The sequence below is a fragment of the Streptomyces sp. NPDC026394 genome, assembly GCF_055567735.1.
Genome location: NZ_JBVHPX010000014.1, coordinates 1 through 54,627, shown reverse-complemented (window position 1 = coordinate 54,627; position 54,627 = coordinate 1). Strand labels below are relative to the sequence as shown.

At 72.5% G+C, this 54,627-nt stretch carries 55 protein-coding genes (1 of these 55 only partly in view); 31 read left to right on the top strand and 24 right to left on the bottom strand.

Annotated features, from left to right (window positions below):
* Positions 1 to 643 carry the 5' portion of a KPN_02809 family neutral zinc metallopeptidase gene (gene ypfJ / locus ACZ4QV_RS28165; protein WP_361617216.1) on the bottom strand. 248 nt of this gene lie to the left of the window's left edge, so 643 of the gene's 891 nt are visible here — the first part of the coding sequence; it begins with the start codon at positions 641 to 643; its stop codon lies off the left edge, out of view.
* A gap of 352 nt (positions 644 to 995) precedes the next feature.
* On the opposite strand from ypfJ, the gene ACZ4QV_RS28160 reads away from it, so the two are divergent.
* The 3 genes from ACZ4QV_RS28160 to ACZ4QV_RS28150 all read left to right on the top strand — a co-directional run bounded on the left by ACZ4QV_RS28160 (position 996) and on the right by ACZ4QV_RS28150 (position 4,075).
* Positions 996 to 2,594 (top strand): ABC-F family ATP-binding cassette domain-containing protein, encoded by a 1,599-nt coding sequence (locus tag ACZ4QV_RS28160; protein ID WP_125057036.1) that lies wholly within the window; start codon positions 996 to 998, stop codon positions 2,592 to 2,594.
* A gap of 358 nt (positions 2,595 to 2,952) precedes the next feature.
* Positions 2,953 to 3,174, top strand: coding sequence for a helix-turn-helix domain-containing protein (locus tag ACZ4QV_RS28155; RefSeq protein ID WP_030021347.1), 222 nt, complete (start codon positions 2,953 to 2,955; stop codon positions 3,172 to 3,174).
* 121 nt (positions 3,175 to 3,295) lie between these two features.
* Positions 3,296 to 4,075, top strand: a complete 780-nt coding sequence (locus tag ACZ4QV_RS28150) for an enoyl-CoA hydratase/isomerase family protein (protein WP_361142289.1) — start codon at positions 3,296 to 3,298, stop codon at positions 4,073 to 4,075.
* Between the two features lie 24 nt (positions 4,076 to 4,099).
* Here ACZ4QV_RS28150 and ACZ4QV_RS28145 read toward each other — a convergent pair whose 3' ends face one another.
* Positions 4,100 to 4,888 carry a hypothetical protein gene (locus ACZ4QV_RS28145; RefSeq protein ID WP_361588345.1) on the bottom strand — a complete coding sequence of 263 codons (789 nt, stop codon included), beginning with the start codon at positions 4,886 to 4,888 and terminating at the stop codon, positions 4,100 to 4,102.
* Positions 4,889 to 5,080: 192 nt separating this feature from the next.
* On the opposite strand from ACZ4QV_RS28145, the gene ACZ4QV_RS28140 reads away from it, so the two are divergent.
* The 5 genes from ACZ4QV_RS28140 to amaP all read left to right on the top strand — a co-directional run bounded on the left by ACZ4QV_RS28140 (position 5,081) and on the right by amaP (position 7,659).
* Positions 5,081 to 5,563 carry an Asp23/Gls24 family envelope stress response protein gene (locus ACZ4QV_RS28140; protein WP_361142284.1) on the top strand — a complete coding sequence of 161 codons (483 nt, stop codon included), beginning with the start codon at positions 5,081 to 5,083 and terminating at the stop codon, positions 5,561 to 5,563.
* A gap of 88 nt (positions 5,564 to 5,651) precedes the next feature.
* On the top strand, positions 5,652 to 5,849 hold the full coding sequence (locus ACZ4QV_RS28135) for a hypothetical protein (RefSeq protein WP_361142281.1): 198 nt from the start codon (positions 5,652 to 5,654) through the stop codon (positions 5,847 to 5,849).
* A 6-nt stretch (positions 5,850 to 5,855) separates the two neighbouring features.
* Positions 5,856 to 6,260: an Asp23/Gls24 family envelope stress response protein gene (locus ACZ4QV_RS28130; RefSeq protein ID WP_361142278.1), complete on the top strand. Its 405-nt coding sequence runs from the start codon at positions 5,856 to 5,858 to the stop codon at positions 6,258 to 6,260.
* Positions 6,257 to 7,045, top strand: a complete 789-nt coding sequence (locus tag ACZ4QV_RS28125; protein ID WP_361617217.1) for a DUF6286 domain-containing protein — start codon at positions 6,257 to 6,259, stop codon at positions 7,043 to 7,045. The genes ACZ4QV_RS28130 and ACZ4QV_RS28125 overlap by 4 nt, the downstream gene beginning before the upstream one ends.
* 8 nt (positions 7,046 to 7,053) lie before the next feature.
* Positions 7,054 to 7,659 carry an alkaline shock response membrane anchor protein AmaP gene (amaP, locus tag ACZ4QV_RS28120; RefSeq protein WP_361142272.1) on the top strand — a complete coding sequence of 202 codons (606 nt, stop codon included), beginning with the start codon at positions 7,054 to 7,056 and terminating at the stop codon, positions 7,657 to 7,659.
* A gap of 401 nt (positions 7,660 to 8,060) precedes the next feature.
* On the opposite strand, the gene ACZ4QV_RS28115 is transcribed toward amaP, so the two are convergent.
* From ACZ4QV_RS28115 to ACZ4QV_RS28095, 5 genes are all read right to left on the bottom strand, one after another.
* Positions 8,061 to 8,816, bottom strand: coding sequence for an SDR family oxidoreductase (locus tag ACZ4QV_RS28115; RefSeq protein WP_361638922.1), 756 nt, complete (start codon positions 8,814 to 8,816; stop codon positions 8,061 to 8,063).
* Positions 8,817 to 8,821: 5 nt separating this feature from the next.
* Positions 8,822 to 10,606: a glycoside hydrolase family 15 protein gene (locus ACZ4QV_RS28110; protein WP_361588339.1), complete on the bottom strand. Its 1,785-nt coding sequence runs from the start codon at positions 10,604 to 10,606 to the stop codon at positions 8,822 to 8,824.
* 29 nt (positions 10,607 to 10,635) lie between these two features.
* Positions 10,636 to 11,568, bottom strand: coding sequence for an SURF1 family cytochrome oxidase biogenesis protein (locus ACZ4QV_RS28105; RefSeq protein WP_361638918.1), 933 nt, complete (start codon positions 11,566 to 11,568; stop codon positions 10,636 to 10,638).
* 48 nt (positions 11,569 to 11,616) lie between these two features.
* Complete coding sequence (locus tag ACZ4QV_RS28100; RefSeq protein WP_063726112.1) at positions 11,617 to 11,850, bottom strand: hypothetical protein; 234 nt, start codon at positions 11,848 to 11,850, stop codon at positions 11,617 to 11,619.
* Between the two features lie 63 nt (positions 11,851 to 11,913).
* Positions 11,914 to 12,945 (bottom strand): DEDDh family exonuclease, encoded by a 1,032-nt coding sequence (locus tag ACZ4QV_RS28095; RefSeq protein WP_361638916.1) that lies wholly within the window; start codon positions 12,943 to 12,945, stop codon positions 11,914 to 11,916.
* A gap of 345 nt (positions 12,946 to 13,290) precedes the next feature.
* On the opposite strand from ACZ4QV_RS28095, the gene ACZ4QV_RS28090 reads away from it, so the two are divergent.
* The 3 genes from ACZ4QV_RS28090 to ACZ4QV_RS28080 all read left to right on the top strand — a co-directional run bounded on the left by ACZ4QV_RS28090 (position 13,291) and on the right by ACZ4QV_RS28080 (position 16,596).
* Entirely contained in the window at positions 13,291 to 14,247 is a 957-nt protein-coding gene (locus ACZ4QV_RS28090; protein ID WP_361638914.1) for a sterol desaturase family protein, read from the top strand.
* Complete coding sequence (locus tag ACZ4QV_RS28085) at positions 14,244 to 14,951, top strand: lysoplasmalogenase (RefSeq protein ID WP_361142254.1); 708 nt, start codon at positions 14,244 to 14,246, stop codon at positions 14,949 to 14,951. Before ACZ4QV_RS28090 ends, ACZ4QV_RS28085 begins: the two co-directional genes overlap by 4 nt.
* A gap of 91 nt (positions 14,952 to 15,042) precedes the next feature.
* Positions 15,043 to 16,596 carry a TIGR03086 family metal-binding protein gene (locus ACZ4QV_RS28080; protein WP_467763561.1) on the top strand — a complete coding sequence of 518 codons (1,554 nt, stop codon included), beginning with the start codon at positions 15,043 to 15,045 and terminating at the stop codon, positions 16,594 to 16,596.
* Positions 16,597 to 16,674: 78 nt separating this feature from the next.
* Here the strand turns inward: ACZ4QV_RS28080 and ACZ4QV_RS28075 are convergent, their stop codons facing one another.
* Positions 16,675 to 18,198, bottom strand: a complete 1,524-nt coding sequence (locus ACZ4QV_RS28075; protein ID WP_361142250.1) for a S8 family peptidase — start codon at positions 18,196 to 18,198, stop codon at positions 16,675 to 16,677.
* 581 nt (positions 18,199 to 18,779) lie between these two features.
* Between ACZ4QV_RS28075 and ACZ4QV_RS28070 the strand changes: the two genes are divergently transcribed.
* From ACZ4QV_RS28070 to moaA, 3 genes are all read left to right on the top strand, one after another.
* The gene (locus ACZ4QV_RS28070; protein ID WP_467763560.1) at positions 18,780 to 19,127 is read left to right on the top strand and encodes a DUF485 domain-containing protein; all 348 of its coding nucleotides are present in this window, start codon (positions 18,780 to 18,782) and stop codon (positions 19,125 to 19,127) included.
* Positions 19,124 to 20,788, top strand: a complete 1,665-nt coding sequence (locus ACZ4QV_RS28065; protein ID WP_361142244.1) for a solute symporter family protein — start codon at positions 19,124 to 19,126, stop codon at positions 20,786 to 20,788. The genes ACZ4QV_RS28070 and ACZ4QV_RS28065 overlap by 4 nt, the downstream gene beginning before the upstream one ends.
* 177 nt (positions 20,789 to 20,965) lie before the next feature.
* The gene (moaA, locus tag ACZ4QV_RS28060; RefSeq protein WP_361142241.1) at positions 20,966 to 21,955 is read left to right on the top strand and encodes a GTP 3',8-cyclase MoaA; all 990 of its coding nucleotides are present in this window, start codon (positions 20,966 to 20,968) and stop codon (positions 21,953 to 21,955) included.
* A 262-nt stretch (positions 21,956 to 22,217) separates the two neighbouring features.
* Here the strand turns inward: moaA and ACZ4QV_RS28055 are convergent, their stop codons facing one another.
* Positions 22,218 to 22,517, bottom strand: a complete 300-nt coding sequence (locus tag ACZ4QV_RS28055; RefSeq protein ID WP_361145090.1) for a hypothetical protein — start codon at positions 22,515 to 22,517, stop codon at positions 22,218 to 22,220.
* Positions 22,518 to 22,779: 262 nt separating this feature from the next.
* Positions 22,780 to 23,154, bottom strand: coding sequence for a DUF3099 domain-containing protein (locus tag ACZ4QV_RS28050; protein ID WP_467763559.1), 375 nt, complete (start codon positions 23,152 to 23,154; stop codon positions 22,780 to 22,782).
* A gap of 218 nt (positions 23,155 to 23,372) precedes the next feature.
* Between ACZ4QV_RS28050 and ACZ4QV_RS28045 the strand changes: the two genes are divergently transcribed.
* On the top strand, positions 23,373 to 23,651 hold the full coding sequence (locus ACZ4QV_RS28045) for a GlsB/YeaQ/YmgE family stress response membrane protein (protein ID WP_361142235.1): 279 nt from the start codon (positions 23,373 to 23,375) through the stop codon (positions 23,649 to 23,651).
* A 100-nt stretch (positions 23,652 to 23,751) separates the two neighbouring features.
* Here the strand turns inward: ACZ4QV_RS28045 and tyrS are convergent, their stop codons facing one another.
* The 3 genes from tyrS to ACZ4QV_RS28030 all read right to left on the bottom strand — a co-directional run bounded on the left by tyrS (position 23,752) and on the right by ACZ4QV_RS28030 (position 28,223).
* Positions 23,752 to 25,155, bottom strand: coding sequence for a tyrosine--tRNA ligase (gene tyrS / locus ACZ4QV_RS28040; RefSeq protein ID WP_361142232.1), 1,404 nt, complete (start codon positions 25,153 to 25,155; stop codon positions 23,752 to 23,754).
* 135 nt (positions 25,156 to 25,290) lie between these two features.
* Positions 25,291 to 26,694, bottom strand: a complete 1,404-nt coding sequence (locus ACZ4QV_RS28035) for a metallopeptidase TldD-related protein (protein WP_361878309.1) — start codon at positions 26,692 to 26,694, stop codon at positions 25,291 to 25,293.
* Positions 26,691 to 28,223 carry a TldD/PmbA family protein gene (locus ACZ4QV_RS28030; protein WP_361617231.1) on the bottom strand — a complete coding sequence of 511 codons (1,533 nt, stop codon included), beginning with the start codon at positions 28,221 to 28,223 and terminating at the stop codon, positions 26,691 to 26,693. Before ACZ4QV_RS28030 ends, ACZ4QV_RS28035 begins: the two co-directional genes overlap by 4 nt.
* 207 nt (positions 28,224 to 28,430) lie before the next feature.
* Here ACZ4QV_RS28030 and fabG point away from each other — a divergent pair, with 207 nt between their 5' ends.
* Both fabG and fabI read left to right on the top strand, forming a co-directional pair.
* Entirely contained in the window at positions 28,431 to 29,135 is a 705-nt protein-coding gene (fabG, locus tag ACZ4QV_RS28025) for a 3-oxoacyl-[acyl-carrier-protein] reductase (RefSeq protein ID WP_361142223.1), read from the top strand.
* A gap of 5 nt (positions 29,136 to 29,140) precedes the next feature.
* Complete coding sequence (gene fabI / locus ACZ4QV_RS28020; protein WP_030021378.1) at positions 29,141 to 29,917, top strand: enoyl-ACP reductase FabI; 777 nt, start codon at positions 29,141 to 29,143, stop codon at positions 29,915 to 29,917.
* A 76-nt stretch (positions 29,918 to 29,993) separates the two neighbouring features.
* Here fabI and ACZ4QV_RS28015 read toward each other — a convergent pair whose 3' ends face one another.
* Positions 29,994 to 30,665 carry a FadR/GntR family transcriptional regulator gene (locus ACZ4QV_RS28015; protein ID WP_361617234.1) on the bottom strand — a complete coding sequence of 224 codons (672 nt, stop codon included), beginning with the start codon at positions 30,663 to 30,665 and terminating at the stop codon, positions 29,994 to 29,996.
* A 141-nt stretch (positions 30,666 to 30,806) separates the two neighbouring features.
* Here ACZ4QV_RS28015 and ACZ4QV_RS28010 point away from each other — a divergent pair, with 141 nt between their 5' ends.
* The 4 genes from ACZ4QV_RS28010 to ACZ4QV_RS27995 all read left to right on the top strand — a co-directional run bounded on the left by ACZ4QV_RS28010 (position 30,807) and on the right by ACZ4QV_RS27995 (position 33,326).
* Entirely contained in the window at positions 30,807 to 32,132 is a 1,326-nt protein-coding gene (locus tag ACZ4QV_RS28010; RefSeq protein ID WP_361142217.1) for a CynX/NimT family MFS transporter, read from the top strand.
* 4 nt (positions 32,133 to 32,136) lie between these two features.
* Positions 32,137 to 32,253 (top strand): SGM_5486 family transporter-associated protein, encoded by a 117-nt coding sequence (locus ACZ4QV_RS28005; protein WP_275126387.1) that lies wholly within the window; start codon positions 32,137 to 32,139, stop codon positions 32,251 to 32,253.
* 233 nt (positions 32,254 to 32,486) lie between these two features.
* Complete coding sequence (locus ACZ4QV_RS28000; RefSeq protein ID WP_361592077.1) at positions 32,487 to 32,696, top strand: hypothetical protein; 210 nt, start codon at positions 32,487 to 32,489, stop codon at positions 32,694 to 32,696.
* A 111-nt stretch (positions 32,697 to 32,807) separates the two neighbouring features.
* The gene (locus ACZ4QV_RS27995; protein WP_361142212.1) at positions 32,808 to 33,326 is read left to right on the top strand and encodes a SixA phosphatase family protein; all 519 of its coding nucleotides are present in this window, start codon (positions 32,808 to 32,810) and stop codon (positions 33,324 to 33,326) included.
* 164 nt (positions 33,327 to 33,490) lie between these two features.
* On the opposite strand, the gene serB is transcribed toward ACZ4QV_RS27995, so the two are convergent.
* Together serB and ACZ4QV_RS27985 are read right to left on the bottom strand one after the other, a co-directional pair.
* The gene (gene serB, locus ACZ4QV_RS27990) at positions 33,491 to 34,738 is read right to left on the bottom strand and encodes a phosphoserine phosphatase SerB (protein ID WP_361142209.1); all 1,248 of its coding nucleotides are present in this window, start codon (positions 34,736 to 34,738) and stop codon (positions 33,491 to 33,493) included.
* 183 nt (positions 34,739 to 34,921) lie between these two features.
* Positions 34,922 to 36,991, bottom strand: coding sequence for a streptophobe family protein (locus ACZ4QV_RS27985; protein WP_361619375.1), 2,070 nt, complete (start codon positions 36,989 to 36,991; stop codon positions 34,922 to 34,924).
* A gap of 230 nt (positions 36,992 to 37,221) precedes the next feature.
* On the opposite strand from ACZ4QV_RS27985, the gene ACZ4QV_RS27980 reads away from it, so the two are divergent.
* On the top strand, positions 37,222 to 39,900 hold the full coding sequence (locus tag ACZ4QV_RS27980; protein WP_361619373.1) for an FHA domain-containing protein: 2,679 nt from the start codon (positions 37,222 to 37,224) through the stop codon (positions 39,898 to 39,900).
* A 120-nt stretch (positions 39,901 to 40,020) separates the two neighbouring features.
* Here ACZ4QV_RS27980 and ACZ4QV_RS27975 read toward each other — a convergent pair whose 3' ends face one another.
* The 4 genes from ACZ4QV_RS27975 to ACZ4QV_RS27960 all read right to left on the bottom strand — a co-directional run bounded on the left by ACZ4QV_RS27975 (position 40,021) and on the right by ACZ4QV_RS27960 (position 43,609).
* On the bottom strand, positions 40,021 to 40,767 hold the full coding sequence (locus ACZ4QV_RS27975) for a transglycosylase SLT domain-containing protein (protein WP_361142201.1): 747 nt from the start codon (positions 40,765 to 40,767) through the stop codon (positions 40,021 to 40,023).
* Between the two features lie 364 nt (positions 40,768 to 41,131).
* Entirely contained in the window at positions 41,132 to 41,833 is a 702-nt protein-coding gene (locus tag ACZ4QV_RS27970; RefSeq protein ID WP_361142198.1) for a nitroreductase family protein, read from the bottom strand.
* Positions 41,834 to 41,849: 16 nt separating this feature from the next.
* Positions 41,850 to 42,968, bottom strand: coding sequence for an S-adenosylmethionine:tRNA ribosyltransferase-isomerase (locus tag ACZ4QV_RS27965; RefSeq protein ID WP_361592071.1), 1,119 nt, complete (start codon positions 42,966 to 42,968; stop codon positions 41,850 to 41,852).
* Positions 42,965 to 43,609 (bottom strand): SDR family oxidoreductase, encoded by a 645-nt coding sequence (locus tag ACZ4QV_RS27960; RefSeq protein ID WP_361640349.1) that lies wholly within the window; start codon positions 43,607 to 43,609, stop codon positions 42,965 to 42,967. The genes ACZ4QV_RS27965 and ACZ4QV_RS27960 overlap by 4 nt, the downstream gene beginning before the upstream one ends.
* Positions 43,610 to 43,811: 202 nt before the next feature.
* Between ACZ4QV_RS27960 and ACZ4QV_RS27955 the strand changes: the two genes are divergently transcribed.
* The 4 genes from ACZ4QV_RS27955 (at position 43,812) to ACZ4QV_RS27940 (ending at position 46,494) form a co-directional block, all read left to right on the top strand.
* On the top strand, positions 43,812 to 44,987 hold the full coding sequence (locus ACZ4QV_RS27955; protein ID WP_361142190.1) for a GAF domain-containing sensor histidine kinase: 1,176 nt from the start codon (positions 43,812 to 43,814) through the stop codon (positions 44,985 to 44,987).
* A 19-nt stretch (positions 44,988 to 45,006) separates the two neighbouring features.
* The gene (locus ACZ4QV_RS27950) at positions 45,007 to 45,705 is read left to right on the top strand and encodes a response regulator transcription factor (RefSeq protein ID WP_361142187.1); all 699 of its coding nucleotides are present in this window, start codon (positions 45,007 to 45,009) and stop codon (positions 45,703 to 45,705) included.
* A 191-nt stretch (positions 45,706 to 45,896) separates the two neighbouring features.
* Positions 45,897 to 46,136: a chaplin gene (locus ACZ4QV_RS27945; protein ID WP_361142185.1), complete on the top strand. Its 240-nt coding sequence runs from the start codon at positions 45,897 to 45,899 to the stop codon at positions 46,134 to 46,136.
* A gap of 112 nt (positions 46,137 to 46,248) precedes the next feature.
* The gene (locus ACZ4QV_RS27940; RefSeq protein ID WP_361142182.1) at positions 46,249 to 46,494 is read left to right on the top strand and encodes a chaplin; all 246 of its coding nucleotides are present in this window, start codon (positions 46,249 to 46,251) and stop codon (positions 46,492 to 46,494) included.
* Between the two features lie 129 nt (positions 46,495 to 46,623).
* Here ACZ4QV_RS27940 and ACZ4QV_RS27935 read toward each other — a convergent pair whose 3' ends face one another.
* A complete protein-coding gene (locus tag ACZ4QV_RS27935; RefSeq protein WP_361142180.1) occupies positions 46,624 to 47,445 on the bottom strand; it encodes a hypothetical protein in 822 nt (273 codons plus the stop codon).
* A 108-nt stretch (positions 47,446 to 47,553) separates the two neighbouring features.
* Here ACZ4QV_RS27935 and ACZ4QV_RS27930 point away from each other — a divergent pair, with 108 nt between their 5' ends.
* The 4 genes from ACZ4QV_RS27930 (at position 47,554) to ACZ4QV_RS27915 (ending at position 50,848) form a co-directional block, all read left to right on the top strand.
* Complete coding sequence (locus tag ACZ4QV_RS27930; protein WP_030021395.1) at positions 47,554 to 48,345, top strand: ABC transporter ATP-binding protein; 792 nt, start codon at positions 47,554 to 47,556, stop codon at positions 48,343 to 48,345.
* Between the two features lie 103 nt (positions 48,346 to 48,448).
* Positions 48,449 to 48,859 (top strand): NfeD family protein, encoded by a 411-nt coding sequence (locus tag ACZ4QV_RS27925; protein WP_030021396.1) that lies wholly within the window; start codon positions 48,449 to 48,451, stop codon positions 48,857 to 48,859.
* Between the two features lie 139 nt (positions 48,860 to 48,998).
* Positions 48,999 to 49,946 carry an SPFH domain-containing protein gene (locus ACZ4QV_RS27920; RefSeq protein WP_361592066.1) on the top strand — a complete coding sequence of 316 codons (948 nt, stop codon included), beginning with the start codon at positions 48,999 to 49,001 and terminating at the stop codon, positions 49,944 to 49,946.
* A gap of 134 nt (positions 49,947 to 50,080) precedes the next feature.
* On the top strand, positions 50,081 to 50,848 hold the full coding sequence (locus tag ACZ4QV_RS27915; RefSeq protein ID WP_361142174.1) for a sulfite exporter TauE/SafE family protein: 768 nt from the start codon (positions 50,081 to 50,083) through the stop codon (positions 50,846 to 50,848).
* A 12-nt stretch (positions 50,849 to 50,860) separates the two neighbouring features.
* On the opposite strand, the gene ACZ4QV_RS27910 is transcribed toward ACZ4QV_RS27915, so the two are convergent.
* The 3 genes from ACZ4QV_RS27910 to ACZ4QV_RS27900 form a co-directional block, all read right to left on the bottom strand.
* Positions 50,861 to 51,364, bottom strand: coding sequence for an HNH endonuclease (locus ACZ4QV_RS27910; RefSeq protein ID WP_361142171.1), 504 nt, complete (start codon positions 51,362 to 51,364; stop codon positions 50,861 to 50,863).
* 457 nt (positions 51,365 to 51,821) lie between these two features.
* Positions 51,822 to 52,361, bottom strand: coding sequence for a YbhB/YbcL family Raf kinase inhibitor-like protein (locus ACZ4QV_RS27905; protein ID WP_361142169.1), 540 nt, complete (start codon positions 52,359 to 52,361; stop codon positions 51,822 to 51,824).
* Positions 52,362 to 52,458: 97 nt separating this feature from the next.
* Positions 52,459 to 53,241, bottom strand: a complete 783-nt coding sequence (locus ACZ4QV_RS27900) for a sporulation protein (RefSeq protein ID WP_361592064.1) — start codon at positions 53,239 to 53,241, stop codon at positions 52,459 to 52,461.
* A 197-nt stretch (positions 53,242 to 53,438) separates the two neighbouring features.
* On the opposite strand from ACZ4QV_RS27900, the gene ACZ4QV_RS27895 reads away from it, so the two are divergent.
* Positions 53,439 to 54,092, top strand: a complete 654-nt coding sequence (locus ACZ4QV_RS27895) for a DNA-3-methyladenine glycosylase (RefSeq protein ID WP_361142163.1) — start codon at positions 53,439 to 53,441, stop codon at positions 54,090 to 54,092.
* Positions 54,093 to 54,627: the final 535 nt, after the last annotated feature.

Here is a 54,627-nt window from a genome sequence, read left to right as displayed (position 1 = left end):
ACACCCCCGCGTAGCAGTCGGCCTGCAGCTCCACCTTCACGGCATCGCTGTCCGCGCCCGGCCGCCCGCCATGGGACCGGCGCAGCGTGCCCGACAGGTTCTGCACGTGGTGCCCGTATTCGTGAGCCACCACATACGCCTGCGCGAACGGCCCGCCCCCGGCGCCGAACTTCGTCCGCAGCTCGCGGAAGAAGTCCAGGTCCAGGTAGACCTTGCGGTCGCCGGGGCAGTAGAACGGCCCGACGGCCGAGGTCGCGGCCCCGCACGCGGTATCGGTCCGGCCGGTGAAGAACACCGTCGGCGCCCGTCCGTACGAGGCGCCGCGCCGCCGGAACTCCTGCTGCCAGAAGGACTGGGCGCTGTTGACGACCGCCACGATCCGGCAGTCCTCCTTGCTGTTGGCGTCCTGCCCGGTACGGCACCGTTCCTGGACCCGTTCCGCCGAGGAAGCGGTGGCTTCCGGAGGGCGGTCCGACTCCGTCAGCCCCAGTTCGTCGGGGCCGATGCCGAAGAACAGGCCGGCGACGAGCGCGATCAGGCCCGCCAGCCCGCCGCCGACCGTGGCCCGCCCGCCGGGCAGCCGGCTGCCGCGCCGGTCCTGGACCTGCGAGGTGTCCAGCCCGGCGTCGTCGTCGAACTGCATGGCCGCACCGCCCTCCGCCGCACCCTCCCGGCGGCGCACACCGCCTCGCCCCATCCAGCCGCGCCCGCCACCGGGCCGCGACCCCGGGCGGCCGAACGGGCGAGGGAAGAGCAAGCGAGGGGCGGGTCACGGCGGCCTGTACGACCGGACCACGGCCGTCCGGCAGCCCGGAAAAACTGGTTGCACGTCACCGCTAGACTGGTCTGTATGGCAATTCTCCTCGTGCATTAGACGGCGTCGGCACGCCGCCCCCGCCACCGTCCGCACAGGCTTGTGCCGTGTTCGGGGCGCGCCGCGCGGCTGTGATCACCCCCGTCCTTTCCGCTGTCCTCGTCTGCCCTGGAGTTTTCCCTTGATCACCGCCTCCGGCCTGGAGCTGCGCGCCGGCGCCCGCGTCCTCATCGAATCCGCTTCCTTCCGTATCGCCAAGGGCGACCGGATCGGTCTGGTCGGCCGCAACGGAGCGGGCAAGACGACCCTCACCAAGGTCCTGGCGGGCGAGGGCATCCCGGCCGCCGGCACGGTCACCCGCTCCGGCGACGTCGGCTACCTGCCGCAGGACCCGCGCACCGGCGACCTCGACGTCCTCGCCCGTGACCGCATCCTGTCCGCCCGCGGCCTGGACGAGGTCCTGCGCAAGATGCGCGAGAACGAGGACCGGATGTCCAACGGCAAGGGCGCCACCCGTGAAAAGGCGATGAAGAAGTACGAGCGCCTGGAGACGGAGTTCCTGACCAAGGGCGGCTACGCGGCCGAGGCGGAGGCCGCGACCATCGCCGCCAGCCTGGGCCTGCCGGACCGCATCCTCGGCCAGCCCCTGCACACCCTCTCCGGCGGTCAGCGGCGCCGCGTCGAGCTGGCCCGGATCCTCTTCTCGGACTCCGACACGCTGCTCCTGGACGAGCCGACCAACCACCTCGACGCCGACTCGATCGTCTGGCTGCGCGACTACCTGAAGAACTACCGCGGCGGCTTCATCGTGATCTCCCACGACGTCGACCTGGTCGAGACCGTGGTGAACAAGGTGTTCTACCTGGACGCCAACCGCTCCGAGATCGACATCTACAACATGGGCTGGAAGCTCTACCAGCAGCAGCGCGAGGCCGACGAGAAGCGCCGCAAGCGCGAGCGCGCCAACGCCGAGAAGAAGGCCGCGCAGTTGCACTCGCAGGCCGACAAGATGCGGGCCAAGGCCACCAAGACCGTCGCCGCGCAGAACATGGCCAAGCGCGCCGACAAGCTGCTCGCCGGGCTGGACGCCAAGCGTGCCTCCGACAAGGTCGCCAAGCTGCGCTTCCCGGACCCCGCGCCCTGCGGCAAGACCCCGCTGACCGCCGAGGGCCTGTCGAAGTCCTACGGCTCGCTGGAGATCTTCACCGATGTCGACCTGGCCATCGACAAGGGCTCCCGGGTCGTCATCCTCGGCCTGAACGGCGCGGGCAAGACGACGCTGCTGCGACTGCTGGCGGGCGTGGAGAAGCCGGACACCGGCGAGGTGCGCCCCGGGCACGGCCTGAAGCTGGGCTACTACGCCCAGGAGCACGAGACGCTGGACCCGGACCGCACGGTCCTGGAGAACATGCGCTCGGCCGCGCCGGACATGGATCTGGTCGACATCCGCAAGACGCTCGGCTCCTTCCTGTTCTCCGGTGACGACGTCGACAAGCCCGCGGGGGTGCTCTCCGGCGGCGAGAAGACCCGGCTGGCGCTGGCCACCCTGGTCGTCTCCTCCGCCAACGTGCTGCTCCTGGACGAGCCGACCAACAACCTCGACCCGGCCAGCCGCGAGGAGATCCTCGGCGCGCTGCACACCTTCACCGGCGCCGTGGTGCTGGTCTCCCACGACGAGGGCGCGGTGGACGCCCTCCAGCCGGAGCGCATCATCCTGCTGCCCGACGGGGTCGAGGACCTCTGGGGCCAGGACTACGCGGACCTCGTCGCGCTGGCCTGAGGGCCGGGGGAGGGATCACCTGAGACCCGGGAGGGATCAAGGGCGTATGGATCATTCGGCCGACGGGTGATCCATCATCTGAGTGAGAGCGGCTCGTACATCGGCGAGCCTCCCTGTGACGGCCGGGCCCCAGGGGCCCGGCCGTCATCATTTCGTACCAGCCCCCTCTGACCTGCTCATTCGCGAGGAAACCCATGGTCGGAGCGGTGGAATTCCTAACGGAACCCCTAATTCCAAGAGTCAATACGGCGCCTCCAGCGCCAAACGATGTGCCACGGACCTTGCTGAATGGGTGGCCAGGAAGGCGGGAAGGGGTGATCATGAGAGTCCAGAGCGCACTTCCCACGAGGAGGCACGGGTGGCCGAGACTCTGAAGAAGGGCAGCCGGGTGACCGGCGCCGCGCGCGAGAAGCTCGCGGCAGACCTGAAGAAGAAGTACGACTCCGGAGCGAGCATCCGGGCGCTGGCCGAAGAGACCGGCCGCTCCTACGGGTTCGTGCACCGGATGCTCAGCGAATCCGGTGTGACCCTGCGTGGTCGTGGCGGAGCCACCAGGGGCAAGAAGGCCGCCTCGGCCTGACCGAGGCGTTCCGCTCCGGGAGCTACGGTGCCACCCGGTCGGTCGAGCAGGCGACCGGGTGGTTACTGTTCAGTCACTTAAGCACGCACGTGCGGTCGGCTGACTGACTCGGAGGCGCTCCATGACCCTGCTCGACAAGGACGGTGTGCGGCTCACCGTGGACGACGTGATCGCCACGGTGACCCTCGCCGGACCGGCCAAACGCAACGCGCAGTCGCCCGCCATGTGGCGGGCGCTGGCCGAGGCCGGATCACTGGTACCGGGAGACGTCCGGATCGTGGTGCTGCGCGGCGAGGGCAAGTCCTTCTCCGCCGGCCTGGACCGGCAGGCGTTCACGCCCGAAGGTTTCGACGGCGAGCCGTCGTTCCTCGACATGGCACGCGGCCCGGACAGCGAACTGGACGCCATCATCGCCGAGTACCAGGAAGCGTTCACCTGGTGGCGGCGGAACGACGTGGTGTCCATCGCCGCTGTCCAGGGCCATGCGATCGGTGCCGGCTTCCAGCTCGCGCTCGCCTGCGACCTGCGGGTGTGCGCCGACGACGCGCAGTTCGCCATGCGGGAGACCAGCCTCGGACTGGTGCCGGACCTGACCGGCACCCACCCCTTGGTCGCCCTGGTCGGCTACGCCCGCGCGCTGGAGATCTGCGCCACCGGCCGCTTCGTCCACGCCGACGAGGCCGAACGAATCGGCCTGGCCAACCTCGTGGTGCCCGCCGCCGACCTGGACGGAGCTGTCACGGACCTGGCGGGGGCCCTCGTCGCCGCGCCGCGGGACGCCGTCATCGAGACCAAGGCCCTGCTGATGGGCGCCGCCTCCCGTACGTACGAGGAGCAGCGGGCCGCCGAACGCGCCGCACAGGCACGCCGGCTGCGGGACCTGGCGGGCCTGGGCGAGTAGCCGCGCACCGCGCGGCGCGGGATCTCAGGAAGCGGCGGGCGGTTCGAGGGCGGCGACGAGCACCGCGACGGTGGGCCGCCTGCCGTCGTCCGGCGGCTGCCCGGCGTCCGCCGCCTTCCCGACCGCGGCGCGTACGTCCTTCGCCACGTCCAGCGTCCGCCGGTCGGGCGCGACGGCCAGTTGGACGAGTACGTGCCCGTCCTCCTCGCGCACCGGCCGGGACAGCGCCCCCAGGGCCGGTACGAGCCGCACGGCCCCCGGGACACGCAGCACGGCCGCTTCCAGGGGACCGGCATCGCCGGCAGTGGCTCCGCCCCCGCCCGGTGCGCCGCCGGGCAAAGCGTCGTCGCCCTGGCCGCCGCCCGCTTCCCCTTCCCCCTTTTCCGCCTTTTCCCCTTTTTCTGTCTTTGTCCCGTCCGCGTCGAGCAGGTCCGTGACCCGCACATCGACGACGGACACCTCCAGGCCCAGCCGCTCCGCCGCACACGTCAGCAGCGCTTCCCGCAGCAGGTCCGCGGAGGCCGGAACCGGGCGTCCGGCCGTGGCCGCGACGTCCGCCTCGATCAGCAGCGGCCCCGGCGGCAGGGCGCTCGGCGGCGACGGGACCGCCGCTTCCGGCGCGGCGTCCGGGTCCGCCAAGGACAGCCGGAGCGTACCGACCCGCAGTCCCGGCAGCGCGTCACCCGCCTGCCGCAGCACCCCGGCGGCCGCCCGTTCGGCGATCCACGCCCCGTCCGCCGGGCCGCCCAGCGGCAGCAGCCGGCCGAGTCCGAGCTGCCGCCGTACCGCCGTCACCAACTGGTCACCGGCCACCGGCCGTCACCTCTTTCCCGAACAGTCCTCCCACCTTGCCGCACACCCGGCCGGGCGGCAGGGCCAGGTACCCGAATGGCGGTAACCGAACCACCCGCCTGCCGCATCCCCGCAGCGGGCCGGGGGAAGCCGACTTACTGTGGAAAGCGGAGCGGCTTGCAGCTCCGACCCCTCGGAAAGGGACGATCGGCGATGACCGAGAGCGCACAAGGTAACCGGCCCGAGCCGCGGACCGGCGACTCGCAGGGCAAGACGCTGGGAGCCAAGCGGGGCGGCGGCGACCCCGCGACCCGCGGGCGTACCACCATCGCCGACGGTGTCGTGGAGAAGATCGCCGGGATGGCGGCCCGCGACGTGCTGGGCGTACACGCGATGGGCAGCGGCTTCGCCCGCACGCTCGGCGCGGTGCGCGACCGGGTGCCCGGCGGCAGCAAGTCGGTGACCCGCGGCGTGAAGGCCGAGGTCGGCGAGGTGCAGACCGCGTTGGACCTGGAGATCGTGGTCGAGTACGGCGTCTCCATCGCGGACCTCGCGCGGGCCGTACGGGAGAACGTCATCTCCGCCGTGGAGCGGATGACGGGCCTGGAGGTCGTCGAGGTCAACATCGCGGTGAGCGACGTGAAACTGCCCGACGACGAGGAGGACGAGGACGACGAGGAGCCGCGCCTCCAGTAGGGCGGGCCGGTTGCCGTTGCGACAGAGACAGCGCCGGGGCTCCGCTCCGCAGGGCCCGGCCGGGGTGGTAGCGAAGGGAAGCGCGTAGATGAACATGGCCGTGGTCGGTCTGTTGGCCGGAATGGCGCTGGGCTTCGCCGGATACTTCGGCGGTTTCGGTGCCTTTGTACTGGTGGCGGCGCTGGGCGCCATCGGATTCATCGTCGGGAAGTTCGTGGACGGCGATCTGGAGGCCGGGGAGTTCTTCCGGCCCCGTACGGGCGACCGCGACGACCGGCGGAGGTGACGCCCGGTGGCGACCGTGTCTCCCGCGGCCGCGGCACCCGGCGCCGCCCAGCCGGCCGTACCGGCCGGTGAACGGGGTGCCACGAGGATCGCGGACCGGGTCGTGGCCAAGATCGCCGCGCAGGCCGCCCGCGAGGCCCTGCGCGACGCGTCCACGGCACACACCGACGCCCACGCGTCGGTGACGGTGCGCCGGCGCGAAGGGCGGCGGGACTTCGGCGAGGCCCGGGTACGGGTCGCCGTCGAACTGGGCTACCCCTCCGACATCGGTGCCCAGTGCGGCGCCGTACGACGGCAGGTCACCCAGCGGGTCCGCGACCTGGCCGGCATGACGGTGCCCGAGGTCACCGTCCAGGTCGAGCGGCTGCACGCGCCCCAGACGGAGCGCGACGGCCGGGGGAGGGTGCGATGAACGACGACGATCCCGATCTGCGGAACACCCAGCGGCTTCCCACCCTCGACAAGTCGGCGGGCGCGACGGCGGTTCCGTCCGGCTCGGACGGCTCCGGCGCATCTTCCGGCCGGAACGGCTCCGGTACTCCGAACAGTCCGGACAACCCGGACGGCCGGGGTGGCTCCGGCCCTCCGGACGGCCCCGGGCACACCGGCCCGGCGGACACCGGCCGGCCTCCCCGCGAGGAGACCGACGGCGGCGGCCGGGCCCGGCGCTTCTGGGCGGCCAGGCGCGTACCGTCCACGCTGGTCGCGCTCGTCGTGCTCGGCGCCGCCGGACTGCTGCTGTACGACGTGGCCGCGGTACGCGCCGACCGCCCCGCGATGGCCTGGCGCAAGCGCCTCGCCACCGAACTGGCTACCCGTCACCTGGACGACGTCTGGGTCCTCGCGGGCGCCGCGGTGGCCGTGGCCCTCGGCATCTGGCTGCTGGTGCTCGCGCTCACGCCCGGCCTGCGCGGCGTCCTGCCGATGCGGCGTACGACACCGGACGTACGCGGCGGCCTGGACCGCGCCGCGGCCGCGCTGGTGCTGCGCGACCGGGCCATGGAGGTGCCGGGCGTGCAGTCCGTGCGGGTCGCCGTCGGCCGCCGCAGGGCCAAGGCACGCGCGGTCTCGCACTTCCGCGAACTGGACGAGGTACGGAGCGACCTGAACACGGCGCTCGGCGACGGGCTGCGGCAGTTGGGCCTCGCCCGGCGTCCCGCGCTGTCCGTACGGGTACGCCGGTCGGCGAAGAGGTGAGCACGGCGATGCGCAAGGTCCTGCGAACGGTCAACCGGGTGCTGCTGGCCCTGACGGGCCTGGTCCTGATCGGCGTCGGCGGCACGGTGCTGCTCGGCGGCTTCGACCTGCCGCGCAAGGCCGGCTTCGACATGCCGACCGGCGGACGCTGGTCCCGGCCCGACGAGGTGCTGCTGCGCGACTCGGACCGGACGCGCTGGACGGACAGCGGCTGGTGGTGGCCGGTGGTCATCGCGGCGCTGGCCGTGCTCGTCCTGCTGGCGCTGTGGTGGCTGCTGTCCCAGTTCCGGCGGCACCGGCTGCGCGAGATCCTCGTGGACAGCGGCGACGGCGAGGGCGCCCAACTGCGCGGCCGCGCGATGGAGAACGTCCTGACGGCCGAGTCCGAGTCGCTGGACGGGGTCGACCGGGCCCGCGTCCACCTCACCGGCCGCCGCACCGAACCCCGCGTACGAGCCGGCCTGGCCCTCGCCCCGCACGCGAACCCCTGCGCCGTGATCGCCCGCCTCTCCGCAGAGGCGATCGCCCACGCCCGCACCTCGGCCGGCCTGGAACGACTGCCCGCCGAGGTACGGCTGCGGGCGGTCAAGCACCGGGCTGAGCGGGTGAGTTGACGGGGGCGTACGGGAGCGGTGGCTTCCGGGATTGCTCCCAATCCGTTCTGTCCGGCTTCCTTCCAGTCCGGGTGTCCGGGCAGCGGCGGCGTGGACTCCCGTGGAGCCAGCTCTCGAAGTACGGCGTGAGGCCCCGGCCGGAGACCCGGTTGGCGGGATGCCTCCCCGCGGGGCAGGGAAGGCCGACAGGACCGCGGCGGCCGGGGCCTGCGCCCTGCCTCCTGCTCCTCCGAGGCTGTGCGGGGGCCGAAAGACCGGCATGTCGAATTCGGTTCGGGAGGTGCTTCCCGCGTGCCGCCGCCACACCGGACCATGACGGTCCGGTAACTCCAGAGGCCGATGCGCGTGATCCCCAGAAGGTACGCGCCGTCGCCGGCCCGGCCCCGCAGCTCTCCGCCCTCTCAGAACCCCCGCCGAGCCCCGCCGTCCACCGGCATCATCACCCCGGTGACGTACGACGCCGCAGGCGACAGCAGGAACGCTGCGGTGCGGCCGAACTCCTCCGGTTCGCCGTAGCGGCGCAGGGGGATGGAGGCGCTGTTGCGGGCGCGGGACTCCTCCGGGGCGCCGGACAGGGCGTCCAGTTGGGTCATCCGGTCGGTGGCGATGCGGCCCGGCAGGACGCCGAAGACGCGGATGCCGCGCGGGCCCAGTTCGCCGGCGAGGGCCTTGGCGTAGCCCGCGAGACCGGGGCGCAGGCCGTTGGAGATGGCCAGGCCGTCGATGGGCTCGTGGACCGAGCCGGAGAGGACGAAGCCGATGGCGCCGCCGTCGCCGAGTGCGGCGGACGCCGTGCGGGCGAGCCGTACCGCGCCGAGGAAGACCGACTCGAAGGCGGCCTGCCACTGGTCGTCGGTGTTGCCGGTGGGCGCTCCCGGGGGCGGGCCGCCGACGCTGACGAGGATGCCGTCGAGGCGGCCGAAGCGCTCGCGGGCCGTGTCGACCAGGCGCGCGGCGGCGTCCGGGTCGGCGTTGTCGGCGGCGACGCCGTGCGCGCGCTCGCCGAGCGAGGCCGCGGCGGCCCGGGCGCTCTCCTCGCTGCGGCCGCTGAGGACGACGTTGGCGCCGTCGGCGACCAGTTCCCGCGCGGTGGCGAAGCCGAGGCCGCGGGTGGCGCCGGTGACGATGTAGGTCCGGTCGGTGAGTCCTAGATCCATGGGGGTCAGTCTGCCCCGTCGCACCCGAACATGGTGAAGGCGGTGCTGATGAGGCCGATGTGGCTGAACGCCTGGGGGAAGTTGCCCAACTGGCGGCCGGCGACCGGGTCGTACTCCTCGGCCAGCAGCCCCAGGTCGTTGGGCAGCCGCAGCAGCCGGTCGAACAGCTCCCGCGCCTCCTCCCGCCGCCCGGTCAGGTGCAGGGCCTCGGCCAGCCAGAACGAGCAGACGAGGAAGGTGCCCTCGTCGCCCGGCAGCCCGTCCACGCCGGTGGCGTCGGTGCTGTAACGCCGTATCAGACCGCCGTGCGCCAGCTCCTCGCGGACCGCGTCGACCGTGCCGACGACCCGCGGGTCGTCGGCGGGCAGGAAGCCGAGGCGCGGGATCAGCAGCGTCGCCGCGTCCAGCAGGTCCGAGCCGTAGGACTGGGTGAAGGTGTTGCGCTCCGGGTCGTACCCCTTCTCGCACACCTCGCGGTGCACCTCGTCGCGCATCGCGCGCCAGCGGTCGACGTCGCCCTCCAGCTCGGGGCGGGCCTCGACGGCCCGGACGGCGCGGTCGGCGGCGACCCACGCCATGATCTTGGAGTGCACGAAGTGCCGACGGGGCCCGCGGACCTCCCACAGCCCCTCGTCCGGTTCACGCCAGTGGGACTCCAGGAAGTCCAGCAGCGAGCGCTGGATGTTCCAGGCGTGCGGCTTGGACGGCAGCCCGGCGACGCGCGCGATGTGGAAGGAGTCCAGCACCCCGCCGTACACGTCGAGCTGCCGCTGTTCGACGGCGGCGTTGCCGATGCGTACGGGCGTGGAGCCGGCGTAACCGCCGAGCCAGGGCAGCTCGGTCTCCGGCAGCCGCCGCTCGCCGCCCAGGCCGTACATGATCTGGAGGTCGGCCGGGTTGCCCGCCACCGCGCGCAGCAGCCAGTCCCGCCAGGCCGACGCCTCCTCGGTGTACCCGGCGGTGACCAGCGAGTTGAGGGTCAGGGTGGCATCGCGCAGCCAGCAGAAGCGGTAGTCCCAGTTGCGTACGCCGCCCAGCTCCTCGGGCAGCGAGGTGGTGGGCGCCGCGACGATGCCGCCGGTGGGCGCGAAGGTCAGGGCCTTGAGCGTGATCAGGGAGCGCAGTACCTCGGCCCGGTACGGACCGTCGTAGCGGCAGCGCGCCGCCCACGCCCGCCAGTCCTCCAGGGTGTGCTCCAGCGCCTCGTACGGATCGATCCCGGCCGGGCGCGGCTCGTGCGAGGGGTGCCAGGTCAGGATGAACGCCACCCGCTCGCCGGCGGTGACGCCGAAGTCCGAGCGGGTGCTGAGCCCCTGCCCGTACGTCTTGACCTCCGGCTCGGTGCGCAGCCACGCGGAGTCCGGCCCGGCCACCGCGACCCGGCACCGGCCGACATGCCGCACCCAGGGCACGACCAGCCCGTAGTCGAAGCGCAGCCGCAGCACCCCCTGCATGGGGACGTCGCCCTCCAAGCCCTCCACGAGGCGCACGACGTCGGGCGCGTGGTCGCGCTGCGGCATGAAGTCGGTGACCTTCACCGAGCCGGTGGGGGTGTGCCAGACGGTGTCCAGGACGAGGGAGTCGCCCCGGTAGGAGCGTTCGGCCCGCGCGTCGGGGTCGGTGGGGGCGAGCAGCCAGTGTCCGTTCTCCTGGTCGCCGAGGAGCGCGGCGAAGCAGGCGGCGGAGTCGAAGTGCGGCAGGCACAGCCAGTCGACGGAGCCGTTCCGGCCGACCAGGGCGGCGGTCTGCAGGTCGCCGATGAGCGCGTAGTCCTCGATGGGTGCGTGCACGCGGCGTCCCTTCCGTCGGCTGCCGGTGGCTAGTCGGTGCTGGCGACTGTACGGCTCAACGGCTCGGGGGGTGCGGATTCGGCGGTGCGGGATGCGGCGGTGCCGGTGCCTTTGCTGTCGTCCTTGCCGTCGCCGTCGCCGTCGCCGTCGCCGTCATCGCCTGCACCGCCGTCTCCCGCGGCTTCGGCGCCGTTCGCGGCGGCGGCGAGCCGGTCCTTGCGCTCCCGACGGGCCAGGACGAACCAGCCGACGGGCACGGCCGCGGCGAACAGCCACCACTGGACCGCGTAGGCCATGTGCGGGCCGATGCTGTCGTGGTCCGGCTCGGGCACCAGCTCGGGCGTGCCGCCGGGCGGGTCCGGCGCGGTCTGCTCGATGTAACCGCCGAGGACCGGCCGGTGCAGGGTTTCGGCCTGTTGCGCGCTGTTGATCAGCATGACCTGGCGGTCGGGCAGGCCGCGCTTGTCCTTGATGCCGCTGCCTTCGGTGGTCTCGTCCGCCATCATCCGGCCGGTGACGGTGACCCGGCCCTTGGGTGCGGCGGGGACGTCGGGGAAGCGGGTGAGGTCGTTGCCCGCGGCGATCCAGCCGCGGTTGACCAGGACGGTGCTGCCCTTGCGCGATCCCTGGTCCAGGACGAGTGGCGTCAGTACGTAGTAGCCGATGGTCTTCTCGTCGGCGGCGGTGCGCTGGCGGACCACGACCTCGTGCCGGGTGTCGTACGTGCCGGAGGCGGTGACCCGGCGCCACATGTCGTCGCGGGGCAGCGTCCGGCCGGGGGCGGTCAGGTCGGTGACCGGTACCGGGGCGGCGTGCAGGTTGTCCGCGATGAGCTGGTTCTGCGCGACCCGGTGTTCATGGCGGTGGTACTGCCAGAACCCCAGCTTGATCATGACGGGGATCAGGACGAGGCCCACGAGGGTGAGGATCACCCACTGCCGGGACAACAGGAAGCGGTACACCCCACGAGGGTACGACCGAGGCATCCGGCACCCCGCCGCCGGGGTCCGTCAGACCCGGTCGACGATGCCCGCCTGCCCCTCGGCGCGGGCGCAGTGGGCGCCGCAGAACCAGCGCCCGGCGGCCTCCACGCCCTGGCCGATGATCTGGCACCGGCAGTGCTCGCAGATCGGCGCCATGCGGTGGATGGCGCAGGAGAAGCAGTCGAAGACGTGCACCGCGCCCTGCGCGTGCACCTCGAACGTCATGCCGTATTCGTTTCCGCAGACCTCACAACGTGCCATGCGCCACAGCGTGCGGGTGCGGCGGGCGGCGGGGCGAGCCTGCGGCAGGTGTGTTGTGGGGCTTCACCCGGACGCAGGCGCCGGGGCCACGTCCTGGAGGAGCTGCATGAAGGCCGCCTCGTCGATCACCGGCGTGCCGAAGGAGGCGGCCTTGGCGGTCTTGGAGGTCCGGGCCTCCGGGTCGTTGGTGACCAGCAGGCTGGTCAGCCGGGAGACGCTGGTGGCCACGTGCAGTCCGGCCTCGATCGCGCGGTCCTCCAGCAGCTCGCGGTCGACGGAGGTGTCACCGGAGAACGCCACCCGCATCCCCTGCACCAGCCGGGCACCCGGCTCGTACCGTCCGGGGTTCGGGTACGGGCAGGCGGGCCGCTTGCGCGACGGGCGCCAGCTGGTGGGCCGGTAGGCGGCCGCGGCCGGCCGCTGCCGGGGCGCCGCCGGGCCGTCCGCCCACTCGGTGAGCGGCTGGCAGGCCAGCAGCGGCAGGCGCAGATTGGCCTGGGCGGCCAGCCGCAGACTGGGCCGGAACGCCTCCGCCAGCACCCGGGCGTCGTCGAGCGCGTGGTGGGCGTGCTGCTGGGTGACGCCGTAGTGCGCGGCGAGGGACTCCAGCTTGTGGTTGGGCAGCGGCAGCCGCAGCTCCTTGGAGAGCGCGATCGTGCACAGTCGCTGCCGTACGGGCGCCTCGGCCTCGGCGCGGGCGTACTCGCGGGCGATCATCGACCAGTCGAACATCGCGTTGTGGGCGACCAGGACGCGCCCTTCCAGCCGCTTCGACAGCTCGGGGACGATCTCCGGGAAGAGCGGCGCGGCGGCGAGCATGTCGCTCGTCAGACCGTGGATCCAGACCGGGCCCGGGTCCCGCTCCGGGTTGACGAGGGTGTACCAGTGGTCCTCGACCTCGCCGTGGACGTCGAGGCGGTACACGGCGGCGGAGACTATCCGGTCGTCGCGGGCCAGGCCGGTGGTCTCCACGTCGACGACCGCGTACCCCTGGGGATACGCGGCCGGCCAGGAGGCGGCCGCCTCCGGAGGGGACGGCTGCTGCCCGATCGCCGGGGTGATCGGGCGGGCTGCTGCCATACGGTCTTCGAGCATGGTCACTGAGGATACGGGCCCCCACTGACAGCGCCACCGCCCTCCCCGTACCGTCCGGCGCTCCGGTACCGTCCGCGTCCGTACGGGCGTGCGCGGACGGACGCGAACGGTGCGCCGCCGGCCGCCGGTTGGGCCCCGATCGAGGGACGCGGCGATGCGACGGCGCGCGGCCCTCTCCCGTGTGGCTCGGCCAACCGGGCCCCTCCTGTGGCGTTACGTCACAAAGGTCCGGTTCGGGAGGGGAGGGGTACGGTCCTGATGGTGCCCGTAGCTGACACTCCTTCTTACATACTTCTCGGTAACAACCCCTAGCGGGGGCCCCGTCGACGCCTTTATGGTGCCGACATGCCGCACCTGCCCGATGTCGTGCTGTGGTCCGTGCCCGCTTTCGTCGTCCTCACCGTGGTGGAGATGGTGAGCTACCGCCTCCATCCCGACGAGGACGCCGCCGGGTACGAGGCCAAGGACGCGGCGACGAGCGTCGGCATGGGACTGGGGAGCCTGGTCTTCGACGCGCTGTGGAAGATCCCGATCGTCGCCGTCTACTCGGCCGTCTACACGCTGACGCCGCTGCGCGTGCCCGTCCTGTGGTGGACGCTGCCGCTGATGCTGCTCGTCCAGGACTTCTTCTACTACTGGTCGCACCGCGGCCACCACGTCGTCCGCGTCCTGTGGGCGTGCCACGTCGTGCACCACTCCAGCGAGAAGTTCAACTTCACCACCGCGCTGCGCCAGCCCTGGACGACCTGGACGGTCTGGCCGTTCTACCTGCCGATGATCGTGCTCGGCGTGCACCCGGCCGCGGTCGCGTTCTGCTCGGGCGCCAACCTCGTCTACCAGTTCTGGGTGCACACCGAGCGCGTCGGCAAGCTGCCCAGGCCCTTCGAGTACGTCCTGAACACGCCCTCGCACCACCGGGTGCACCACGCCTCGCAGGGCGGCTACCTGGACCGCAACTTCGGCGGCATCCTCATCATCTGGGACCGGATGTTCGGCTCGTTCGTACCGGAGACGGACCGCCCCGTGTACGGCCTCACCAAGAACATCCACACCTTCAACCCGCTGCGCGTCGCCACCCACGAGTACGCGGCCATCGCGCGCGACGTCCGGGCGGCGGGTAGCTGGAGCGAGCGGGCCGGGCGGGTGTTCCGGGGGCCGGGGTGGCAGCCGGCGGGGTCCGTGGCCGGCAAGACCCCCGAGAAGGCCACCGGCAAGGCCACCGAGAAGACCGGGACCCCCGAGAGGGCCGGAGCCCCCGGGACCACCGAGCCCACCGGCGCCACGAAGGAGCCCGTAGCGTGACGACCGCCGCGCGCACCGCGCGGGTCCTGCTCGGAGCTTTCGCCGTGCTGACCGCCGTCCACCTCGGTGCACTGCTCGCCGGAACCACCACCGTCGTCCATCTGACCAAACCGGCCCTGATGCCGGTACTGGCCGGGTACGTGCTGGCCGCCGGAGCGCCCCGGCTGCTCGCCGTCGCGCTGCTCTTCGGCTGCGGCGGTGACACCCTCCTCCAGACCGGCGACGACGGGCTGTTCCTCGTCGGCATGGGCTCCTTCGCCGCCGGACACGTCTGCTACCTGGTCCTCCTCACCCGGCGCGGCGCCTTCCCGGGCGGGCTCCGGCGCTCCGGACCGCTCGCCGCCTGCTACGCGGCCGCCTGGCTCGGCTTCGTCGCCCTGCTGTGGCCCGGCCTGGCGGCGGACATGCGGCTGCCGGTCGCCGCGTACAGCCTGCTGCTCACCGCGACGGCCTTCAGTGCCCTGCGGCTCGGGCCGCGGGCCGCGCTCGGCGGGCTGCTCTTCCTGCTCTCCGACTCGCTGCTCGCCACCGGTCTGGCCCATTGGCGGCAGCCGCCCGCCGCCCAGTTCTGGGTGATGCTGACCTACGCGGCGGCTCAGTACGCGCTGGCCGACGGCGTACGGCGGACGTACACGGCAGGGGAGCGGACCGGGGACGCGGGTGCCCCGCAGACGTACGGTGAGGTGCGTAGTACCCCTGCCTGAGCCGGCCCGGCCCATACCGGCTTCCGTCCTGACCTGCGACGACGGCCGCGGACTTGAGTCTCCCACCGGGGGAGACCCGACAGTGGACGGCATGAACGAGGACGGCGACGGCCTGCTGACGATCGGCGCGCTGGCCCGGCTCACCGGAGTCACGGTGAAGACGGTCCGGCGCTGGTCCGACGAGGGCCTGCTGCCGCCCGCCGCCCGTACCCCCGCGGGCTACCGGCTGTACGGCCCCGACGCGCCCGCCCGCCTGGAGACCGTGCGCACCCTGCGCGAACTCGGCATCGGCACCGCGGAGATCCGCGCCGTCCTGCACAGCGAACGCACCGTCGCCGACACCGCCCGGCACTGGGCGGACGCGCTGGACGCGCAGATCCGCGCCCTGCGGCTGCGACGCGCCGTTCTGCTGGCGGTGGCCGCGCGGGGGACCGCAGCCGAGGAGCTACCGGACGTGCACCGACTGGCCCGCCTGACCGCCGCCGAACGGCGCCGCATCGTCGAGGAGTTCGTCACGGACGCTCTGGACGGCGTGGACGCCCCCGCCTACCGTGCCGGCCTGCTGGCCGCCGCCCCGGACCTGCCCGAGGACCCGGCGCCCGAGCAGCTCGGCGCCTGGATCGACCTCGCCGGGCACGTCCAGCGCCCCGAGGTGCGGGCCGCGCTGCGGCGGCTGGCCGAGTACAGCGGCCGCGTGACCCCCGCCGTACCGTCCGCGACGGCCGCCGAGGACGCGGCGCGCGTCGCCCACCTGATGCGCGAGCGCGGCGAGGCGGCCCTCGCTGCCGGTCTCGCCGCGGACTCACCGGCGGCGGAGCCCGTCGTGGCCGAGCTGGTCGCCGCCTGGCTGCCGACCCAAGCCGGTGGCGGTACGGCAGACCCGCCCGAGCGGGACGACGCCCGCGCGCGCCGCGCACTGCTGGAGCAACTGGAAGCCGCCGCCGAGCCGCACATCGAGCGGTACTGGCGGCTGATGTGCGCCGCCACCGGCCGCCCGCAGCCACCGCGTTGGGGCGCGGCGGGCGCCTGGACCGCCGCCGCGCTGCGTGCCCACCCCGAGCCCGGCCCCGGCCTTGTCCTGCCGCCCGTACCGGACGCGCAGCGCGCGCTGTACGTGTACGAGCGGGTGGCCGCACACGTCACCGCGCTGGTCGACGCCGTACCGGGGGAGGCGCTGGAGCGGCCCACGCCGTGCGACGGATGGACCGTACGGCAGCTCATCGACCACATGACGTGGGAGAACCTCATGATCACCGCGATCGCCCGGGACACGCCGCGCACCGACCAGGACGCCGACCACCTGGGCGCCGACCACGCCGCCGCCTTCCGGGACTCGGTGGCGGGGCTGCTGGCCGTCTTCACCGGCAGCGGGATGCTGGAGCGTACGTACGGTCCCTACGAGGCGCCCGGCGCGCTCTTCGCGCAGCAGGCCGCGGTGGAACTCCTCGCGCACGGCTGGGACCTGGCCCGCGCGCTCGGCGCGCCGACCGGTCTGGCGCCGGAGGTCGCCGACGAGGTGCTGGCGGCGGCCCGTGGCATCTACGGGGCGGCACCGCGCACGGAGGGCGGATCGTTCGCCCCGGAGCGGTCCGCGGCCGATGGAGCGAGCGGAGCGGACCGGCTGGCCGCCTACCTGGGCAGGTGAAGCGGAAACAGGGGTGGGGCCGGGCGGAGTGCCGCCCGGCCCCGTGCCCCGGGACCGTTCACCGGTCCGTCGGCCACGTCAGTCCTGGACCGCGTCCAGTGCGTCCACGATGCCGTAGCCGTAGTGGCCGTTGACGTGCTGCGTACCGGTGCACGTCTTGTCGGCGGTCGGGCAGCCCGGGTTGTCAGCCTGCATCTTCAGGAGCCACTGGATCTCCTGCGGGCTGGACTTGGGGTGGGTGCTCTTCAGCAGCGCCACGACGCCGGCCACGTGCGGGCTGGCCATCGAGGTGCCCTGGAGGTAGCCGTAGTCACCGCCGGGCATGGTCGACAGGATGCCGCCGTGCTTGGCGGGCAGCTCCGGGACCTGGCGGGAGTCGCCGCCCGGCGCCGCCACGTCGATCACGCCGTTGCCGTAGTTCGAGAAGTACGACTTCAGGCCCTTGACGCCCGTCGAGGCCACCGTGACGGTGCCCGGGAGCTGGGTCGGGACGTCCCAGCACTTCTTCGGGTCGATCGTCCGCGAGACCGGCGTGGAGTCGTTCGGGCTGGAGGTGTCGGTCAGCTGCGCCGCCGCCAGGTCCATGTTGGAGTTGCCGGCCGCGGCGACGTTCACCACGCCCTTGCCCTCGGCGTACTTGGCGGCCCGGCCGACGGCGTCCACGATGGCGCCCTGGTCCAGGTCGTCCTTGCAGTTGAACATCCACGGGTCGACGTAGTAGCTGTTGTTCGTCACCTTGGCGCCGTGGTCGGCCGCGAAGACGAAGGCGCACACCACGCTCTCGGCGTAGAACAGGCTGGTCTGCGGCTCGCTGACCTTGATGGCGGAGAGCTTCACGCCCGGCGCCACACCGGCCACGCCCACGCCGTTACGGGCGGCGGCGATGGTGCCCGCGACGTGCGTGCCGTGGTAGTCCTCGGCCGGGTCGTACGGACGCCAGGCGCCGGGGGAGGTGTCCGGCACGCCGCCCACGCAGTTCGCGGACTGCTTGGGGGCGAAGTTGGCCTTCAGGTCCGGGTGGGTGTCGTCCACACCGGTGTCGATGACCGCGACGGTGACCTTCTTGCTGCCCTCGTCGATCTTCGCGGCCTTGTCGGCCTTGATCGCGGGGATGTCCCACTGGAGCGGCTCCAGCGGCTCCTTGTCGTCGCCCGCGGCGTTGGCCACGCGGGCCGCCTTGGCCGCCTTGTCGGCGGTGAGGCGCTCGACCTTCTGGGGCTTGCCGACGTCCGTGGTGGCGGACGCCTTCAGCGGGGTCGTACGGGTGGCGCCGGCGGACTGCACGCCCGGCGCCTTGCGTATGGTGGCCGCGAAGAGCGGGTTCGCCGAGTGGACGACGATCACGCCTATCTTCTCGTGGGCGACGATCACCTTGCCGCCGGCCGCCTTGATCGCCTTCGTGACCTTGCCGACCGAGGCGTGGCCCGGCGTGGCGTTCACGACGTACGAGAGCTGCGGTCCGTCAGCGGTGGCGGCGGCCGCCGGGGCCGCGTCCTGGGACGCGGCGGTGGCCGCGGCCGGCAGGAAGCCGAGGGATGCCGTCAGAGCCAGACCGAGCGGCACGGCAAGCGCCCGCACCCGTCTGGATCGGGGATGCGCCATGGGTACTCCACATCATCCGTAAGACCGCCCGTACGCCGATTGCGCACGGGCAGGTGCATACCGCCGTCCGGGGGAATGGCCCCCACGCGCGGCAAGTCCCCGTGAAGTTATCCGTGTCGACCACGGAACATCAATGGATCAGGGAGAAAACCTGTCACAAGCCGCGGATTGATGCCCCGTCAGGCACTGGCGTCACGAACGGGTCGCGGAGCCTCAGGACTCGCGCCGCAGCGCCGCCAGGCTCAGCGGCGGCAGCACCGGCCGGTGGCCGTACCAACGGCCCGGTGCCCGTCCGCACGGGCCGCCGCCGGGCCGGGGGCGCGGCGACGGGAGCGGGCAGCCGCGCGGTTCCGTACGGGCGGCGGCCCGGGTCCGGGGGCTCGGTGTGCGGTGTGGACATCACACTCTGCCCGACGAACGGGCCCGGCCGCGGTGGCGGCCGGCACCCGTGCTTCCTGCGGAATTCAACCAACCAACCTCTGTCCCTTCGGATGCTGCCCCTCTACGATGCGTGATCCGGATCACTTACGCACCCTTTACCGCCGGGCTCCGCCGTCCGCCCTACGCCACCAGGAGATTCCGTGAGCACCGCACCACCGCCCACCGGCCCGGGGCCGCACCGGCCGCCGGACTTCGCCGAGGTCCAGGCGAGCGAGGAGTTCGGCGAACTGCGCCGTTCGTACCGTTCGTTCGCCTTTCCGCTCACCGTCGCCTTCATCCTCTGGTACCTGCTGTACGTGCTGCTCTCCAGCTACGCGGGCGGCTTCATGGGCACCAAGGTCTTCGGCAACGTCAACGTCGCCTTCGTGCTCGGCATCGCGCAGTTCGTGACCACCTTCCTCATCGCCTGGTGGTACGCCCGGCACGCCGCCGCGAAGCTGGACCCCAAGGCCGAGGCGATCAAGTCCCGGGTGGAGGGTGACGCATGAGCGCGACCGAGCGGATCACCGCCGGCACGGGACGGCTCGCCGACGGCGCCGCCCAGCTCGCCGCGGGCGGCGCGGGCGAGCACCGGACGCTGATCATCACCCTGTTCGCGGTCTTCGTCGCCGCGACGCTGGGCATCACCGTCTGGGCCGGGCGGCAGACCAAGGGCGCGGAGGACTTCTACGCGGGCGGCCGCCAGTTCAGCGGTTTCCAGAACGGCCTGGCGATCTCCGGCGACTACATGTCCGCCGCGTCCTTCCTCGGCATCGCCGGAGCCATCGCCCTCTTCGGTTACGACGGTTTCCTGTACTCCATCGGCTTCCTCGTCGCCTGGCTCGTGGCGCTGCTGCTGGTGGCCGAACCGCTGCGCAACTCGGGCCGGTTCACCATGGGCGACGTGCTCGCCTACCGGATGCGCCAGCGCCCGGTGCGCACCGCCGCCGGTGTCTCCACCATCATCGTCTCGATCTTCTACCTGCTCGCCCAGATGGCGGGCGCGGGCGCCCTGGTCACGCTGCTGCTCGGCATCACCAGCGAGACCGGCAAGATCCTGGTCGTCGTGCTGGTCGGCATCGTGATGATCCTGTACGTGTCCATCGGCGGCATGAAGGGCACCACCTGGGTCCAGATGGTCAAGGCCGTGCTGCTGATCGCGGGCACCCTGCTCATCACGTTCCTGGTGATGCTCAAGTTCAACTTCAACATCTCCACGCTCCTGGGCCGGGCGGCCGAGGAGAGCGGCAAGGGCGCCGCCTTCCTGGAGCCGGGCCTGAAGTACGGCGTGACCGCCACCTCGAAGATCGACTTCATCTCGCTGGGCATCGCCCTGGTCCTGGGCACGGCCGGACTGCCGCACATCCTGATCCGCTTCTACACCGTGCCCACCGCCAAGGCCGCCCGGAAGTCGGTGAACTGGGCGATCGGCATCATCGGCGTCTTCTACCTGATGACCATCGCGCTGGGCTTCGGCGCCGCCGCCCTGATCAAGCCCGCCACGATCATCGCGTCCAACAAGGCGGGCAACACGGCCGCCCCGCTGCTCGCCCAGGAGATCGGCGGCGGCGCCGACTCCACCGGCGGCGCGATCCTGCTCGCGGTGATCTCCGCGGTGGCCTTCGCGACCATCCTCGCCGTCGTCGCCGGACTCACCCTCGCCTCGTCCTCGTCCTTCGCGCACGACCTGTACGTCAACGTCATCCGCAAGGGGCAGGCCACCGAGAAGGAAGAGGTGTCCGCGGCCCGCTGGGCGACCGTCGGCATCGGTGCCGTCGCCATCGTCCTCGGCGTCTTCGCGCGCGGCCTGAACGTCGCGGGCCTGGTGGCCCTCGCCTTCGCCGTCGCGGCCTCCGCCAACCTGCCGACGATCCTCTACAGCCTGTTCTGGAAGCGGTTCACCACCCAGGGCGCGCTGTGGTCCATCTACGGCGGCCTGGCCTCCTCCGTCCTGCTGGTGCTCTTCTCACCGGTCGTCTCCGGCAAGCCGACCTCGATGTTCCCCGGCGTGGACTTCCACTTCTTCCCCCTGGAGAACCCGGGCCTGATCTCCATCCCGCTGGGCTTCCTGCTCGGCTGGCTGGGCTCGCTGCTGTCCAAGGAGGAGCCGGACGTGCAGAAGTACGCCGAACTGGAGGTCCGCTCCCTGACCGGCACCGGAGCGCACTGACCGCGGCGCTCCGTACGTCCGTAGCCATCCGTACGTCCGTACCGACGGCGGGCGGGGCGACGTCGTAGCTCCCTACGACGTCGCCGCGCCCGCCTCGTGACATCTCACCCGTGCTCGCTGTCAGACCCATCGCGTAGGCTCGAAAGCGAACTGATCGGACTCGGGCTGGGGGCTTCAGTGCTCATCGACACATTCGGGCGCGTGGCCACCGACCTGCGCGTATCGCTGACCGATCGGTGCAACCTGCGCTGCACGTACTGCATGCCGGAAGAGGGCCTGCAGTGGCTCGCCAAGCCCGACCTGCTCACCGACGACGAGATCGTCCGCCTGATCCGTACAGCCGTGACCGACCTGGGCGTCGAAGAGGTCCGCTTCACCGGCGGCGAGCCGCTGCTGCGCCCCGGGCTCGTCGGCATCGTGGAGCGCGTCGCCGCCCTGGAGAACCGCCCCCGGATGTCGCTGACCACCAACGGCATCGGCCTGGAGCGCACGGCCACGGCCCTGCGCGCCGCGGGACTGGACCGCGTCAACGTCTCCCTCGACACGCTGCGCCCGGACGTCTTCCGCGCCCTGACCCGCCGCAAGCGCCACGAGGACGTGCTGCGCGGCCTGGAGGCGGCCCGCGCCGCCGGTCTCACCCCGGTCAAGGTCAACAGCGTCCTGATGCCCGGCTTCAACGACGACGAGGCGCCCGACCTGCTGGCCTGGGCGATCGCCCACGACTACGAGCTGCGGTTCATCGAACAGATGCCGCTCGACGCCCAGCACGGCTGGAAGCGCACGGGCATGATCACCGCCGGTGACATCCTCGCCTCGCTGCGCACCCGCTTCACGCTGACCCCCGAGGGCCAGGAGGAGCGCGGCTCGGCGCCCGCCGAGCGCTGGACCGTGGACGGCGGCCCGCACCGCGTCGGCGTCATCGCCTCCGTCACCCGCCCGTTCTGCCGCGCCTGCGACCGTACGCGGCTCACCGCCGACGGACAGATCCGTACGTGCCTGTTCGCCACCGAGGAGACGGACCTGCGGGCGGCACTGCGCTCCGACGCCCCGGACGCGGAGATCGCGCGCATATGGAAGCAGGCGATGTGGGGCAAGAAGGCCGGGTCGGGTTTGGACGACCCGTCGTTCCTCCAGCCCGCGCGCCCGATGTCGGCGATCGGCGGCTGACCGCGGCCCTGGGCGGGTGCCGGCCGCGTCCCGGCCGGAACTGACCGAGGCCCGGACTGGAGGGCCGCGGCCGGACCGGAACTGACCGAGGCCCGAACCGGGGCTGACCGCAACGCAAACCGGGCTGACCGCGGTTGATCGCGGCCCGGACCGGCCGACGGAAGCCCCTCGCCCGTACCGGCTGTGCCAGAGGACGGACCAATGGCGGCAGTCGGCCACCGGCCGGGGCAGCCGTCGACAGCTCCGGGCACCGACCGGGCGATCAGCCGTCGGCCGGGTCCCCGCCCTCGGCCGGGCGGTCGGCGGCGCCCTTCTCCCACTCCTCCAGCGTCACGACATCCTTCAGGAACCCGCGCAGACCGAGGAAGTGGGACAACTGCTCGCGGTGCTCCTCGCAGGCGAGCCAGGTCTTGCGGCGCTCGGGCGTGTGCAGCTTCGGGTTGTTCCAGGCCAGCACCCACACCGCGTCGGCGCGGCAGCCCTTGGCCGAGCAGACCGGGGTTCCGGCCGCGGCTTCCGGCGCCCCGCCGGCCGTGCCGGGGAGACCGGGAAAGCCCGGCAGACCCGGGAAGTGCGGTGGTGCGGCATCGCCGGAGGAGGCGGAATTCGGGGCGTCAGGGGAGTTCACAGCCTCAACCCTACGTCGCCGCCGGAGCGGACATGGCGACGCCGGGCAGCCACGGGGGGAGCCGCCCGGCGTCGGTCCGTCGCTCCGACGGGGGATGCGGAGCGCGTACGCAGTATGTCACGCGAGAGTGGGCCCGGTGCACCGGAACCGCATGATTGATCTGAGCTTTTCTTGAGCTTTGCAGATCACGCTCGGCTCAACTCGGCTCCCGCCGCGGCCCGTCCGCTTCCGGCCCGGCCGCTTCCGGGACCGGTTCCGCCGGGCCGGCGGTGCTCCCGGGGCCCAGCATCGGCCGGGTGGGAGCCGGTATGAAGGTGGACGGCAGTGAACGTACGTTCTCCCGCCCCGCGTTGGCGATGACGACCGCGACGTACGGCAGCAGGATGCCCAGCGCCAGTGTGGCGATGGCCACGTGACGCTCGATGTTCCAGAGCACGGCGGTGAGCACGACGGCCACCGTCCGCAGCGACATCGAGATCACATAGCGCCGCTGCCGGCCCCGCACATCCTCGGTCAGCCCCTGCCGCGCTCCCGTGATCCGGAAGGCCTGGGTGCCGGTCTGCTTCCGCATCACGTTCCACCACCTGCTTGTCGTGCCGGATTCTCCCCGGTTCCGCACCGCTCCCACGTTACGCCGCGCCTGCGCCGCCTTCGAGACCGGGGCGCGATACGCCGTGGCCGGGTCCGCACCGCCGACCCGCGTACGGTCCGCTCCGGCGTGCGGCGTAGCCGGTCCGGGGCGAAACTGGCTGGGCACGCTCACGTGCGCGCGCCGCATTAGGAGGCGACATGACCTGGTTGTGGGCAATCATCGTCGGCCTGGTCCTGGGCCTGATCGCCAAGGCGATCCTCCCGGGCAAGCAGCAGATCCCGCTGTGGCTGACCGTGGTCTTCGGCATGCTCGGCAGCGTCCTGGGCAACTGGCTGGCCACCGGCATCGGGGTGAACGACACCAAGGGCATCGACTGGACGCGGCACCTGCTGCAACTGGTCGGAGCGGTCGTGGTGGTCGCCATCGGCGACCGGCTCTGGACGGCCATCCGCGGGCACGGGAGAGAAACGACCTGACCGGCCCCGAACGCGGAACGGCCGGTGCGCACAGCATGCGCACCGGCCGTCGCCGTACCCGGGGGCGGAACGTTCGTCCGCGCGCCCCGGTCCGTAACGATTAGCGGCCTTCGAGCTGCGCCAGCTTGCGGCCGGCCTTCAGGTAGGCCGCGCCGGACAGACCGGCGAGCTGTTCGGCCAGGACCTCGCCCAGCGGCCGGATCACCTCGGACTCGGCGAGCGTCAGCGTCTGCTGGCCCTCCGGGGCCTCCACGACCAGGCGCAGCGCGTTCTGCTTGGCCAGCCGCCGGGCCGCCGAGGCGCTCGGCGTGAACTCCAGGACCTTGGTCAGGACCGTGGCCACCGTCTCCGCGCCGTGCTCGGCGACGTCCACCGCCGGCAGGGTGCCGACGTCGGCGAAGGACTTCTTGGAGAACTGCGCCACGAACCCGGCGCGCGCGGCCATCGCCGCCTCCAGCCCGTACAGCGCCGTCACGACCTCGCCCGCCAGGATCTTCTTCAGGTCCATCGGGTGCAGCGTCTTGTCCGCCACCCGGCCCAGCGCGACGGCGATCTCCTCGTCCGTCCACTCCGTCCACGCCTTCAGGTACGGCTCCATCAGCCGGTCCGGCACCGACATGATCTTGCCGAAGACGTCGTCGGCGGGGGCGCTCAGCCCCACGTAGTTGCCCTTGGACTTGGACATCTTGGCGCCGGTGCCGTCGGTGCCCTCGATCAGCGGCATCGTGACGACGAGCTGCGGCCGCTGCCCGCGCAGCTCCATGAGCTTGCGGCCCATCTGGAGGTTGAGCAGTTGGTCGGCGCCGCCCAGCTCCACGTCGCACTCCAGCGCCACCGAGTCCAGGCCCTGCGCGACCGGGTACAGCAGCTCCGTCATCGTCAGCCCGGAGCCGGACGCGAGGCGGTTCCTGAAGTCCTCGCGCTGGAGCAGTTGCGAGACCGGCACCTGGGCGAGCAGGCCCAGCAGCTCGGGGAAGGTGTACGGCGCCAGCCACTCGCTGTTCTGCCGGAAGCTGACCTTCTCGAAGTCGAAGAACGGCCGGACCTGGTCGCGGTAGCTGGCCAGGTTGGCGGCGATGTCCTCGTCGGTCAGCGGCGGGCGCTCGGCGGTACGGCCCGACGGGTCGCCGATCTTGGCGGTGAAGTCACCGATGATCAGCGTCACGTCGTGCCCGAGCCGCTGGAACCGGCTCAGGATGATCAGCGGCACCGCGTGCCCGAGGTGCACGTCGGTGGCGGTCGGGTCGATGCCCAGCTTGATGTGCAGACCCCGGCCCGCGGCGCGGCGCTCCTCGATCCGCTCGGCGAGCCGGTCCACACCCGGCAGCACCTCGACGGTACGGGAGGCGATCAGCTCGGCCTGTTCCTTGGCGGGCAGGTCCGTCAGGTCGAGATAGCGCCGCTCGCCCGTCTCCTTGAGCAGCTCCGCGACGGTGGCGTCGGCGGAGAGGTCTGCGGAGAGCAGCGAGCTGGCGCGGGCGACGGATTCGCCGAGGCGTGTCATGGCGTTCCTGATCGGTCGGTGTTCCCGTACGGGAGGACAGAGGGAGAGTCTATTAGAGCCGCCGCGCGGCCCCGGTGGAGCCCGTGGCCGGGCCCGTCGGGCGTCCGCCCGGCCCGGCCACGGGCCCCACCGACGTCACACCCCCGGACTGACCGAACTCATGTTGAAGTCCGGGACGCGCAGGGCCGGCATCGCCGCGCGGGTGAAGTAGTCGCTCCACTCCCGCGGCAGCGTGCGCTCCGTACGGCCCGCCTCCACCGCCCGCCCCAGCAGGTCCACCGGCGACTCGTTGAACCGGAAGTTGTTGACCTCACCGGTCACCTCGCCGTTCTCGACCAGGTAGACGCCGTCCCGGGTCAGCCCGGTGAGCAGCAGCGTCGCCGGGTCCACCTCGCGGATGTACCACAGGCACGTCAGCAGCAGCCCCCGCTCGGTGCCCGCCACCATCTCCTCCAGCGACCGGCTGCCGCCGCCCTCCAGCATCAGGTTGTCCACTCCCGGAGCCACCGGCAGCCCGGTCAGCCCGGCGCTGTGCCGGGTGGTCACCAGCCGCCGCAGCTCACCGTCGCGGACCCAGTCGGTCGGCTCCAGGGGCAGCCCGTTGTCGAAGACGGAGGCGTCGTCACCGGAGGCGTGGGCCAGTACGAACGGCGCGCACTCCAGGCCGGGGGCGCCCGGGTCGCTGCGCAGCGTCAGCGGCAGCTCCGCGACCTTCGACCCGACGAGAGTCTCGCCGCCGGGCCGCGAGAAGACCGTACGGCCCTCCGCGGCATCCCGGCCCGTCGCCGACCACTGCTGGTACACGAGCAGGTCGGCGACGGCGGACGGCGGCAGCAGCGTCTCGTACCGCCCGGCCGGCAGCTCGACGCGGCGCGCCGCCCAGCCGAGCCGGGTGGCCAGCTCCGCGTCCATGGCCAGCGGGTCCGTGTCACGGAAGTCACGCGTCGACAGCCCCGTCCAGGCGGACCGGGTGCGGTCCGGGGACTTGGCGTTCAGCTCCAGCGTCCCGGTGGGCTGGTCGTGCCGCAGCCGCAGCCCCGTGGACGAGCCGAGGTAGGACGACACGACCTCGTGGAACGCGAACCCGTACAGCTCACGTCCCCCGTCCCTGGCCCGTTTGAACGACTCGCCCAGCGCCGGCGCGAAGGCGTCGAAGACCGCGGAGGACGTCTCGGCGGGGGCATCGGTGAAGTCCGGCGCCGGCGGCGCACCGGAAACCAGCGGCACGGCGTCCTCGGCGGGCCCGGCCGCCCGGGCGGCCGCCTCCGCCTCCCGCACCAGCGGCTCCAGATCGGCGGCGGTCACCGCGGCCCGCGACACCACGCCGGACGCGGTGCCCTGACCGCCGTCGACGGTGGCGACGACGGTCAGCGACCGCCCACGGGTGACACCGTTCGTCGTCAGCGCGTTGCCCGCCCAGCGCAGATGGGCACTGGACCGCTCCTCGGCGATGACCACACACCCGTCGGCCCGGGACAGCTCCAGGGCCCGCTCGACGATCTCGTGGGGCGCGTTCCCCCGCGGCGTACGACTCCTCATCGGCCCGCCTCCTGTGCCGTGTTCAAGATACTGACGCCGGTGAACAGCGCCGCCGGACACCCGTGCGACACCGCCGCGATCTGCCCCGGCTGCGCCTTCCCGCAGTTGAAGGCCCCTCCGAGGACGTACGTTTCCGGTCCTCCGACGGCCGCCATCGATCCCCAGAACTCCGTGGTGCTTCCCTGATAGGCAACGTCCCGGAGCTGCCCGCAAAGGCGGCCGTTCCGGATGAGATATGCCCTCTGCTGGGTGAACTGGAAGTTGTACCGCTGCATGTCGATCGACCAGGACCGGTCCCCGACGACGTAAATGCCGTGCTCCACCCCGGAGATCAGGTCGCGGGTGGACGGGCCCTTCGGGGCGGGTTGCAGGGACACGTTGGCCATGCGCTGGACGGGGACGTGGGCGGGGGAGTCGGCGAACGCGCAGCCGTTGGAGCGGGGGGAGCCGGTGAGGGCGGCGGTGCGGCGGTCGAGTTGGTAGCCGACGAGGGTGCCGTTCCTGATCAGGTCCCAGGACTGGGCGGCGACGCCCTCGTCGTCGTAGCCGATGGTCGCCAGGCCGTGCTCGGCGGTGCGGTCGCCGGTCACGTTCATCACCTCGGAGCCGTACGCCAGCGTGCCGAGCTGGTCGAAGGTGGCGAAGGAGGTGCCCGCGTACGCCGCTTCGTAGCCCAGCGCGCGGTCCAGCTCGGTGGCGTGGCCGATCGACTCGTGGATGGTCAGCCACAGGTTGGACGGGTCGACGACCAGGTCGTAGCGGCCGGGTTCGACGCCCGGCGCGCGCAGCTTCTCGGCGAGGTGGTCCGGCATCCGGTCCAGCTCGGCGGCCCAGTCGTAACTGCCGTCGGTCAGGTACTCCCAGCCGCGGCCCACCGGCGGGGCGAGGGTGCGCATCGAGTCGAACTCGCCGGTCGCCGGGTCCACGGCCACCGCCGTCAGCTGCGGTTGCAGCCGTACCCGCTGCTGGGTGGTGCCGGTGCCCGCGGTGTCCGCGTAGAACTTGTTCTCCTGGACGGTCATCAGCGAGGCGTCCGCGTGTGCCACGCCCGGTGCGGCCAGCAGCCGGGCGCTCCACTCCGCCAGCAGGCCGGTCTTGTCGGCGTCCGGTACGTCGAACGGGTTGATCTCGTACGAGGAGATCCATGTACGGTCCGGATAGGCGGGTTCGTCCGCCAGCTCGACCCGTTCGGTGGCGCCCGCCGCCTCGATGACCTTGGCGGACAGCTTCGCCATCGCCACCGCCTGCCCGGCCACCCGCGCCGCGGCGTCCATCGTCAGGTCGACGCCGGACGCGAACCCCCAGGCCCCGTTGTGCACCACGCGCACCGCGTAGCCCAGGTCCGTGGTGTCGGACGCCTCCGAGGGCCGGGCGTCCCGCAACCGCCAGGACGCGCTGCGCACCCGTTCCAGGCGGAAGTCCGCATGGGTGGCGCCCAGCGCGCGGGCCCGCGCCAGCGCGGCGTCGGCCAGCGCGTGGAGCGGCAGCGCGAGGAAGGTCTCGTCGATCGAACGAGGTGTGACAGGCAAGGCGTCCTCCCGTGGTCGGCGCCATGAATCATGCCCTGCCCGGAGCCCCCGGCCCACCCCGTGGGGGAACCCCGCCGCGGCGTCTTCTGTAGGGACCCGACAGTGACCGGCGTGCGCGCCTGTCCGGGCTCGATTCTCCGTACGAGGCCGGTGACCGATAGTTTCGTAGCGAACGCAGGTCGGACAGGACACGGAAAGGGTGATCTCTTGAGCCGCTCGGTTCTGGTCACCGGAGGCAACCGCGGCATTGGCCTCGCCATCGCCCGGGCCTTCGCCGAGGCAGGCGACAAGGTCGCCATCACCTACCGCTCGGGGGAGCCGCCCGAGGGATTTTTGGCCGTGAAGTGCGACATCACGGACGCCGAGCAGGTCGAGCAGGCCTACAAGGAGATCGAGGAGAAGCACGGCACGGTCGAGGTGCTGGTGGCCAACGCCGGCGTCACCCGCGACCAGCTGCTCATGCGGATGACCGAGGAGGACTTCACCTCGGTCCTCGACACCAACCTCACCGGCACCTTCCGGGTGGTCAAGCGCGCCAACCGCGGCATGCTGCGGGCGCGCAAGGGCCGGGTCGTGCTGATCTCGTCCGTCGTGGGCCTGCTGGGCTCCGCGGGCCAGGCGAACTACGCCGCCTCCAAGGCCGGGCTGGTGGGCTTCGCCCGCTCGCTCGCCCGTGAGCTGGGCAGCCGTAACATCACCGTCAACGTCGTCGCGCCCGGTTTCGTCGACACCGACATGACCCGCGCGCTCAGCGACGAGCAGCGGGAGGGCATCATGAAGCAGGTGCCGCTGGCGCGTTACGCGCAGCCCGAGGAGATCGCCGCCTCGGTCCGCTTCCTGGCCTCCGAGGAGGCCGCGTACATCACCGGAGCCGTCATTCCCGTCGACGGCGGATTGGGCATGGGTCACTGATCAGCATGAGTGGAATCCTCGCAGGCAAGCGCATCCTGGTCACCGGGGTCCTCACGGACGCCTCGATCGCCTTCCACGTCGCCAAGCTGGCGCAGGAGGAGGGTGCCGAGGTCGTGCTGACCGGGTTCGGCCGGCTCTCCCTCGTCGAGCGCATCGCCAAGCGGCTGCCGAAGCCCGCTCCGGTCATCGAGCTGGACGTGCAGAACAAGGAGCACCTGGACGGCCTGGCCGCCAAGGTCACCGAGCACTTCGGCGACGACCAGCTCGACGGTGTCGTGCACTCCATCGGGTTCGCCCCGCAGGACGCGCTGGGCGGCAACTTCCTGAACACCGAGTGGGAGTCGGTCGCCACGGCCGTCGAGGTCTCGGCGTACTCCCTCAAGGCCCTGACCATGGCGCTGCTCCCGCTGCTGGAGAAGCGCGGCGGCTCGGTCGTCGGCATGGACTTCGACGCGCAGATGGCCTGGCCGAAGTACGACTGGATGGGCGTCTCCAAGGCGGCGCTGGAGGCCACCTCCCGCTACCTGGCCCGTGACCTGGGCCCGAAGAACATCCGCTGCAACCTGGTCTCGGCGGGCCCGATCAAGTCGATGGCCGCCCGCTCGATCCCCGGCTTCGAGGAGCTGACGGACGTGTGGTCCACCCGCGCCCCGATCGGCTGGGACCTCACCGACCCGGAGCCGGCCGGCCGCGGCGTCGTCGCGCTGCTCTCGGACTGGTTCCCGAAGACCACCGGCGAGATCGTCCACGTCGACGGTGGCGTGCACATGATGGGCGCCTGACGCCCGTCAGCGCCTGAACAGCCGCAACGCTGCCCGTCCCGGTCCGCCGGGGCGGGCAGCGTGCGTCGTACGGGGCTCAGCCACCGGCCCGGCAGCCGAAGGGGTGGAGGCTCGCCTCGGTCGCGGCCCGCTCGTCGTCGCCCGCGCGGATCGCCGCCACCAGCCGCGCGTGGTCCACGTGCGCCTCGGGCCGCAGCACGTCGCCCACGTCGGCGCGCAGGAACTCCCGCAGTACGCCCCCGAGGTCGGCGTACAGCTCGGCCAGCACCTCGTTGTGCGAGGCCGCCACGACCGCCATGTGCAGCGTCGCGTCGGCCTCCACGAACGCCGTCGCCGCGCCGGACTCCCAGGCCCGCTCGCGCCGCTCCAGCGCGGCGTCGAGCTGCCGCAGGTCCTGGTCGGTGCGGCGCCGGGCGGCCAGCCGGGCCGCCGTCGCCTCCAGCGCGCTGCGCAGCTCCGCCACGTGCTTGGGGTCGGCGTCCGCGAAGCGGCGGTTCATCACCCCGGCCAGTTCGCTGGTCGCGGCCACGTACGTGCCCGACCCCTGGCGGATGTCCAGCAGGCCGTTGTGCGCCAGGGCCCGTACGGCCTCGCGGACGGTGTTGCGGGCCACCCCGAGCTGTTCGACCAGTTCGGGCTCGGTCGGAATGCGGGAGCCCACCGGCCATTCACCGGACGTGATCTGGGCCCGTAGCTGGGTGATCACCTGGTCCGCCAGCGCGGAGCGCCGGGGCGAGGTCAGTGGCATGTCAGCGCTCCAGAAAGACGGGAACCGGAAGTCCGGCAGGGGGCACCGCGAGAGGATAGCGAGCGCCGGGGCCGGGGGGCCGGGTGCCCGGGCGCGAATTCATTGGACAGGCATTCATCCCATGATTCTATGATGCTGTCCATGACAGACGACTCCCTCGCAACCCTCGGCCCCGGAGCGGGAGCCCCGGACATCCCACCGGAGCGGCACCCGGCCGAACGGCCCGGGCCCGCCGCGGCGCCGGAGCCGGCCCGCGCCCCGGCCGCCCGGCGAGGACTGCCGTTCCTCATGGTCGCCGGCCTGGTCCTGGCCGCCCTCAACCTCCGCCCCGCCATCACCAGCCTCGGCCCGCTCATGGAGGAGGTCCGGTCCGGCCTGGGCATGAGCGCCACCGTGGCCGGGCTGCTCACCTCCGTACCCGCCCTGTGCTTCGCGGTCTTCGGCACCGCCGCCCCGCGGCTGGCCCGGCGCTGGGGCCCCGGTGCGATCGTCTGCGCCGGGATGGCCGCCATCGCGGCGGGTGTCGTCGTACGGCCCTACACCGGCAGCACCGCCGGCTTCCTCGCCGCCACCACGCTGGCCCTCGCGGGCATCGCGGTCAGCAACGTCCTGCTGCCGGTGGTCATCAAGACCTGGTTCCCGGACCGCGTCGGCCCGCTGACCGGCCTGTACTCGATGGCGCTCGCCCTGGGTACCTCGCTGGCCGCGGCACTGACCGTCCCCGTCACGTCCGCGCTCGGCGGTAGCTGGCAGTCCGGCCTCGTGGTGTGGGCGGTGCTCGCCGTCCTCGCCGTCCTGCCCTGGCTCACGGTCGTCCGCGGCCGCGGGGGAGACGGCGGGCCCGCCGCCCGGCAGCCCGCCGCACCGGCCGCGGCGCTGCGGGTCAGCACGTCGCCGACCGCCTGGGCGCTGGCCGTCTTCTTCGGCCTCCAGGCCACCGCCGCGTACATCACCATGGGCTGGATGCCGCAGATCTTCCGCGACGCCGGGGTCCCGGCGGGCACCGCGGGCGTCCTGCTCGCCGTCACCATGGCGATGGGCGTACCGCTGTCCTTCGTGCTGCCCCGGGTGGCCGCCCGGATGCGCAACCAGGGGCCGCTGGCCGTCGGGCTCGGCATCTGCGGGCTGGCCGGCTACGCCGGGCTGTGGCTGGCCCCCGCCTCCGGAGCCTGGGCCTGGGCGCTGCTGCTCGGCATCTCCAACTGCTCCTTCCCGCTGGCCCTGACGATGATCGGGATGCGCTCGCGCAGCGCCGAGGGCGTCGTACGGCTGTCCGCCTTCGTACAGAGCGTCGGCTACCTGATCTCCATCCCCGGCCCGCTCCTGGTGGCCACGCTCTACCAGCACAGCGGCGGCTGGGGGCAGCCCATCGCGCTGATGGCCGGGCTGATGGTGCCCCAGATGGCGGTCGGGATGCTCGCGGGCCGGGACCGCCGGATGGAGGACGAGGCCAAGGTGCGACACTGAAGCCATGCCAGTGCTCGAACCGAATCCGCCGGGCGGACAGAAGAAGCTGCTCATCGTCCTGGGCGCGATGCTCGCCGTGACCGCCGTCATCGCCGTCATCGCGAGCCTCGCCTCCCCCTGACCCGGCCGACGTACCGGAGCCCCGGCCGACGGCCGGCCGTGCCGGGGGAAGAGGGCGACGGTGGGGACAGCCCCACCGTCCCCTAGGGGGCCAGGGTCAGGGGCAAGTGGGTGGCGTACCGGATGGGAACGGCCCCCGCGGGACCGTAGGTTCGGAGCACACCGTGCCGCTGCGGTGGGCGCGGCCGCACCACGCGGCCGCGTCGTCCCCGCCGAAGTCCCCGGAGGCCACCGATGTCCGCCGTCTCCAGCAGGCCGTCCGTATCCCGCCGTCCGGGCGCGCGCACGGGGCTGTCCTGGTGGGCCGTGGCCCTCGCCGTCGTCTCCTTCGTCGCGCTGCTCGTCGTGATGACGGCACCGTCCACGGCGCACGCGGTGAGCGCGTCCCAGAGCCTGGCGCCCGTACTGGAATTCCTTGCCCGCCTCGTCGGCATCGGCGGCTGAGAGCCTCGGGCACAGCCCGGTGACGGCGCCGTCCCGGAAGAGCGTTCACCCTGCGGAGGGAGCGCCTCAACACCTCGCGCCCCGCGCTGCGTTTCGTGCGAAGCTGGACACATGAGCGCCGAAACACCTCGCCGGATTGTCCTTCTTCGCCATGCCAAGGCCGACTGGTCGCAGGAGAGCGACCACGAGCGCCCCCTCGCGGAGCGAGGCCGTAAGGACGCCCCGGTCGCCGGTCACTGGCTGGCCGGAGCCGGGATCACCCCCGACCTGACCCTGTGCTCGACCGCCGCGCGGACGCGCGAGACCTGGAAGCTCGCCGTGAGCGAGCTGCCGCAGCGTCCCAGGACCGTCTACGAGGAGCGGCTGTACGAAGCCTCCCTCGGTGAACTGATCGCCGTGCTGAACGAGACCTCCGACGACGTGACCGACCTGATGCTGGTCGGCCACAACCCCGGGATGCACGCCCTCGCCGACGCGCTGGCGGGCGAGGCCGAGGGCGACCTGCTGGCGCGGATGAACCGCAGCGGCTTCCCGACCTCCTCGATCGCCGTACTGACCTTCACCGGCTCCTGGAAGACGGTCGAGCACGGCGTCGGCCGCCTGGTGGCTTTCTGGGCGCCGCACGCCTGACCGGGTGCCCCGGCCGCACCGGACGGACGAGGGCTCCGGCGCCGTGTGGCGCCGGAGCCCTCGTGCGTGTCCGGGGGAGCGGGAGGCAGGATCAGCCGTCGTGCGGGCCCGGAGGGAGGGACGGCTCTCAGTCGTCGTGCGGGCCCGGAGGGGGGAGGCGGCTCTCAGTCGTCGTGCGTGTCCGCCGCCTCGACCTCTTCACGGGTGATGCCCAGGAGGTACAGCACGGTGTCCAGGAACGGCACGTTCACCGCCGTGTGCGCGGCCTGGCGCACCAGCGGCTTGGCGTTGAAGGCGACACCCAGGCCCGCCGCGTTCAGCATGTCCAGGTCGTTGGCGCCGTCGCCGATCGCGACGGTCTGCGCGAGCGGCACACCGGCCTCGTGCGCGAAGCGGCGCAGCAGCCGGGCCTTGCCCGCCCGGTCCACGATCTCGCCGGTCACCTTGCCGGTGAGCTTGCCGTCCACTATCTCCAGCGTGTTGGCGGACGCGAAGTCCAGTCCCAGCTCCTCCTGGAGCGCGTCGGTGACCTGGGTGAACCCTCCCGAGACGACACCGACTTGGTAGCCCAGGTGCTTCAGGGTGCGCACCAGCGTCCGCGCGCCGGGGGTCAGCCGTACCTCCTTGCGCACCAGCTCCACCACCCCCGCGTCCAGCCCCTTCAGGAGCGCGACGCGGGCGTGCAGCGACTCCTCGAAGTCCAGCTCGCCGCGCATCGCCGCCGCGGTGACCTCGGCGACCTCCCGCTCGCAGTCCGCGTGCGCCGCGAACAGCTCGATGACCTCGTCCTGGATGAGGGTGGAGTCGACGTCCATGACGACCAGCCGCTGCGCCCGGCGCTGCAGCCCCGAGGCGACCACCGCGACATCCACGCCGAGCGCGGCCGCCTCGGTGGCCAGCGCGGTGCGCAGCGGCTCGGTCGGGGTGCCGGAGACCGCGAACTCGACCGCGGTGACGGGGTACTTGGCGAGCCGGAAGATACGGTCGATGTTGCCGCCGGTGCCGGTGATCGCGGCGGCGATGGCGGCGGTGGACTCCGCGGTGAGCGGGTGGCCGAGCACGGTGACGTGCGAGCGGCCGGTGCCGCGCGGCCGGTTGTCGCCGATGCCGGAGATGATCTCGGCCTGGAGGTTCAGCGACTCGGCCCAGCTGTGCACGGTGGCGCGCAGGTCGCCCTCGGTGACGCCGGACGAGCCGCCGGCCGGTACGGGGGTGGTGACCAGGACGCACAGCACGATGCGGCCCCGGGTGACCACCTGCTCGATGTCGACGACGTCGACGGAGTAGGCGGCGAGAGTGTCGAAGAGCCCGGCGGTGATGCCGGGCCGGTCCTTGCCGAAGATCTTGACGAGAAGGGTCGGTACGTCGTCGCCCGGTACGGCGGTGGCAGGCGGGATCTGCGATGCGCTCATGGTGCTCTTACGGTAACCGGCCCGCGCCGGCCGCCGTACAGGTGTCCGTGGTACGGACGGGCCCCTGCCCGGCGCCCTGCTCAGCCCTCCGCCCGCTCACCTCCTGCCCAGCGGCCTTCTCCTGGCTGTCCGGGTGGCGGCGGCCCTTGAGGTGGCTGCTCAGGCGGCCTCTCGGGAGTCCCCTCAGACATCCTCCTCGGCCGGGCCGTCGGCCGGGTCCTCGCGCCGCTGCCGCGGCCTGCCGCGCGGCTTCGGCGGCACCGGGGGACGCGGGGGAGGCGGCGGCCGGTGCCCGCCACCCACCGTGGGACGCGACTCGGGCGGCGGCGGGGCCTCCGGCGGCCTGCTCCCGGGCCGACGGGCCGTCGGCGCCGCGTGCCCGGCGGGCGGCGGGCCCCAGTCCGGGGTGTGCGGGGGCTGCTCCGGCGGTGGCGGCCAGGTCTGGGTCTCCGGCATGGGCCCCGGCGGTGGCGTGGGCCAGCTCTGCCTGCGCGGCGGCTCACCGGCTGCCGGCGGCCCGCCGGGGGACGTCCCGGGCGGCTTCGCCTCCTGTGGCGGGCGCATGTAGGGGTTGGTGTCGGCGTGCGGTGGCCGGTAGGCGGGGGAGGGGGTGTACGGGCCGGGCCGGTAGGCGGCGTCCGGGTAGTCCTGGGCGCCGGGCTGCCCGTGATCCTGCATCCGAGCGTCCTGCATCCGGGAGCCCTGGGCGCGGGAATCGTGTGTACGGGAGCCCCGCATCCGGGAATCCTGCGTACGGTGCTCCCGCATACGGCCCCCATGATCCCCGGCGCCCTCCCGCCCGTGCTCACGCCCGCCCTCCGCCAACAGCTCCGCGTCTCCGGGCAGCCGTACCGCACGTCGCCCCGCGGCCCCGGTGGCGCATGCCAGCAGCCCGCCCAGCAGGCCCGCCGCCGCTCCCCACACCGCCCCCAGCGCGAACGCCGCCGGCACGCTCCCGCGCAGCTCCAGACCCGCGCCGAAGGCGTCGAACCCGAAGACGGACAGGCTCGCGTCGGCCGAGACGCCGGTCAGGTGGACCCACAGCGGCAGGGTCAGCGCCGTCAGTCCGCCCAGACCGGCCGCGCACCGCAGGGCGAACGGCAGCGTCCGGACGCCCGCCTTCGGCGTACGGACCGCCGTGAGCACGCCCGCGAGCAGCATCATCAGCGCGGCGGCCACCGGCAGCAGCCACACCCTGCCGTCCAGCTCGGCGAGCCTTCCGACGGTCAGCGGGATGTCGTTCCGCCCGTCGAGCAGCCGGTCCACGGGGTCGGGCAGGAACCGGGTGAGTACGCCGGACGCGCTGCCGTGCCAGGGGACGAGCAGGCCGAGCGGAATGCCGAGCCAGACGCCGTTCGGGGCGGCGAGCAGCGCCGCGCCCAGGACCCGCCGCGGATGGTCGTCGCCGACGGCCGCGTACCCGGCTGCCGCCAGACCCGCGGCCACCGCGACCAAGGCCACCGTGACCAGCGCCGACGCCGCGGGCCGCACGTATCGGTGGGCCGCCTCCAGCGCACGGGGCAGCGGCGCACGCCGGGACGCCAGCACCGCGACGGCCAGTACCCCCAAGATCCACACCGTGCCGCCGGCGAGGGAGGCGCCGGTGTCCACGGCGAACCCGACGGACGCCTCGGCGCCGATGAGATCGGCGATCCGGCCGGGCAGCCCACCGCTGTCCCCGCCGTCGCCGATCCCGAGGTCGCCCAGGCCGTCGCGCAGCCGGTCCAGCAGTCCGCCGTCGCCGCTGCCGCCTCCCGAGCCGCTGCCACCGCCGCCGATCAGCCCGCCCAGTCCGGCCAGCGTCTTGCCGTCGATCGTCACGGAGTCGTGGCTGGCCCAGGCCAGGAAGGCCAGCAACGCGATGAACAACCCCGCCGACGCACCGATCCTGGCGGCCAGTTCACCCCACCCGATCGTCGCGCCGGCCCGGCGCAGTGAGCGGGCGAACACCCACCCCAGCACCAGCGCGCCCACCAGCCCCACGCCCAGCGGGGCGAGGTCGACGGCGGCCCGGGCGGCCTGCCCCTCCAGACCGAAGGCGCTCACATCGCCCGACGGTGTCACCGAGCCGCCCACGGCCAGCACCACCGCCGCGGCGGTCAGCGGCCCGAGCGACGCCGCCGAGTCGGCGCCCAGCAGGTGCAGTCCCAACGCGGCCACCCCGGCCATCGCCAGGAACGCCCAGCTGACCGCGGCGACGGCGGACAGCAGCACATCGCCCCAGCGGATTCCCGCGGTCCTCGCAGCGGTCATCGACAGCCCCCGTTCCCAGACGGCTCGCCCCGAACGCGCGAGATGCCATGATCCGTGCGCATCCGTGGGCGCTTACCACTCTCCGTGGGCCTTTCGCCGTCGTCAACGCAGCCGGCTCAGGACCTTGCGCGACCGGTTTTTTGGCTCCGGGCACCGCGCCTGAAATAGTTCCTCACGATGTTCGCCATCCCTAGACTTCCCATACAGGGCGTCACTCGGGGGACTATGTAATGGGACATGGAGTGCCTGAACTCGTACTCGAATTGAACGGACGGACCTGGACGCTCGACCCGTCCCGGTCCTACAGCCTGGGCAGGGATCCGCAGGGCGACATGGTGCTGGACGACGCCAGGGTCTCCTGGCGGCACGCCACCGTGCGCTGGGGCGGGCGCAGTTGGGTCATCGAAGACCAGGGCAGCACCAACGGCACGTACGTCCAGGGGCAGCGGATCCACCAGATGGAGATCGGCCCCGGCTCCGCGGTGCATCTCGGCAACGCCACGGACGGCCCGCGGCTGACCCTGTCCGGCAGTGCCGCGCCGGCCGGCGTGCACGGCGCGCCGACCGCGATGGCTCCGCCGCAGGCCGCCAGGCCCGCGCCGCAGCAGCAGGGCGCGCCGGGCTGGGCCGCGCCGCCGCACGCCCAGCAGCCGCCGGTCCATCAGGCGCCCGCCCACCAGGCGCCCGCCCACCAGGCCCCCGCCCACCACGCCCCGGCCCGTCAGGCACCCGCCCACCAGGCACCGCGCCAGCCCCCGGCCCACCAGGTGCCGCAGCAGGGCTGGAATCAGCAGCCGCAGGCCCCGTACGCCCAACAGCCCCCGCACGGCGGGCCCGCCGTGGCCCAGCAGCCTCCCGCGTCCCAGCAGCCCCCCGGGGACCGGTCCCGCGCCGCCGCCCCGCCGGTCTACGGCGACCGCAGCCCGACCACGTTCCACCGCCTCGACCTCGGCCGCGTCATGCGCATCGGCCGCGCGCTGGAGAACGAGCTGGTCGTCTCCGACCTCCAGGTCTCCCGGCACCACGCCGAGTTCCGGGCCACGCCCGACGGCCGCTTCGAGATCCACGACCTCGGCAGCCACAACGGTACGTACATCAACGGCCAGCCGGTCCCCAAGTCCGGCAAGGCGCCGGTCGGTCCGAACGACATCATCGGCGTCGGCCACTCCACCTTCCGGCTGGTCGGCGACCGGCTGGAGGAGTTCGTCGACACCGGTGAGGTGTCCTTCTCCGCCCGCCACCTGACCGTCACGGTCGACGGCGGCAAGCAGATCCTCAAGGACGTCTCCTTCGGCGTCCCGGAGAAGTCGCTGGTCGCGGTGATCGGCCCGTCCGGGTCCGGCAAGTCCACCCTGCTCAAGGCGCTGACCGGCTACCGGCCCGCCGACCAGGGCGACGTCCTGTACGACAACCGCAACCTCTACAAGCAGTTCGCCGAGCTGCGCCAGCGCATCGGCCTGGTCCCGCAGGACGACATCCTCCACAAGGAGCTGACCGTCCAGAAGGCCCTGAAGTACGCGGCCAAGCTGCGCTTCCCCGGTGACACCGCCGAGGCCGAGCGCACGGCCCGGATCGACGAGGTGCTGCGCGAGCTCAAGCTCGACATCCACAAGGACAAGAAGGTCACCTCCCTCTCCGGCGGCCAGCGCAAGCGCGTCTCGGTCGCCCTGGAGCTGCTGACCAAACCGTCCCTGATCTTCCTGGACGAGCCGACCTCCGGCCTGGACCCGGGCATGGACCGCGACGTCATGCAGCTGCTGCGCGGCCTCGCCGACGACGGCCGTACGGTCCTGGTGGTCACCCACTCCGTCGCCGAGCTGGCCCTGTGCGACAAGCTGCTGGTGATGGCGCCGGGCGGCGGCGTGGCCTACTTCGGCCCGCCCGAGGAAGCGCTGAACTTCTTCCAGTACGACTCCTGGGCGGACGTCTTCTCCGCCTTCGAGAACTACCGCGACTACGACTGGATGGGCCGCTGGCGCGGCTCCCCGCACTACCAGATGTACGCCGCGGACATCGACGCCGTCGCCCCGCAGTCGGTCTCGGTCCAGGCACCCCCGGCCCGGATGCAGAAGTCGCAGAGCTGGGGCGCGCAGCTGTGGACCCTGATGCGGCGCTACGTCTCCGTGCTCGCCTCCGACCGCGGCTTCCTCGGCCTGATGCTGATCCTGCCGGCGGTGCTCGGCGTGGTGTCCATCCTCATCCCCAGCCAGCACGGCCTCGGCTACGGGCCCAAGGGCCCCAACCGCGACGCCAGTACGATCATGCTGATCCTGGCGGTCGGCATGTGCTTCTCGGGCGCCGCCAACTCGGTCCGTGAGCTGATCAAGGAGCGGGTCATCTACGAGCGCGAACGGGCCACCGGCCTGTCGCGTTCCGCGTACCTGATGTCCAAGGTGATCGTGCTCGGCGTGGTCACCGCCTTCCAGGGCGTGATCATCGCGGTGATCGGCTTCAGCCCGCGCAAGATGCCCACCGAGGGCGTGCTGCTCAAGAACCTGCCGGCCGTCGAGATGGGGCTCGCCGTCATCGCGCTCGGCTTCACCTCGATGATGTTCGGCCTGATCATCTCGGCGCTGGTCAAGACCGCCGAGAAGACCATGCCGCTGCTGGTCATGTTCGCCATCGTGCAGGTGGTCTTCACCGGTGTGCTCTTCCAGCTCTTCGACACGGTCGGCGTCGCGCAGGTGGCGTGGCTGATGCCGTCGCGCTGGGCGGTGGCCGCGATGGGCGCGACCGCCGACATGAACACGCTGCTGCCGTGGGAGGCGGGCAACCCCGACCCGCTGTGGAAGCACGAGGCGAGCGTCTACGCGATGGACCTGGTCATCCTGCTCGCCCTCGGCGTGGCCCTCGCCTTCGTGGTGGCCCGGCTGCTGCGCCGCCACGAGCCCGAGGTCATGCGCAAGTAGGGGCGCACGGCACGACGACGACCGCCGAGGGGCGGCACCCGGTGCGGGTGCCGCCCCTCGGCGGTCGCGCGTCCTGACGGGGACGGACGGCGTGGCCTACGCGGCGCGCGCCGGTCCGGCTCAGTACGCCGAGTTGACGTTGTCCATCGAGCCGTAGGTCGCGGCGGCGTACTTGCACGCGGCGGTGATGTTGGCGACCGGGTCGAAGATGTCCCAGGACGTGCCGTCGACGTGGTACGCCTGGAACGTCGGGTCGATGACCTGGAGCAGGCCCTTGGACGGGGTGCCCTGCTGCGCGTTGGAGTCGTAGCCGTTGACGGCCTGCGGGTTGCCGGTCGACTCGCGCATGATGTTGCGGTAGATGCCGTCGTAGGAGCCGGGGATGCCCTGCTTCTGCATGATGTCCAGCGACTCGCGGATCCAGCCGTCCAGGTCGTTGCTGTACGTCTTGGCCGGCTCCGGGGCCGGGGCGGCGGCGCGGTCGGCGGACCTGCTCGCGGCCTCCTGGTCCTTGCGCTCCTGGTCGGCCTTGGCCTTGGCGTCGGCCTCTTCCTTGGCCTTGGCGTCCTTCTCGGCGTCTTCGGCCTTCTTCTTGGCCTCGGCGGCGTCCTTCTCGGCCTGCTGGGCGGAGGCGTCCGCCTGCTTGCCGATGGTGTCCTGCTGGGTCTTGGCCGCGTTGTCGACCGCGCTGAAGGCGACCGGCTTGACGTTCTGGACGGCGGCCCGGTCGTGACCCTGCTCGGCGTCGGCCGAGCCCGGTACGACGGCGAAGACCAGGGCGGCGGCACCTGCCGCGGCGACGCCGGCGGCCGAGAGCTTGTGCGTCCGGTTCAGGCGGGCGTAGCCGGGAATGGCGTGCTTGGGCATGGGGGGACTGACCTCTATCCGACGGGGGTGCGCCGCTGTGGCCGGGAAAGGCGGTGAACGCCGAGTTCTGTCCACGGCGCCGAGCGACGGGAGTCATTGTTAGCGGCCGAAAATTCGACGAGCAAAGAGCCGCTTTACGATGCCGCTTAGTGGAACCCGGGGCGCGGATATCGCGTCACGGCCGGGTTCTCCCGGCGTCATCACCGGGTCCACCCCAGGTACAGCCCGCATCATCCAAAAGTCGTACGCACGCCGGAAAGCCACTAATGCCGTTCGTAAGTGACCTGGGTCCTATGTGCGGCGTCACACCGGGCACAAGGTTTAGTTGCCCGGTGTGATTGCCTTCGCACACTGCGTCAGTGAATTAGATCTCCACCAGCACCTGGTCCAGGGTCTTTCGGACCAGATCCGGTACGCGACAGTCCCGCGCCGGATATCCGACCGGAATCACGGCGAACGCCTTCTCGTTGGCCGGCCGCCCCAGCACCTCCTGGAGGAAGCGCATCGGACTCGGTGTGTGCACCAGCGCCGACAGACCCGACAGGTGCAGCGCGGACAGCAGCATCCCGACCGCGATGCCCACCGACTCGTCCACGTAGTAGTGCTTGTGCTTGCTGCCGTCCGGGCCCAGCCAGTACCGCTGCTGGAAGACGACGATCAGGTGCGGGGCGTCCGTCAGATGCGGTTTGATCTCGTCCGTGCCCAGCGGCCGCAGCGCCGCCAGCCACTCCTCGCCGAGCCGCCCCGCGTAGGAGACACGTTCCTCCTCCTCCGCGGCCTCCCGGATGCGCTGCCGCACCTCCGGGTTCTTGACCAGGACGAACGTCCAGGGTTGCTGATGCGCGCCGGAGGGCGCGGTGGCCGCGCAGGCGATGGCGTCCCGCACCACCTGCTCCGGCACCGGATCGGCGGAGAACTGCCGGACGGTCCGCCGCCGGTCCATCCGCTCCCGCAGGTCGGCGGCGCGGGCCAGCGATTCGCCGGCCGGCATCCGCTCCGGGTGGTACGGCACCGACCGGTAGGGATCGCCGTGGGTCGGTGTCCAGTTCCTCGTTGGTGTCGACATGCTCCGAGTCTGGAGGTCAGGCCGGCAGTACGAGGTGGAGATCCCCGAACTCGTGCCACCGGTACCGCTGCCGTGCGGCCTCCGCGTACGCCCGGCTCAGCGCGTCGCCGAAGCCCGCGCCGCCCGCGGCGGCCCGCCCCACCGCCTCCAGCGTCAGCAGGTGCGACGCCCCCGGCTCGTGCAGCCCGGTCAGCAGCCCGTGCACCGCCCGCACCCCGCGCTCCGGGGTGACGACCAGATCCGTCCACCCGGAGGCCGCCCGGATCCGTCCGTCCGGCCCGGCCGCGCTCTCCAGCGCCCGCACCACCGTCGTCCCCACCGCCACCACCCGGCCGCCGCCCGCCCGCGCCGCGTTGATCTGCCACACCGTGGACGGCGGCACCGCGAAGCGCTCCGGGTACGGCGGCTCGTACGCCTCCGCCGACGCCACCCCCGTGTGCAGCGTCACCGGCGCGATCTGCACCCCCCGGCTCACCAGCCGCGCCACCAGGGACGCGGTGAACGGCCGCGCCGCACTCGGCATCCGCGCACTGCCCCCGCCGTCCGGCGAGCCCACCGCGAACACCGTCCGGTACGCGGCCGGCGGCTGGTCCCGGTCCGTGCAGCCGTACCGGATCGGCCGCCCGTACCGCCGCAGCACGTCCAGGACCGGCGCCCCCGACACCCGCGCCCACCACAGCCGTACGCCCCCGGGGTCCACCGGAGCCCGCAGCGTCAGCCGCGCGCCGCCCGGCAGCCGCACCACCGCGCCCGCCGGGCCGCCCGCCCGCTGCCGGGTACTGCCGCAGCCGTCCGGCGTCCGCAGCTCCACCGCCCAGTCCCCGGCCGCCGCCTCCGGCCGCGGATACCGCCGGTCCGCCCGCGTCGAGAAGTGCACCACCACCGGCTCGCCGCGGCCCCGCCCGTCCCCGATCCGGCCGTCCACCGCCGCCGGCAGGGTGCGCGAGGTGTTCACCACCAGCACGTCCCCGGCCGACAGCAGTTCCGGCAGCTCCCGGAACGCGTGGTGCGCCGGCTCCGCCGTACCCCGGCTGACCAGGAGACGCACCGCGTTCCGTCCCAGGCCCGGCGCGCGCTGCTCGGCCGGCTCCCGCGCCGCCGGCTCGGCCGGCTCCCGCAGCACCTCGGCGGTCACCGGGCACCGCCCAGCAGGCCCGGCGCCGCGTGCCGCCCACTGGCCGCACCGGCGTCCAGCAGCCGCCCCGGCGCCGGTACGACCGTCTCGGGCAGCGGACGCCCGGAGCCGTCGCCGTCCGGCACGGCCGCCGCGTCGGAGCCGATGTTCAGTACGGCCCCACCGGAGCCGGGCGCTTTGGTGGTTTCTGTCCGTATAGGTGCAGTGTCATCCCCTATAGAAGGGGAAGGGGCGGACGCCGCGAAGAGCTGCGAGGTCCGCGGCAACGGCAGTGCCTCCTGTACGAGCCCCAACGGCGCCACCGCATTGACCTCCAGCGCAGCCCGCAGCCCGTCCAGCGGGTGCGCCTCCAGCCGCACCAGCGGCTCGGCACCCAGCACGCTCGCGCTGTTCACCGGCAGGTCCGGCCCGCCCAGCTCCCGCGCCGCGGCCACCAGCTCCGCCCGGTGCGCGGCGTCCGCCACGTCCCCCGGCAGCGCCATCACCCGCGCCCCCGCCCGGCGCATCCCCCGTGCCTCCTCCAGCGGCCCGGCCGACCTGGCGTCCACCACCAGGTCCCAGCCACGCCCGGCCAGCGCCGCGCCCGGCGCTCGCCCCAGCCCCTTCGATTTCGATGCTCCCGTGACGACCGCCACCGGCATGGCCCGCACCACCTCTCGCCTCGTCGGGCGCCGTCGCCGCCCCGATCCGCGTCCTCGCCGCTCACGCTAGGAACCGGACGGCCCGGGCCGCCTCGGGCAGCGGGCGGGACGGCCCAGGGCACTTCGCCCTAGGCCGGTGGGCCTAAGCGAAGGCCGCCGGTGGTCCGATACGGCTGTCAGTGCCCGCCGGTACCGTGAAGCCATGACCAACGGACCGGGAGACGGACACGGGCCGGGAGACGGGCCGGGCGCCGGGATCCCCGCCGTGAGCAGCGCGATCCTCGCCATGAGCCGGCACCTGGAGGTGCGCGACGTGCTCAAGACGATCGTCGCCTCCGCCCGCGAACTGCTCGACGCCGAGTACGCCGCCCTCGGCGTGCCCGACGACCACGGCGGCTTCGCCCAGTTCGTGGTCGACGGCGTCAGCGAGGAGCAGTGGAAGGCCATCGGCCCGCTGCCGCGCCAGCACGGCGTCCTCGCCGCGATGCTGCACCACGCCACCCCGGAGCGGCTCGCCGACGTCCGCACCGACCCCCGCTTCGGCGGCTGGCCCGCCGCCCACCCGGACATGTCCGACTTCATCGGCCTGCCGGTCGCCGACGGCGACGAGATCCTCGGCGCGCTCTTCCTCGCCAACAAGAAGTGCCCCAAGCCCGCGGGCGGCTGCGGCTTCACCGCCGAGGACGAACGGCTGCTCGGCATACTCGCCCAGCACGCCGCCATCGCCCTCACCAACGCCCGCCTCTACGAGCGCAGCCGCGAACTGACCATCGCGGGGGAGCGGGCCCGGCTCGCCCACGAACTGCACGACGCCGTCGCCCAGAAACTCTTCTCGCTCCGGCTGACCGCCCAGGCCGCCACCGCCCTGGTGGACCGCGACCCGGCCCGCGCCAAGGACGAGTTGCAGCAGGTCGCCGCCCTCGCCGCGGAAGCCGCCGACGAACTGCGCGCCGCCGTCGTCGAGTTGCGGCCCGCCGCCCTGGACGAGGACGGCCTCGTCGCCACCCTGCGCTCCCAGACCCAGGTCCTGGACCGCGCCCACCACGCACAGGTCACCTTCGAGGCCCAGGGCGTACGCGCCCTGCCCGCCGCCCAGGAGGAAGCACTGCTGCGGGTCGCCCAGGAGGCCCTGCACAACGCCCTGCGGCACGCCGGCGCCGACCGCGTCGAGGTCACCCTCGTACGCCACGGCCCGGGCGCCCTGCTGCGCGTCGCCGACGACGGCCGCGGCTTCGACACCGGCGCGGTCCGCCGCGCGGGCCGTCACCTGGGCCTGGTGTCGATGCGGGACCGGGCGAGCGGTGTCGGCGGCCGGCTCACCGTGGAATCGGAGCCCGGCAAGGGCACTGCTGTGGAGATGGAGGTACCCGGTGGGTGAAGACACGAGGGGCAGCGCGATGGGGGTCCCCCCGGGCGAAGCCCGGGGGAGTTCCGAACGAAGGGCGGTGGCGGGCGACGGGCGGGCCATCAGGGTCCTGCTGGTCGACGATCACCAGGTCGTCCGCCGCGGACTGCGCACGTTCCTGGAGGTCCAGGACGACATCGAGGTGGTGGGGGAGGCGTCCGACGGCGCCGAGGGCATCGCCGCCGCCGAGCAACTGCGCCCGGACGTCGTCCTGATGGACGTCAAGATGCCGGGCATGGACGGCATCGAAGCCCTCCGCAAGCTGCGCGAACTGGACAACCAGGCCCGCGTGCTGGTCGTCACCAGCTTCACCGAACAGCGCACCGTCGTCCCGGCACTCCGCGCGGGCGCCGCGGGCTACGTCTACAAGGACGTCGACCCGGACGCGCTGGCCGGCGCCATCCGTTCCGTGCACGCCGGACACGTCCTCCTCCAGCCCGAGGTGGCCGGCGCCCTCCTCTCCCAGGAGGACGGCAACAACGGGCAGGGGCGTGGCACCTCGCTGACCGAGCGGGAGCGTGAGGTCCTCGGCCTGATAGCGGACGGCCGCTCCAACCGCGAGATCGCCCGCGCGCTGGTGCTGTCCGAGAAGACCGTCAAGACCCATGTGTCCAACATCCTGATGAAGCTGGACCTGGCCGACCGCACCCAGGCCGCCCTCTGGGCGGTCCGGCACGGCATCGGCGCCTGAGGGACGGCGGCCGGGAGCCGCACCGGCGCCGGTCCGACTATCAGGACGTGCGCCGGTTCGCCGTCATCCCATCCGAGATTCATACCGTCGGGTGTACGTCACCCGTGTGGCGCAACCCGTCAGGCGTCCGGCCGTTCTCCATGACGTGCCGCGGAAGTCGACCGCGGCCGTCGTTAGGAGAGGTCAGAGAAGTGAAGAACATCAAGAGGGCCGTGGCCGTCACGATCGCCACGGGCGGACTCGCCGTCGCCGGTGCCGGTATCGCCTCCGCCCAGGGTGTCGCGCAGGGCCACGCCGTGAACTCCCCCGGCGTCGCCTCCGGCAACCTGCTCCAGGTCCCGGTGCACGTCCCGGTCAACGTCACCGGCAACACCGTCTCGGTCATCGGTGTCCTGAACCCGGCCTTCGGGAACCGCAGCCACAACTCCTGACCGCCTCCGCGCGACGGGCCGGCCCGGCCACCCACCCCCGACGGGCCGGCCTCGCCGAGCACCCGATGACCACCACCCCACGGCCCCGCGCCGACACGTGAGGAACACTTCCATGAACACCGCCAAGAAGGCCGCCTTCGTCCTCGCCACCGCCGGACTGGCCGCCGGTGCCGCCGCCGGGTCCGCCGCCGCGACCGGGAACGCGCACGCCAACGGCGCGGCCACCAAGTCCCCCGGTGTCCTCTCGGGCAACCTCGTACAGATCCCCGTGAACGTGCCCGTCAACGTCTCCGGCAACACCGTCAATGTCGTCGGCCTCCTCAACCCGGCCCACGGCAACGCCGCCGCGAACCGCTGACCCACGGCACACCCCGCCGCACCCCCGGACCGCGCCGGCACCCGCGGCCACCCGAAGGCCCCGCCCGACCGCACCCCGGTCGGCGGGGCCTTTTCCGTACGGAGGCGGCCCGGCCCCGCCCGCCGGCGCTCACCCCCGGCGCCGCTCCGCCTCCTCCACATACGCGTTGTACGCCGCCACCTGCGCCCGCCGGGCCGTACGCTCCACCGGCCGCAGCGCCTCGGCCCGCGCCGCCATCTCGGACGCGCTCACCGCACCGCCGTGCTCCCGCCCGTCCCCGCCGGCGCCCCGCGCGATACCGATCAGCGCGCCGACCCGCTGCGCCAGCTCCAGCACCCGCACCGCCCGCGGCGGATATCCGGGCGCCAGCACCTGCCGTCCGGCCTCGGCCCGCGCGCGGTACGCCTCCAGCGCCGCCTGCGCGACCGGTCCGGAACCCGCCACGTCCAGCCGGGAGAGCACCTCGGTCGCCTCCCGCAGCGCCTCCGCCAGCTCCCGCTCCGCCTCGCCGAGGGAGGGCACGTCCGCCGGGGGAGCGTCCCGTACGGGCAGGCAGTGCCAGACCACCTCCACATGCACGTCCTCGCGCGGCACCCCGGCGCCCTCGGGTCCGGACTCCCACACCTCCGGGACGAGCCCGAGCCCCGCCCCGGACGCCAGCACCGCCTCCTCGGCCTCCATCGCCCGCGCGTTGAACTCCGCGGGGCCGCTCAGCCCCAGCGGATGCCCGGGCACCGGCAGCGCCACCCGCAGGCCGGTCGCCCCCAGCGCCCGCAACCGCCCCAGGGCGAGCGTCAGCCCGACCGGGCCCGGCTCCCCGGGCAGGCCCCGCACGCGGTGCACCGCGTCGTCGTCCGCGATCCGCTGCGCGGCTTCATCAGGTGAGACAAGCCCGGCCAACAGGGCATTTCCCCACGCGGCCAGCCGTCCCGAACGAGGTTCATCGAGCATGTCCCCAGCCTAAGGACAGGCACTGACATCGAGTGGCGTAGGTTTGCAGGGGGGATGCGCCCACAGGCGCACGAGACCGACCGATATGCAATGGGAGACAACGCGCTCATGAGCGATGTGCTGGAGCTGGTGGACGTATCCGTGGTCCGCGAAGGACGGGCTCTGGTGGACCAGGTCTCCTGGTCGGTCAAGGAGGGCGAGCGCTGGGTGATCCTCGGCCCCAACGGCGCCGGCAAGACCACCCTGCTCAACGTCGCCTCCAGCTACGTCTTCCCGAGCACCGGCACCGCCTCGATCCTCGGCGAGACCCTCGGCAAGGTCGACGTCTTCGACCTGCGCCCGCGCATCGGCGTGGCCGGCATCGCCCTCGCCGACAAGCTGCCGCGCAGCCAGACCGTCCTGCAGACCGTGCTCACCGCCGCCTACGGCATGACCGCCGGCTGGCGCGAGCAGTACGAGGACATCGACGAGCAGCGCGCCCGCGCCTTCCTCGACCGGCTCGGCATGAACGAGTACCTCGACCGGAAGTTCGGCACCCTCTCCGAAGGCGAGCGCAAGCGCACCCTCATCGCCCGCGCGATGATGACCGACCCCGAGCTGCTCCTCCTGGACGAGCCCGCTGCCGGCCTCGACCTCGGCGGCCGCGAAGACCTCGTACGCCGCCTCGGCCGGCTCGCCCGCGACCCGTACGCCCCCTCCATGATCATGGTCACCCACCACGTCGAGGAGATCCCCCCGGGCTTCACCCACGTCCTGATGATCCGCCAGGGCAAGGTCCTGTCCGCCGGACCGCTCGACCTGGAACTGACCTCCAGCAACCTCTCGCACTGCTTCGGCCTGCCACTGGTCGTCGAGCGCAACGGCGACCGCTGGACCGCGCAGGGCCTGCCGCTCTCCTGAAGGGCCCCTTCCTGAAGAGCGCGGCACCACCGCGCCCTTCCTGACCGGACGGCCCCTGTCCCGGGCCGTCCGGCGGATCTACCATGAAGGCGTGGATCCATGGGTGTGGTGGCTCATCGCCGCCGTAGGACTGGGCATTCCGCTCGTCGTGACCGCGATGCCCGAGTTCGGCATGCTCGCGGTCGGTGCCGTCGCCGGTGCCGTCACCGCGGGACTCGGCGGAGGCACGGTCATGCAGTTCGTCGTCTTCGCCGCCGTCTCGGTCGCGCTCATCGCGGTGGTACGCCCCATCGCCAACCGCCACCGGAACCAACGCCCGCAACTGGCCTCGGGGATCGACGCCCTCAAGGGCCGCTCCGCCACCGTCCTGGAACGGGTCGACGCCTCGGGCGGCCGGGTCAAGCTGGGCGGCGAGGTCTGGTCCGCCCGAGCGCTGGACGGGGACCAGGTCTACGAACCGGGCCAGAAGGTGGACGTGGTGGAGATCGAAGGTGCCACCGCGGTCGTCATGTGAGCGTTCAAGCCAGTCGTCGTACGAGCGCACGGATGAGGCGAAGCGCCTGCGTGGCGGCCGGCCGCTCTGAAAGACTCGATCAAGACCAGGCCGGCACAGGCCGCCGCAGTCAGCAACCGAGGGGTACCGGGGAGCCGCAGTGCAACCGATCATCATCGTCCTGATCATCCTGGTGGTGCTCGTTTTCGTCGCACTCATCAAAACGATCCAGGTCATCCCGCAGGCCAGCGCCGCCATCGTCGAGCGCTTCGGCCGCTACACCCGCACCCTGAACGCGGGCCTGAACATCGTCGTCCCGTTCATCGACTCCATCCGCAACCGCATCGACCTGCGCGAACAGGTCGTCCCCTTCCCGCCGCAGCCGGTGATCACCCAGGACAACCTGGTCGTGAACATCGACACCGTCATCTACTACCAGGTCACCGACGCGCGCGCCGCGACGTACGAGGTCGCCAGCTACATCCAGGCGATCGAGCAGCTCACCGTCACGACCCTGCGCAACATCATCGGCGGTATGGACCTGGAGCGGACCCTGACCTCCCGCGAGGAGATCAACGCGGCCCTGCGCGGCGTTCTGGACGAGGCCACCGGCAAGTGGGGCATCCGCGTCAACCGCGTCGAGCTCAAGGCCATCGAGCCGCCGACCTCCATCCAGGACTCGATGGAGAAGCAGATGCGCGCCGACCGTGACAAGCGCGCCGCCATTCTCCAGGCCGAAGGTGTCCGGCAGTCCCAGATCCTCACCGCCGAAGGTGAGAAGCAGTCCTCGATCCTGCGCGCCGAAGGTGAGGCCAAGGCCGCCGCGCTGCGCGCCGAGGGCGAGGCCCAGGCGATCCGGGTGGTCTTCGAGTCCATCCACGCCGGCGACCCGGACCAGAAGCTGCTGTCCTACCAGTACCTCCAGATGCTGCCGAAGATCGCCGAGGGGGACGCCAACAAGCTCTGGATCGTGCCCAGCGAGATCGGCGACGCCCTCAAGGGCCTCGGCGGCGCCATCAACAGCTTCAACCCCGCGGGCGGCGCCCCGGCCGGCGGCCCCGGCATGACCAAGTCCGCCCCGCACCGCGAACAGCCCCCCATCGACTGACCCGGTTCCTCCCAGGACCGGCCCGGTTCCTCCCAGGGCCCGCCCCCGGCAGCACGCGCGCAGTGCTGTTACCGGGGGCGGGCCCTGGTGCATGATCAGGCCGGACCGTACCGATCATGTACGAGGGAGCCCGTATGACCGTCTGGGAAGCGCTCGCCGTCTTCGGCGCGGGCGGTGCGGCCGGCGCGATCAACGTCGTCGTCGGCTCCGGAACCCTGATCACCTTCCCGGTCCTGCTGGCCGTCGGTCTGCCACCGGTCACCGCCAACGTCTCCAACACCCTCGGCCTGGTGCCCGGTTCGCTCAGCGGCGCCTTCGGCTACCGCCGCGAACTGGCCGGCCAGGCACACCGCATACGCCGCTTCGGCGCCGCGGCCCTGGCCGGCGGCCTGATCGGCGCGGCCCTCCTCCTGGTGCTGCCGTCCGACGCCTTCGACGCGATCGTGCCCGCCCTGATCGCCGTGGCGCTCGTCCTCGTCGTCCTCCAGCCCCGGCTCGCCGCCGCCCTGCGCGCCCGCCGCGAACGCAACGGCACCACCGTCCGGACGGACGGTGGTGCCCTGCTGCTGACCGGACTCTTCTTCGCGAGCATGTACGGCGGCTACTTCGGCGCCGCCCAAGGGGTCATCTACCTCTCCCTGATGGGCCTGCTGCTCAGCGAGGACCTGCAACGCCTCAACGCCGTCAAGAACGTACTGGCCCTGTTCGTCAACGGCGTCGCCGCGCTGTTCTTCCTCTTCGCCGCGCCCATCGACTGGCTCGCCGTCGTCCTCATCGCCGCGGGCTCGGCCCTCGGCGGCCTGCTCGGCGCCAGGATCGGCCGCCGGCTGCCACCCGCCGTACTGCGCGGAGTGATCGTCGCCGTCGGCATCGCGGCGATCACCCAACTGCTGCTGAGGTGACCCGTCCGGACGCTACGCCGACAGCCCCAGCCACTCCGGCAGCTCCTCCCGTACGGAACCGGCCAGCGCCGCCACCAGCGCATCGGCGGGCGTCGGCTCGAACGGCCGGGTCAGCAGCCGCATCCCCGCCTGCTCCGGCGTCCGGTCCGCCTTGCGGTGATTGTCCTCGACGCAGGACGCGACCGTGTTCAGCCAGCTGTCCCCGCCGCCGCGCGACCGCGGCACGATGTGGTCCACGGTCGTCGCCCGCCGCCCGCAGTACGCGCACCGGTGCTGGTCACGCACCAGCACACCCCGCCGCGACCACGCCGCCTGTCTTCGGAACGGCACCCGTACGTACCGGCTCAGCCGGATCACCCGAGGTACCGGCACCTCCACCGCCGCGGCCCGGATCCGCAGCCCCGGATGCGCCTGCTCGACCACGGCCTTGTCCTGCATGACCAGCACCACCGCCCGCCGCAGCGACACCGTCGCCAGCGGCTCGAAGCTCGCGTTGAGCACCAGTGTCTCGCGCATCCCGTCCACCTCCCGGTCCCCGTTCGCCGCTCGGCGAAGTGGCTCCACTGTGCAGCTCCAGTGATCCCCTGGACAACGCAATTTCCGCACGCCACAAGGGAGATGGGAGATGACGGGGAGGTGAAGGTACGGGTGCGCGGAAGGGGGCGGAAGGAAGCACGCCGCGGCGCGGAGCGGGCGGCACGCTCCGGGGCCCCACCCCCGTGCGTTCGCCGGGACCCCGGAGCGTATGGCAGCCGATGCGGCCGTCCGACACGAGAACGGACTCCGGCAGACGGCCGGCGACACACCTGCGCCCGCCGTCCCCGCCGCTGCGGTACCGGCTGCCCGACGGCCGTCCTGCGCGCCGTTTGCCAGCCATGCACCACTGTGCGAGCGGAAGCGCCGGGGCGCAACGGAATTAGGGCCGGTGTCCGTACCGGCCGGAAACGGCCCGGTACGGACACCGGCCCCCTGTTCAGCTACCGGCCGGCACCTCGTACTCGCCGATGAGCTGCGCCCGCCCGATCGCGTGGAACCGCAGATTGAAGCCGACCACGGCCGGCGTCGCGTCCGCGTCCGGGCCCAGCTTCTCCTGGTCCACCGCGTACACGGTGAAGACGTAGCGGTGCGGCCCGTCACCGGGCGGCGGCGCCGCACCCGTGAAGTCCGGCGACCCCGCGTCGTTGCGTACGTGCACGGCGCCCTCCGGCAGCCCCTTCATGGCACCGCTGCCGGCACCGGCGGGCAGCTCGGTGACCGACGCGGGGATGTCGAACACCGTCCAGTGCCAGAAACCACTGCCGGTCGGCGCGTCCGGGTCGAAGCAGGTGACCGCGTAGCTGCGGGTCCCCTCCGGCGCGCCTTCCCACCGCAGGTGCGGCGAGGTGTTGCCCTCCGCCTGCACCTGCGCCGACGGAAGCCTGCCGCCGTCGGTCACCTCGTCGCTCACCACGGTGAACCCGGCCACCGGCGGATGGAAATCGTGCGGGAGCGGCCGGCGCTTGAGCTCGGACACCTGGGCACCTCCTGAGTCGCGAATGGACACCTGTCCGGCCAGGTTAGATCCTGCGCCGCGACCCCCGGCGCCCGGCCGGGGTGCGGACACGGGCCCGTCAGAGCCAGTTGCGCCGGCCGCCGACCTCGGCCAGCCACTGGTTGAGGTACGCCGCCCAGTCGGTCGCCTGATAGCCGTCCAGCGGCACCACGAACGAGCGGTACGTGTCGCTGCCCTCGCTGAACAGCCCCGGCTTCTTGTCCATCTCCAGCACCACGTCCATCTCCCGGTCGTCCGCCACGAAGGACAGCTCGACCTGATTCAGGCCCCGGTACTGCTGCGGCGCGTGGAACTCGATCTCCTGGTAGAAGGGCAGCCGCTGCCGGGTACCGCGGATGTGCCCCTGCTCCAGGTCCGCGCTCTTGAACCGGAACCCGAGCCGGCCGAAGGCGTCCAGCAGGGCCTGCTGCGCGGGCAGCGGATGCACGTTGACCGGGTCGAGGTCGCCGGAGTCCACCGCACGGGCGATCGCCAGCTCCGTCGTCACCCCGACGTGCATCCCGTGCAGCTGCTGCCCGAGGAACGTCGTCACCGGCGTCTCCCACGGGATCTCCAGCCCGAACGGCACCGTGTGCACCGCGCCGGCCTGCACCTCGAAGGCCCCGCCGAGCTGGAGCTTGGTGAACTCGACGTCCCGCTTGTACTCCTGTTCACCGCCCTCGACCTCCACCCGCGCCTGGAGGCCCACCGACAGCTTCTCGATCTGCTGGGCGACCGAACCGCCCTCGATCCGCACCTCGCCCTGCACGACCCCGCCCGGCACGACGTTCTCCTCGAAGAGCACCGTCTCCACCGACGCGCCTCCGGCCCCCAAGCTGGCCAGCAGCTTCTTGAACCCCATGCTCGTTCCTCCCCAGGCAGACGCCTGTACCTCGTGTGATGCGCCGTGATCCCGGCCGGTCCGTTCCCTACCCACGCCGGACGGCCGCCGCCGGTTCCGCGGCGACCGGTTCCGTGGGCGCCACCCTCCCAACGGAACGCCCCGGTGGCCAGTCGCCCCCCGGTGCTTCGCGTCGCTCTCCGTTACCCTTGATCCGCATGATCGTCGCACCGGACCGCCGACCGCTCACGCGGGACTTCTTCGACCGTCCCGTCCTGGACGTCGCGCCTGAGCTGCTCGGCCGCACTCTCGTACGCCGCACCCCGCAGGGGCCGATCGAACTGCGCATCACCGAGGTCGAGGCATACAACGGCTCCTCGGACCCGGGCTCCCACGCCTACCGGGGACGTACCGCGCGCAACGCCTCGATGTTCGGACCTCCCGGTCACGCGTACGTGTATTTCATCTACGGCATGTGGTTCAGCCTCAACCTGGTCTGCAACAAGGAGGACACCGCCAGCGGTGTGCTGCTCCGGGCCGGCGAAGTGCTCACCGGAACGGAGCAGGCAGCCGAACGCCGTCCGAAGGCGCGCAACGCCCGCGAACTGGCCAAGGGCCCGGCCCGGCTCGCCACCGCCCTCGACATCGACCGCTCCCTGGACGGCACGGACATCTGCTCGACCGACCCGGACCAGCCGCTCACCGTCCTGCACGGCCACCCGGCGGAGGCCGCCGAGGTGCTCAACGGGCCGCGTACGGGCATCAGTGGCGAGGGCGCCGTGCACCCGTGGCGCTTCTGGATCGACGGCGACCCCACCGTCAGCCCGTACCGCGCCCACGTGCCGCGCAAGCGCCGGAGCAGGGCTGCTTGACTCTGCGCTCCGGACCGCCTAACGTGGCCCGAGCCGCTTGACACGGGCAGCGCTGTCTGCGCGGGCCGCCGAGCGACGCAAACCCACTACCTACGAACGATTACCCCCGGCGGGGTCTTGTTTCGCTTGCCGAAATTCGAAGCCGCCACGGCGCGATTATGTGCCGCACGGGAATTCGCCTAAAGTAGTGATCACGCCGAAAGGCGTAACACACCCCGCCGACGGGGCATCGGAAACGAATTCGATCCGGCAACGGACCGGGAATCGGATCTGATAACGTCGGAAGGGCCGGAAAGCGAGAGCTGAACGGCCGCCCCGCTCCAGCAGGGGCCGGAAACGGAAAGCGGAAACGCCGAACGGATCTGGTAAGGTTGGAACCGCGAAGAAACCGAAAGGCCGAAACGCACCGGCGAAAATCAGGACCGCGAGGATCTGATAGGGTCGGAAACGCAAGACCGAAGGGAAGCGCCCGGAGAGCCTGGTGAAACAGGCACAAAGGAAGCGTCCGTTCCTTGAGAACTCAACAGCGTGCCAA

Bases quoted from the DNA above. Each gene is read 5' to 3' on its own strand.
- ACZ4QV_RS28150 (WP_361142289.1), top strand. From the start codon at position 3,296: ATGACCCTGCTCGACAAGGACGGTGTGCGGCTCACCGTGGACGACGTG.
- ACZ4QV_RS28140 (WP_361142284.1), top strand. From the start codon at position 5,081: ATGACCGAGAGCGCACAAGGTAACCGGCCCGAGCCGCGGACCGGCGAC.
- ACZ4QV_RS28135 (WP_361142281.1), top strand. From the start codon at position 5,652: ATGAACATGGCCGTGGTCGGTCTGTTGGCCGGAATGGCGCTGGGCTTC.
- ACZ4QV_RS28125 (WP_361617217.1), top strand. From the start codon at position 6,257: ATGAACGACGACGATCCCGATCTGCGGAACACCCAGCGGCTTCCCACC.
- amaP (WP_361142272.1), top strand. From the start codon at position 7,054: ATGCGCAAGGTCCTGCGAACGGTCAACCGGGTGCTGCTGGCCCTGACG.
- ACZ4QV_RS28115 (WP_361638922.1), bottom strand. From the start codon at position 8,816: ATGGATCTAGGACTCACCGACCGGACCTACATCGTCACCGGCGCCACC.
- ACZ4QV_RS28100 (WP_063726112.1), bottom strand. From the start codon at position 11,850: ATGGCACGTTGTGAGGTCTGCGGAAACGAATACGGCATGACGTTCGAG.
- ACZ4QV_RS28095 (WP_361638916.1), bottom strand. From the start codon at position 12,945: ATGCTCGAAGACCGTATGGCAGCAGCCCGCCCGATCACCCCGGCGATC.
- ACZ4QV_RS28090 (WP_361638914.1), top strand. From the start codon at position 13,291: ATGCCGCACCTGCCCGATGTCGTGCTGTGGTCCGTGCCCGCTTTCGTC.
- ACZ4QV_RS28080 (WP_467763561.1), top strand. From the start codon at position 15,043: ATGAACGAGGACGGCGACGGCCTGCTGACGATCGGCGCGCTGGCCCGG.
- ACZ4QV_RS28075 (WP_361142250.1), bottom strand. From the start codon at position 18,198: ATGGCGCATCCCCGATCCAGACGGGTGCGGGCGCTTGCCGTGCCGCTC.
- ACZ4QV_RS28065 (WP_361142244.1), top strand. From the start codon at position 19,124: ATGAGCGCGACCGAGCGGATCACCGCCGGCACGGGACGGCTCGCCGAC.
- ACZ4QV_RS28050 (WP_467763559.1), bottom strand. From the start codon at position 23,154: ATGCGGAAGCAGACCGGCACCCAGGCCTTCCGGATCACGGGAGCGCGG.
- ACZ4QV_RS28045 (WP_361142235.1), top strand. From the start codon at position 23,373: ATGACCTGGTTGTGGGCAATCATCGTCGGCCTGGTCCTGGGCCTGATC.
- tyrS (WP_361142232.1), bottom strand. From the start codon at position 25,155: ATGACACGCCTCGGCGAATCCGTCGCCCGCGCCAGCTCGCTGCTCTCC.
- ACZ4QV_RS28035 (WP_361878309.1), bottom strand. From the start codon at position 26,694: ATGAGGAGTCGTACGCCGCGGGGGAACGCGCCCCACGAGATCGTCGAG.
- fabI (WP_030021378.1), top strand. From the start codon at position 29,141: ATGAGTGGAATCCTCGCAGGCAAGCGCATCCTGGTCACCGGGGTCCTC.
- ACZ4QV_RS28015 (WP_361617234.1), bottom strand. From the start codon at position 30,665: ATGCCACTGACCTCGCCCCGGCGCTCCGCGCTGGCGGACCAGGTGATC.
- ACZ4QV_RS28010 (WP_361142217.1), top strand. From the start codon at position 30,807: ATGACAGACGACTCCCTCGCAACCCTCGGCCCCGGAGCGGGAGCCCCG.
- ACZ4QV_RS28005 (WP_275126387.1), top strand. From the start codon at position 32,137: ATGCCAGTGCTCGAACCGAATCCGCCGGGCGGACAGAAGAAGCTGCTC.
- ACZ4QV_RS28000 (WP_361592077.1), top strand. From the start codon at position 32,487: ATGTCCGCCGTCTCCAGCAGGCCGTCCGTATCCCGCCGTCCGGGCGCG.
- ACZ4QV_RS27995 (WP_361142212.1), top strand. From the start codon at position 32,808: ATGAGCGCCGAAACACCTCGCCGGATTGTCCTTCTTCGCCATGCCAAG.
- serB (WP_361142209.1), bottom strand. From the start codon at position 34,738: ATGAGCGCATCGCAGATCCCGCCTGCCACCGCCGTACCGGGCGACGAC.
- ACZ4QV_RS27985 (WP_361619375.1), bottom strand. From the start codon at position 36,991: ATGACCGCTGCGAGGACCGCGGGAATCCGCTGGGGCGATGTGCTGCTG.
- ACZ4QV_RS27980 (WP_361619373.1), top strand. From the start codon at position 37,222: ATGGGACATGGAGTGCCTGAACTCGTACTCGAATTGAACGGACGGACC.
- ACZ4QV_RS27975 (WP_361142201.1), bottom strand. From the start codon at position 40,767: ATGCCCAAGCACGCCATTCCCGGCTACGCCCGCCTGAACCGGACGCAC.
- ACZ4QV_RS27970 (WP_361142198.1), bottom strand. From the start codon at position 41,833: ATGTCGACACCAACGAGGAACTGGACACCGACCCACGGCGATCCCTAC.
- ACZ4QV_RS27960 (WP_361640349.1), bottom strand. From the start codon at position 43,609: ATGCCGGTGGCGGTCGTCACGGGAGCATCGAAATCGAAGGGGCTGGGG.
- ACZ4QV_RS27955 (WP_361142190.1), top strand. From the start codon at position 43,812: ATGACCAACGGACCGGGAGACGGACACGGGCCGGGAGACGGGCCGGGC.
- ACZ4QV_RS27950 (WP_361142187.1), top strand. From the start codon at position 45,007: ATGGGGGTCCCCCCGGGCGAAGCCCGGGGGAGTTCCGAACGAAGGGCG.
- ACZ4QV_RS27940 (WP_361142182.1), top strand. From the start codon at position 46,249: ATGAACACCGCCAAGAAGGCCGCCTTCGTCCTCGCCACCGCCGGACTG.
- ACZ4QV_RS27935 (WP_361142180.1), bottom strand. From the start codon at position 47,445: ATGCTCGATGAACCTCGTTCGGGACGGCTGGCCGCGTGGGGAAATGCC.
- ACZ4QV_RS27930 (WP_030021395.1), top strand. From the start codon at position 47,554: ATGAGCGATGTGCTGGAGCTGGTGGACGTATCCGTGGTCCGCGAAGGA.
- ACZ4QV_RS27915 (WP_361142174.1), top strand. From the start codon at position 50,081: ATGACCGTCTGGGAAGCGCTCGCCGTCTTCGGCGCGGGCGGTGCGGCC.
- ACZ4QV_RS27910 (WP_361142171.1), bottom strand. From the start codon at position 51,364: ATGCGCGAGACACTGGTGCTCAACGCGAGCTTCGAGCCGCTGGCGACG.
- ACZ4QV_RS27900 (WP_361592064.1), bottom strand. From the start codon at position 53,241: ATGGGGTTCAAGAAGCTGCTGGCCAGCTTGGGGGCCGGAGGCGCGTCG.
- ACZ4QV_RS27895 (WP_361142163.1), top strand. From the start codon at position 53,439: ATGATCGTCGCACCGGACCGCCGACCGCTCACGCGGGACTTCTTCGAC.